Source organism: Streptomyces sp. GDS52, from assembly GCF_052246875.1.
Taxonomy (GTDB): Bacteria; Actinomycetota; Actinomycetes; order Streptomycetales; family Streptomycetaceae; genus Streptomyces; species Streptomyces cathayae.
Genome location: NZ_CM125966.1, coordinates 1,306,996 through 1,363,841 on the forward strand (window position 1 = coordinate 1,306,996; position 56,846 = coordinate 1,363,841).

47 protein-coding genes and 5 pseudogenes (2 of these 52 only partly in view) are annotated in these 56,846 nt (G+C 70.5%); 28 read left to right on the forward strand and 24 right to left on the reverse strand.

The window, feature by feature from the left end; all coding sequences use genetic code 11:
- The 3 genes from ACTWJ9_RS05820 to ngcE all read right to left on the reverse strand — a co-directional run.
- Nucleotides 1-428: the 5' portion of a carbohydrate ABC transporter permease gene (locus ACTWJ9_RS05820; RefSeq protein WP_388702138.1), read on the reverse strand. Its footprint begins 505 nt before the window's first position; the window shows 428 of its 933 coding nt (coding positions 1-428); its start codon is at nt 426-428; its stop codon lies beyond the left edge, outside the window.
- 4 nt (nt 429-432) lie between these two features.
- On the reverse strand, nt 433-1,359 hold the full coding sequence (locus tag ACTWJ9_RS05825) for a carbohydrate ABC transporter permease (RefSeq protein ID WP_279333129.1): 927 nt from the start codon (nt 1,357-1,359) through the stop codon (nt 433-435).
- 82 nt (nt 1,360-1,441) lie between these two features.
- On the reverse strand, nt 1,442-2,938 hold the full coding sequence (gene ngcE, locus ACTWJ9_RS05830; protein WP_279333130.1) for an N-acetylglucosamine/diacetylchitobiose ABC transporter substrate-binding protein: 1,497 nt from the start codon (nt 2,936-2,938) through the stop codon (nt 1,442-1,444).
- A 405-nt stretch (nt 2,939-3,343) separates the two neighbouring features.
- On the opposite strand from ngcE, the gene ACTWJ9_RS05835 reads away from it, so the two are divergent.
- Nucleotides 3,344-7,159, forward strand: a complete 3,816-nt coding sequence (locus tag ACTWJ9_RS05835; RefSeq protein WP_443295274.1) for a GH92 family glycosyl hydrolase — start codon at nt 3,344-3,346, stop codon at nt 7,157-7,159.
- Between the two features lie 331 nt (nt 7,160-7,490).
- Here ACTWJ9_RS05835 and acnA read toward each other — a convergent pair whose 3' ends face one another.
- Nucleotides 7,491-10,214, reverse strand: coding sequence for an aconitate hydratase AcnA (gene acnA, locus ACTWJ9_RS05840; protein ID WP_279333132.1), 2,724 nt, complete (start codon nt 10,212-10,214; stop codon nt 7,491-7,493).
- A 392-nt stretch (nt 10,215-10,606) separates the two neighbouring features.
- Between acnA and ACTWJ9_RS05845 the strand changes: the two genes are divergently transcribed.
- From ACTWJ9_RS05845 to ACTWJ9_RS05855, 3 genes are all read left to right on the forward strand, one after another.
- Complete coding sequence (locus tag ACTWJ9_RS05845; RefSeq protein ID WP_384207408.1) at nt 10,607-10,807, forward strand: DUF4236 domain-containing protein; 201 nt, start codon at nt 10,607-10,609, stop codon at nt 10,805-10,807.
- Nucleotides 10,808-10,889: 82 nt separating this feature from the next.
- Nucleotides 10,890-12,419 (forward strand): helix-turn-helix domain-containing protein, encoded by a 1,530-nt coding sequence (locus ACTWJ9_RS05850; RefSeq protein WP_443295275.1) that lies wholly within the window; start codon nt 10,890-10,892, stop codon nt 12,417-12,419.
- A 381-nt stretch (nt 12,420-12,800) separates the two neighbouring features.
- On the forward strand, nt 12,801-13,193 hold the full coding sequence (locus tag ACTWJ9_RS05855) for a hypothetical protein (RefSeq protein WP_279333135.1): 393 nt from the start codon (nt 12,801-12,803) through the stop codon (nt 13,191-13,193).
- 254 nt (nt 13,194-13,447) lie between these two features.
- On the opposite strand, the gene ACTWJ9_RS05860 is transcribed toward ACTWJ9_RS05855, so the two are convergent.
- A complete protein-coding gene (locus tag ACTWJ9_RS05860) occupies nt 13,448-15,133 on the reverse strand; it encodes a ribonuclease J (RefSeq protein WP_279333136.1) in 1,686 nt (561 codons plus the stop codon).
- Between the two features lie 140 nt (nt 15,134-15,273).
- Here ACTWJ9_RS05860 and ACTWJ9_RS05865 point away from each other — a divergent pair.
- A pseudogene (locus ACTWJ9_RS05865) lies at nt 15,274-15,568 on the forward strand (hemolysin III family protein); the annotation flags it as partial.
- 345 nt (nt 15,569-15,913) lie between these two features.
- On the opposite strand, the gene ACTWJ9_RS05870 reads toward ACTWJ9_RS05865, so the two are convergent.
- A complete protein-coding gene (locus tag ACTWJ9_RS05870; protein WP_279333137.1) occupies nt 15,914-16,252 on the reverse strand; it encodes a helix-turn-helix domain-containing protein in 339 nt (112 codons plus the stop codon).
- 1,108 nt (nt 16,253-17,360) lie between these two features.
- On the opposite strand from ACTWJ9_RS05870, the gene ACTWJ9_RS05875 reads away from it, so the two are divergent.
- Complete coding sequence (locus ACTWJ9_RS05875; protein WP_341483678.1) at nt 17,361-17,543, forward strand: hypothetical protein; 183 nt, start codon at nt 17,361-17,363, stop codon at nt 17,541-17,543.
- Nucleotides 17,544-17,592: 49 nt separating this feature from the next.
- A complete protein-coding gene (locus tag ACTWJ9_RS05880; RefSeq protein WP_279333138.1) occupies nt 17,593-17,952 on the forward strand; it encodes a hypothetical protein in 360 nt (119 codons plus the stop codon).
- An 88-nt stretch (nt 17,953-18,040) separates the two neighbouring features.
- Here the strand turns inward: ACTWJ9_RS05880 and ACTWJ9_RS05885 are convergent.
- From ACTWJ9_RS05885 to ACTWJ9_RS05895, 3 pseudogenes are all read right to left on the reverse strand, one after another.
- Nucleotides 18,041-18,369, reverse strand: a pseudogene (locus tag ACTWJ9_RS05885) (SCO5918 family protein).
- Between the two features lie 50 nt (nt 18,370-18,419).
- Nucleotides 18,420-18,710 (reverse strand): annotated as a pseudogene (locus ACTWJ9_RS05890) (CBS domain-containing protein); the annotation flags it as partial.
- A 1,031-nt stretch (nt 18,711-19,741) separates the two neighbouring features.
- Nucleotides 19,742-19,843 (reverse strand): annotated as a pseudogene (locus ACTWJ9_RS05895) (IS5/IS1182 family transposase); the annotation flags it as partial.
- Between the two features lie 109 nt (nt 19,844-19,952).
- On the opposite strand from ACTWJ9_RS05895, the gene ACTWJ9_RS05900 reads away from it, so the two are divergent.
- Nucleotides 19,953-20,516 carry a hypothetical protein gene (locus tag ACTWJ9_RS05900; RefSeq protein WP_443295276.1) on the forward strand — a complete coding sequence of 188 codons (564 nt, stop codon included), beginning with the start codon at nt 19,953-19,955 and terminating at the stop codon, nt 20,514-20,516.
- A gap of 352 nt (nt 20,517-20,868) precedes the next feature.
- On the opposite strand, the gene ACTWJ9_RS05905 is transcribed toward ACTWJ9_RS05900, so the two are convergent.
- Together ACTWJ9_RS05905 and ACTWJ9_RS05910 are read right to left on the reverse strand one after the other, a co-directional pair.
- The gene (locus ACTWJ9_RS05905) at nt 20,869-21,510 is read right to left on the reverse strand and encodes a potassium channel family protein (RefSeq protein WP_279333141.1); all 642 of its coding nucleotides are present in this window, start codon (nt 21,508-21,510) and stop codon (nt 20,869-20,871) included.
- A 70-nt stretch (nt 21,511-21,580) separates the two neighbouring features.
- Complete coding sequence (locus ACTWJ9_RS05910) at nt 21,581-22,951, reverse strand: TrkH family potassium uptake protein (RefSeq protein WP_443295277.1); 1,371 nt, start codon at nt 22,949-22,951, stop codon at nt 21,581-21,583.
- Nucleotides 22,952-23,414: 463 nt separating this feature from the next.
- On the opposite strand from ACTWJ9_RS05910, the gene ACTWJ9_RS05915 reads away from it, so the two are divergent.
- Nucleotides 23,415-23,852 carry a hypothetical protein gene (locus ACTWJ9_RS05915; protein ID WP_279333143.1) on the forward strand — a complete coding sequence of 146 codons (438 nt, stop codon included), beginning with the start codon at nt 23,415-23,417 and terminating at the stop codon, nt 23,850-23,852.
- A gap of 219 nt (nt 23,853-24,071) precedes the next feature.
- On the forward strand, nt 24,072-24,356 hold the full coding sequence (locus tag ACTWJ9_RS05920; protein ID WP_443295278.1) for a hypothetical protein: 285 nt from the start codon (nt 24,072-24,074) through the stop codon (nt 24,354-24,356).
- Between the two features lie 513 nt (nt 24,357-24,869).
- Here ACTWJ9_RS05920 and ACTWJ9_RS05925 read toward each other — a convergent pair.
- Nucleotides 24,870-25,220 (reverse strand): trypco2 family protein, encoded by a 351-nt coding sequence (locus tag ACTWJ9_RS05925; RefSeq protein ID WP_279333145.1) that lies wholly within the window; start codon nt 25,218-25,220, stop codon nt 24,870-24,872.
- A 91-nt stretch (nt 25,221-25,311) separates the two neighbouring features.
- Here ACTWJ9_RS05925 and ACTWJ9_RS05930 point away from each other — a divergent pair, with 91 nt between their 5' ends.
- The 5 genes from ACTWJ9_RS05930 (at nt 25,312) to ACTWJ9_RS05950 (ending at nt 32,755) form a co-directional block, all read left to right on the forward strand.
- Nucleotides 25,312-26,634: a trypsin-like peptidase domain-containing protein gene (locus ACTWJ9_RS05930; protein ID WP_279333146.1), complete on the forward strand. Its 1,323-nt coding sequence runs from the start codon at nt 25,312-25,314 to the stop codon at nt 26,632-26,634.
- A gap of 46 nt (nt 26,635-26,680) precedes the next feature.
- Complete coding sequence (locus tag ACTWJ9_RS05935) at nt 26,681-28,987, forward strand: tetratricopeptide repeat protein (RefSeq protein WP_388702142.1); 2,307 nt, start codon at nt 26,681-26,683, stop codon at nt 28,985-28,987.
- 86 nt (nt 28,988-29,073) lie between these two features.
- A complete protein-coding gene (locus ACTWJ9_RS05940) occupies nt 29,074-30,462 on the forward strand; it encodes a hypothetical protein (RefSeq protein ID WP_388702143.1) in 1,389 nt (462 codons plus the stop codon).
- Nucleotides 30,459-31,481: a hypothetical protein gene (locus tag ACTWJ9_RS05945; protein ID WP_279333149.1), complete on the forward strand. Its 1,023-nt coding sequence runs from the start codon at nt 30,459-30,461 to the stop codon at nt 31,479-31,481. Before ACTWJ9_RS05940 ends, ACTWJ9_RS05945 begins: the two co-directional genes overlap by 4 nt.
- The gene (locus ACTWJ9_RS05950; protein ID WP_388702144.1) at nt 31,478-32,755 is read left to right on the forward strand and encodes an ABC transporter substrate-binding protein; all 1,278 of its coding nucleotides are present in this window, start codon (nt 31,478-31,480) and stop codon (nt 32,753-32,755) included. The genes ACTWJ9_RS05945 and ACTWJ9_RS05950 overlap by 4 nt, the downstream gene beginning before the upstream one ends.
- A 20-nt stretch (nt 32,756-32,775) precedes the next feature.
- Here the strand turns inward: ACTWJ9_RS05950 and ACTWJ9_RS05955 are convergent, their stop codons facing one another.
- Nucleotides 32,776-34,062: a hydroxymethylglutaryl-CoA reductase gene (locus ACTWJ9_RS05955; RefSeq protein WP_279333151.1), complete on the reverse strand. Its 1,287-nt coding sequence runs from the start codon at nt 34,060-34,062 to the stop codon at nt 32,776-32,778.
- Nucleotides 34,063-34,590: 528 nt separating this feature from the next.
- Here ACTWJ9_RS05955 and ACTWJ9_RS05960 point away from each other — a divergent pair.
- Nucleotides 34,591-34,869 (forward strand): GlsB/YeaQ/YmgE family stress response membrane protein, encoded by a 279-nt coding sequence (locus tag ACTWJ9_RS05960; protein ID WP_279333152.1) that lies wholly within the window; start codon nt 34,591-34,593, stop codon nt 34,867-34,869.
- Nucleotides 34,870-35,111: 242 nt separating this feature from the next.
- Here ACTWJ9_RS05960 and ACTWJ9_RS05965 read toward each other — a convergent pair whose 3' ends face one another.
- Nucleotides 35,112-35,363 (reverse strand): hypothetical protein, encoded by a 252-nt coding sequence (locus tag ACTWJ9_RS05965; RefSeq protein ID WP_443295856.1) that lies wholly within the window; start codon nt 35,361-35,363, stop codon nt 35,112-35,114.
- Here ACTWJ9_RS05965 and ACTWJ9_RS05970 point away from each other — a divergent pair.
- Nucleotides 35,308-35,445: a hypothetical protein gene (locus ACTWJ9_RS05970; RefSeq protein WP_387038425.1), complete on the forward strand. Its 138-nt coding sequence runs from the start codon at nt 35,308-35,310 to the stop codon at nt 35,443-35,445. The two genes, ACTWJ9_RS05965 and ACTWJ9_RS05970, sit on opposite strands and share 56 nt — an antisense overlap.
- Here the strand turns inward: ACTWJ9_RS05970 and ACTWJ9_RS05975 are convergent.
- The 3 genes from ACTWJ9_RS05975 to ACTWJ9_RS05985 all read right to left on the reverse strand — a co-directional run bounded on the left by ACTWJ9_RS05975 (nt 35,432) and on the right by ACTWJ9_RS05985 (nt 38,443).
- On the reverse strand, nt 35,432-36,370 hold the full coding sequence (locus ACTWJ9_RS05975; RefSeq protein WP_388702145.1) for a sigma-70 family RNA polymerase sigma factor: 939 nt from the start codon (nt 36,368-36,370) through the stop codon (nt 35,432-35,434). The two genes, ACTWJ9_RS05970 and ACTWJ9_RS05975, sit on opposite strands and share 14 nt — an antisense overlap.
- Nucleotides 36,371-36,380: 10 nt before the next feature.
- A complete protein-coding gene (locus tag ACTWJ9_RS05980) occupies nt 36,381-37,571 on the reverse strand; it encodes an NAD(P)/FAD-dependent oxidoreductase (RefSeq protein WP_388702146.1) in 1,191 nt (396 codons plus the stop codon).
- 254 nt (nt 37,572-37,825) lie between these two features.
- Nucleotides 37,826-38,443: a DUF1707 SHOCT-like domain-containing protein gene (locus tag ACTWJ9_RS05985; RefSeq protein ID WP_279333155.1), complete on the reverse strand. Its 618-nt coding sequence runs from the start codon at nt 38,441-38,443 to the stop codon at nt 37,826-37,828.
- Nucleotides 38,444-38,578: 135 nt separating this feature from the next.
- Between ACTWJ9_RS05985 and ACTWJ9_RS05990 the strand changes: the two genes are divergently transcribed.
- Entirely contained in the window at nt 38,579-38,854 is a 276-nt protein-coding gene (locus tag ACTWJ9_RS05990) for a hypothetical protein (protein ID WP_279333156.1), read from the forward strand.
- A gap of 298 nt (nt 38,855-39,152) precedes the next feature.
- Here the strand turns inward: ACTWJ9_RS05990 and ACTWJ9_RS05995 are convergent, their stop codons facing one another.
- Together ACTWJ9_RS05995 and ACTWJ9_RS06000 are read right to left on the reverse strand one after the other, a co-directional pair.
- Nucleotides 39,153-39,344, reverse strand: coding sequence for a DUF397 domain-containing protein (locus tag ACTWJ9_RS05995; protein WP_279333157.1), 192 nt, complete (start codon nt 39,342-39,344; stop codon nt 39,153-39,155).
- Nucleotides 39,341-40,237, reverse strand: coding sequence for a helix-turn-helix domain-containing protein (locus tag ACTWJ9_RS06000; RefSeq protein ID WP_443295279.1), 897 nt, complete (start codon nt 40,235-40,237; stop codon nt 39,341-39,343). The genes ACTWJ9_RS05995 and ACTWJ9_RS06000 overlap by 4 nt, the downstream gene beginning before the upstream one ends.
- Nucleotides 40,238-40,560: 323 nt before the next feature.
- Between ACTWJ9_RS06000 and ACTWJ9_RS06005 the strand changes: the two genes are divergently transcribed.
- The 6 genes from ACTWJ9_RS06005 (at nt 40,561) to ACTWJ9_RS06030 (ending at nt 45,644) form a co-directional block, all read left to right on the forward strand.
- On the forward strand, nt 40,561-40,785 hold the full coding sequence (locus ACTWJ9_RS06005; RefSeq protein WP_279333159.1) for a DUF397 domain-containing protein: 225 nt from the start codon (nt 40,561-40,563) through the stop codon (nt 40,783-40,785).
- Nucleotides 40,786-40,864: 79 nt separating this feature from the next.
- Entirely contained in the window at nt 40,865-41,356 is a 492-nt protein-coding gene (locus ACTWJ9_RS06010) for a hypothetical protein (protein ID WP_443295280.1), read from the forward strand.
- Between the two features lie 85 nt (nt 41,357-41,441).
- The gene (locus ACTWJ9_RS06015) at nt 41,442-42,221 is read left to right on the forward strand and encodes a hypothetical protein (RefSeq protein WP_443295281.1); all 780 of its coding nucleotides are present in this window, start codon (nt 41,442-41,444) and stop codon (nt 42,219-42,221) included.
- Nucleotides 42,222-42,592: 371 nt separating this feature from the next.
- Complete coding sequence (locus ACTWJ9_RS06020) at nt 42,593-43,045, forward strand: ATP-binding protein (protein WP_443295282.1); 453 nt, start codon at nt 42,593-42,595, stop codon at nt 43,043-43,045.
- A gap of 117 nt (nt 43,046-43,162) precedes the next feature.
- Nucleotides 43,163-44,146 carry a hypothetical protein gene (locus ACTWJ9_RS06025; protein WP_443295283.1) on the forward strand — a complete coding sequence of 328 codons (984 nt, stop codon included), beginning with the start codon at nt 43,163-43,165 and terminating at the stop codon, nt 44,144-44,146.
- 274 nt (nt 44,147-44,420) lie between these two features.
- Entirely contained in the window at nt 44,421-45,644 is a 1,224-nt protein-coding gene (locus tag ACTWJ9_RS06030) for a hypothetical protein (protein WP_443295284.1), read from the forward strand.
- 266 nt (nt 45,645-45,910) lie between these two features.
- Here the strand turns inward: ACTWJ9_RS06030 and ACTWJ9_RS06035 are convergent, their stop codons facing one another.
- Together ACTWJ9_RS06035 and ACTWJ9_RS06040 are read right to left on the reverse strand one after the other, a co-directional pair.
- Entirely contained in the window at nt 45,911-46,486 is a 576-nt protein-coding gene (locus ACTWJ9_RS06035) for a flavoprotein (RefSeq protein WP_279333165.1), read from the reverse strand.
- A 176-nt stretch (nt 46,487-46,662) separates the two neighbouring features.
- Nucleotides 46,663-47,523 (reverse strand): sulfurtransferase, encoded by an 861-nt coding sequence (locus tag ACTWJ9_RS06040; RefSeq protein WP_388702151.1) that lies wholly within the window; start codon nt 47,521-47,523, stop codon nt 46,663-46,665.
- Nucleotides 47,524-47,945: 422 nt separating this feature from the next.
- Between ACTWJ9_RS06040 and ACTWJ9_RS06045 the strand changes: the two genes are divergently transcribed.
- Nucleotides 47,946-48,476 carry a hypothetical protein gene (locus ACTWJ9_RS06045; protein WP_443295285.1) on the forward strand — a complete coding sequence of 177 codons (531 nt, stop codon included), beginning with the start codon at nt 47,946-47,948 and terminating at the stop codon, nt 48,474-48,476.
- A 137-nt stretch (nt 48,477-48,613) separates the two neighbouring features.
- On the opposite strand, the gene ACTWJ9_RS06050 is transcribed toward ACTWJ9_RS06045, so the two are convergent.
- Nucleotides 48,614-50,629, reverse strand: coding sequence for a serine/threonine-protein kinase (locus ACTWJ9_RS06050; RefSeq protein ID WP_388702153.1), 2,016 nt, complete (start codon nt 50,627-50,629; stop codon nt 48,614-48,616).
- A 166-nt stretch (nt 50,630-50,795) separates the two neighbouring features.
- Here ACTWJ9_RS06050 and ACTWJ9_RS06055 point away from each other — a divergent pair.
- Nucleotides 50,796-51,281 (forward strand): annotated as a pseudogene (locus ACTWJ9_RS06055) (MSMEG_1061 family FMN-dependent PPOX-type flavoprotein); the annotation flags it as partial.
- 540 nt (nt 51,282-51,821) lie between these two features.
- Here ACTWJ9_RS06055 and ACTWJ9_RS06060 read toward each other — a convergent pair.
- Both ACTWJ9_RS06060 and ACTWJ9_RS06065 read right to left on the reverse strand, forming a co-directional pair.
- The gene (locus ACTWJ9_RS06060) at nt 51,822-52,703 is read right to left on the reverse strand and encodes a hypothetical protein (RefSeq protein ID WP_388702154.1); all 882 of its coding nucleotides are present in this window, start codon (nt 52,701-52,703) and stop codon (nt 51,822-51,824) included.
- Entirely contained in the window at nt 52,700-53,062 is a 363-nt protein-coding gene (locus tag ACTWJ9_RS06065) for a hypothetical protein (RefSeq protein WP_279333170.1), read from the reverse strand. Before ACTWJ9_RS06065 ends, ACTWJ9_RS06060 begins: the two co-directional genes overlap by 4 nt.
- An 81-nt stretch (nt 53,063-53,143) precedes the next feature.
- On the opposite strand from ACTWJ9_RS06065, the gene ACTWJ9_RS06070 reads away from it, so the two are divergent.
- Nucleotides 53,144-54,094: a hypothetical protein gene (locus ACTWJ9_RS06070; RefSeq protein ID WP_279333171.1), complete on the forward strand. Its 951-nt coding sequence runs from the start codon at nt 53,144-53,146 to the stop codon at nt 54,092-54,094.
- Nucleotides 54,091-56,846: the 5' portion of a CHAT domain-containing protein gene (locus ACTWJ9_RS06075; RefSeq protein WP_443295286.1), read on the forward strand. 442 nt of this gene lie beyond the right edge of the window; only the first 2,756 of its 3,198 coding nucleotides appear in the window; its start codon is at nt 54,091-54,093; its stop codon lies off the right edge, out of view. Before ACTWJ9_RS06070 ends, ACTWJ9_RS06075 begins: the two co-directional genes overlap by 4 nt.

Genomic DNA, 56,846 nt, shown 5'->3' on the forward strand with positions numbered 1-56,846 from the left:
AACAGGTAGTAGATGAACCGGTTGCCCGGGAACTCGAAGCGGGCCAGCACATAGGCGGCCATCGAGCCGAGCACCAGCGTGCCGATGAGTGAACCGCCCACCACCAGGACGGTGTTGAGGAAGTAGTCGCTCATGTGGGCCTGGGTCCAGGCCCGCGACCAGTTCTCGAAGTGGAGCCTGTCCGGCAGCGACCAGGGCGAGCCGAAGATGGCGGCGTCGTCCTTGAAGGACGTCATCACCGCCCACACCAGCGGCAGGGCCACCATGATCGCCCAGATCACCAGGACGCCGTGGGAGAAGACGTTGAGGACGCCGCCCGTCTTCTCCTTCCCGGGGGACGCGCCGCCGGGGCTGCCGGCCCTGGTGGGCTTGGTGAGGGTGGCACCGGGCTCGGCCGGTACCGGGGCGGGGGTCTCGGTCGTCTTCATCGGATCAGTACTCCAGCCGCTCGCGCCGCCCCAGCTTCATCACGAGGGCGGCGAAGGCCAGCGTGACGACGAGCAGGGCGACGCCGATGGTGGTGGCGTAGGCGGCCTGACCGTCACGGAACGCCTTCTGGTACACGTACAGGACCATGACGGTGGTCGAGTAGTCGGGGCCGCCGGGCCCGGTCGTCATGATGTGCACGACCGCGAACGATTCGGCGCCCAGGGCGAGGATGCCCATGTAGACCCAGCCGGACTGCACGGTGTCCCACAGCAGCGGCAGGGTGATGCGGAAGAAGGTGGTGATCCGGTCGGCGCCGTCGAGCAGCGCCGCCTCGTAGAGGTCCATCGGGATGGACGCCATACCGGCGGAGAAGAGGACCACGAAGAAGCCGACCGTGGACCAGACGACCACCGCCATGACGGCCCACAGGGCGAGGCCCGGATCGCCCAGCCAGAGCGGCTGGACGTCGTCGAGCCCGACCGCCCGCAGGAACGAGTTGATCGCACCGCTGTCCGGGTTGTACGCGAAAGCGAACAGCAGGGCGACGATCGCGATCGACAGGACCTGCGGGAAGAAGTAGACGATCTTGTAGAACGCGGAGCCGCGGACCCCGGAGATCACCGGTCCGCCGCGGCGCCGCCGGCCGCCCACGTTGATCATGAAGGAGAGGAACAGCGCCAGTCCGATCGTCACCACCGGTACCAGCAGGGCGAACAGCAGGCTGTGCCGCAACGACTTCCAGAAGATGTCGTCGTCCAGCATGCGCGCGTAGTTGTCGAGCCCCACCATCGTGAAATCGGGGCTCAGCCCGGTCCAGTCCGTGAACGAGTAGTAGATCGACTGGATGAACGGCCAGACGACGAAGAGCGCGTACAGCCCCAGGGGGGCCGCCAGGAACCCCACGATGAACCGGTACTTGCCGTGCTGCATTGCTGGTGACCCCGTTCTGCGCGCGGGCGCCGCCGGGGCCGGTCCGGCACGGGTGTGCCGGACCGGCCCCGGTGACGGATTCTCACTGGTGCTTGTAGTGCTTGATCGACGAGTCCTTGGCCGCCTCGTCGGCGAAGCCCTGGATCTTCTTGATGGTCTCGGCCGGGGTCGCGCGGCCGGCCATCATCTCGCCGATCCCGGAGACGCCGATCTTCTCCTTCTGGAGCTGCACGTACCAGTCCTGGATGCGCGGGTTCACCACGTTCTCGCCGGCCTTGTCGAGCGCGGCGACACCGGCCTTCAGGCCCGGGGTGAGTTCGATGCCGTCGGTGCCGCCGTTGTACGCGGTCAGCGACTTCACCTTGCCGGTGAAGTTCCTCGAGGACGCCTCGCTGAGCATGATGCGCAGTTGCTCCATGCCGCCGGTGCCGTTCTTCGCCTTGGCGGGGACGACGAAGGGTTCGCCGCCGGAGGCCCAGATGGTGCCGAAGGGCAGCTTGTCGGAGGAGTCGAGTCCGGTGGGCGCGGAGACGGCCAGGTCGAAGTCGGCGGGGATGACCTTCGCCGACTCGTTCTCCACCCAGGAGCCGTTCGGGATGAACAGCGCCTTGCCCTGGGCCCAGGCGGTCTGGGACTGGACGTGGTCCAGGCCCGGGGTGCCCCTGAGGACGTAGCCCTTCTGCTGGAGCTCGTAGTAGGCCTCGAGGCACGCCTTGACGGCGGGGTGCTTCCAGGCGTTCGGCTCCAGGTTGTCGATGGCGTCGAGCACCTCGCGCCCGCCGACCTTGCCGATCATCGGGTAGAGCGAGAAGGGGAGGTAGTACGGGTACTTGCCCGCGTACGTCCAGCCCGCCATGCCCTTCTTCTTGGCCTTGGCGCAGACCGCGAGCATCTGGTCCCAGGTCTCGGGGTACTGCTCGTCGAGCGAGGCCAGGGCCTTCTGCGAGTACCAGACGCCGTAGACCGTGTAGGCGTAGTACAGGATCCAGACCTGCTCGCCGTCGAACCGGCCCATCTCCACGATGCCGGGGCGCAGCGTGTCGCGGACCTTCCTGGCCGGGTCGTCGTAGGAGGGGGCGTCCAGCAGCGGGGTGAGGTCGGCGAGCTGCTTCTTGCCGACCAGGACGCCCATGTCCATCTGTTCGGCGCCGGAGTTGTCGATGAGGTCGGGCGGGGTGCCCTGGTTGAACCGCGGCTGCAGGGTGGACTGGATCTTCTGGGTGGCGGAGAAATCGACCGTCGCCCCGGGGAAGGCCTTCTCGTAGATCTTGACCGCGTCCTCGGCGTACTCCTTGCCGAAACCGCCGTCGAACAGGACGAATTCCATCTGCGCGGTGTCATTGACGCCGAGCGGGTTCTGCTCGGTCTTCTTGCCCGCCTCGGCCTTGTCCTGGTCCTTCCCGCCGCCGCTGGCACACGCGGACAGGAAACCCATCGCGGGTACGGAGACCAGGCCGAGCACCGCGGACCGCTTGATCAGATCACGGCGGCCGACTCCGGTGGTGCTGTGGCCGAAAATATCGCGGGTACGCGTGCCGCGGTCACGGGTGCCGTCGTTCTCGGCGGAAGTGGATCCCATGCTCAAGTCCTCGCCTTCTCCAGGACTCAGGCGGTGAACCGGATCCTTCCCGGCACCGCGTTCGGGTCAAGCTGGGTCGTGCAGGAAGTGCGGCCGGTGCCGACGGCACCGGTGGTACGGGACGTCTGCTGTTCGAGGTGCTGTGAGAATGCCCCGGAGTGCCGACAGGTATAGTCCACTTCCCTCCGACGGAGCAAGATCGAACACAAGGTTCACCATCGGTCTTTTCCGAGTTGAGACCTGGCGGAAAAATGATCGGTCATCGCGTTCCGCAGCGGAGGAATTCCTTCCCCCGGACGTGAACGACGCAGCCAACACCCTTGACACCACTCGCCACTTGGCCCACTACTGGTGCTTGCGCAGCAATTTTGACAACGTTGTCCAGCGCAGGGAGGGTGCTCGCGCATGCAACACGGAGTTCGGCACAGAGTTCGCCTCAGATGGGGTCCGGCGGTCGTCGCGACGACCGCCTTCGCCGTGGCAGCGGCCTCGCCGGGCGTCGCGGTCGCCCTTCCCGGGGCCCCCGACCGGGCCGACCGGGAGTTCGCTTCGTCGTTCGAGCCGGGGGAGCCCTCCCCCGACTGGCTGAACACGGTCGACACCGCACCGGGCGGCAAGAAGCGCGCCTCGGGCGTGGACGGCGGCTTCAGCAGCGGCATACCGGGCAATGTCACCGACCACGTCACGGACGTGCGCGCCAGCTCGGAGCACACGGCCGCCGGGGAGGTGAAGGAGAACCTCGCCGACGGCGAGCCCGGCAGCAAGTGGCTGGCCTTCGCGTCCACCGGCTGGGCCGAGTTCGACCTGGACGCACCGGTCGAGGTGGTCCGGTACGCGCTCACCTCGGCCAACGACCACGCCGAACGCGACCCGCGGGACTGGACCCTGAAGGGGTCGGCCGACGGCGAGAACTGGAAGACCCTCGACACCCGTTCGGGCGAGACGTTCGCCGAGCGGTTCCAGACCAAGGTCTACGACCTCGACGCGTCGGCCGTCGCCGGGTACCGGCACTTCCGGCTGGAGATCACGAAGAACGGCGGGGCGGACGCGCTCCAGCTCGCCGACGTCCAGTTCTCCACCGGCGATACCGAGGAGCCCGTCCCGCAGGACATGCTCTCGCTGGTCGACCGCGGCCCGAGCGGCTCCCCGACGGCGAAGTCGGGCGCCGGATTCACCGGAAAGCGTGCCCTGCGCTACGCCGGACGGCACACCGCCGACGGACGGGCGTACTCGTACAACAAGGTCTTCGACGTCGATGTGGCGGTCGGCCGGAACACCCAGCTGGCCTACCGCGTCTTCCCGTCCATGGCGGACGGCGACCTCGACTACGACGCCACCCACGTCTCCGTGGACCTGGTCTTCACCGACGGCTCCCGGCTGAGCGACCTGCGCGCCACCGACCAGCACGGCTTCCCGCTGACCCCGCGCGGGCAGGGCGCCTCGAAGGTCCTGTACGTCAACCAGTGGAACGACGTGACCTCCCGGATCGGCTCGGTCGCGGCCGGCAGGACCGTCGACCGGATCCTGGTGGCGTACGACTCCCCCAAGGGACCCGCCAAGTTCCGCGGCTGGCTGGACGACATCTCGCTGACCACGGTGAAACCCGAACGGCCCAAGGCCCACCTGTCCGACCACGCGGTGACGACCCGGGGCACCAACTCCAGCAGCGGCTTCTCCCGCGGCAACAACTTCCCGGCGACGGCCGTGCCGCACGGCTTCAACTTCTGGACCCCGGTGACCAACGCCGGCTCGCTGAGCTGGCTGTACGACTACGCGCGCGGCAACAACGCGGACAACCTGCCGACGATCCAGGCGTTCAGCGCGAGCCATGAGCCGAGTCCCTGGATGGGCGACCGGCAGACCTTCCAGGTGCTGCCCTCCGCCGCGTCCGGCACCCCGGACCTCGGCCGGGAGGAACGCGAACTGGCCTTCCGGCACGAGAACGAGACCGCGCGGCCGTACTACTACGGGGTGCGGTTCGAGAACGGCCAGAAGGCCGAGATCGCGCCGGCCGACCACGCGGCGGTCATGCGCTTCACCTATCCCGGCGACGACGCGAGCGTCCTGTTCGACAACGTCACCGAGCAGGCCGGCCTGACCCTCGACAGGGAGAACGGCACCTTCACCGGCTACTCGGACGTCAAGTCCGGGCTGTCCACGGGCGCCACCCGGCTGTTCGTGTACGGCGAGTTCGACAAGAAGGTCACCGGCGGCGACGCGAACGGCGTCACGGGCCATCTGCGGTTCGACGCGGGCAAGGACCGTACGGTCACCCTGCGCCTGGCCACCTCCCTGATCAGCGTCGACCAGGCGAAGGACAACCTGCGCCAGGAGATCCCCGAGGGCCGCTCCTTCGAGGCGGTCAGGAAGAGCGCCCAGCAACAGTGGGACCGGATCCTCGGCAAGGTCGAGGTCGAGGGCGCCACCCCGGACCAGCTGACCACGCTCTACTCCAGCCTGTACCGGCTGTACCTGTACCCGAACTCCGGCTTCGAGAAGGTCGACGGCACCCACAAGTACGCCTCGCCGTTCTCGAAGATGCCCGGGCCCGACACCCCGACGCACACCGGCGCGAAGATCGTCGAGGGCAAGGTGTACGTCAACAACGGCTTCTGGGACACCTACCGGACCACCTGGCCCGCCTACTCCTTCCTGACCCCCTCCAAGGCGGGTGAGCTGGTCGACGGGTTCGTGCAGCACTACAAGGACGGCGGCTGGACCTCGCGCTGGTCCTCCCCCGGCTACGCCGACCTGATGACCGGCACCTCCTCGGACGTGGCGTTCGCGGACGCCTACGTCAAGGGCGTCGGCTTCGACGCGGAAGCGGCGTACGACGCGGCCGTGAAGAACGCCACCGTGGTGCCCCCGTCGTCCGGTGTGGGCCGCAAGGGCATGGCGACCTCGCCGTTCCTCGGCTACACCGGCACCGAGACGCACGAGGGCCTGTCGTGGGCGCTGGAGGGCTACCTCAACGACTACGGCATCGCGAAGATGGGCGAGGCCCTGTACGAGAAGACCGGCGACAGGCGCTACCGGGAGGAGTCCGCGTACTTCCTGAACCGGGCCCGGGACTACGTCAACCTCTTCGATTCCGAGGCCGGCTTCTTCCAGGGGAAGAACACGAAGGGCGACTGGCGCGTCGAGTCCTCGAAGTACGACCCGCGCGTGTGGGGTCACGACTACACCGAGACCAACGGCTGGGGCTACGCCTTCACCGCCCCCCAGGACAGCCGCGGCCTGGCCAACCTCTACGGCGGGCGGGGCGGCCTCGCGGACAAGCTCGACGCGTACCTGGCCACCCCGGAGACGGCCTCCCCGGAGTTCAAGGGCTCCTACGGCGGGGTCATCCACGAGATGACCGAGGCGCGGGACGTCCGGATGGGCATGTACGGGCACTCCAACCAGGTCGCCCACCACGCCCTGTACATGTACGACGCGGCCGGGCAGCCCTGGAAGACCCAGAAGAACGTCCGTGAGGTGCTGTCCCGGCTCTACACCGGCAGCGAGATCGGGCAGGGGTACCACGGCGACGAGGACAACGGCGAGCAGTCGGCCTGGTACCTGTTCTCCTCGCTCGGCTTCTACCCGCTGGTGATGGGCAGCGGCGAGTACGCCATCGGCTCCCCGCTGTTCACCAAGGCGACCGTGCACCTGGAGAACGGCCGCAAGCTGGTCGTCAAGGCGCCGAAGAACAGCGCGAAGAACGTCTACGTGCAGGGTCTGAAGGTCAACGGCAAGCGCTGGAACTCCACTTCGCTCCCCCACGCGCTGATCGCGAAGGGCGGCGTCCTGGAGTTCGACATGGGCCCGCGGCCGTCGTCGTGGGGCACCGGCAAGAACGCGGCGCCGGTGTCGATCACCCAGGACGACAAGGTGCCCACGCCCCGCGCGGACGTGCTGAGGGCCGAGGGCGCCCTGTTCGACGACACGTCGGCGACCGGCGCCACGGTGTCCGCGGTCGACCTGCCGGTGACCGGGCAGCCGAAGGCGGTGCAGTACACGCTGACGTCCTCGAAGGCCGCCGAGGCGCCCACGGGCTGGGTGCTGCAGGGGTCTTCGGACGGCCGGACGTGGAAGGACCTGGACGAGCGGGCGGACGAGTCCTTCCGCTGGGACCGGCAGACCCGGGCCTTCTCCATCGACAAGCCGAAGGCCTACGGCCACTACCGGCTGGTCCTCACCGGTGAGTCGGCCCTGGCGGAGGTGGAACTCCTGAGCTGAGCCCACCCCTCGAGGCGGGTTCGGGCCTGGCCCGAACCCGCCTTTCCCTTGTGCCGACAAGTGCCCCGCTGCGATTACGGGTCGTGCGCATGGGTGCGTGGGGGGGGCGAGCGGGACGGGAGCGCGCCTGCGGCGGGTTCCGGTCCGCCGAAAGGATGGGAGCGCTCCCATCCCGCTCGTCAGGGAAGGTAGCGCCGTACGCTCCGGTTGTAAACGGCTGACGCAGCGAGGGCCGCATCCCCGGCGGACGGGGATGCGGCCCTCGACTGTCTTGCGATACCGCTTACTTGCCGATCAGGTCACTTACCGACCAGGTCACTCGTCGACCGGGTCACTTGCTGATCAGGCTGCGCAGCACGTACTGCAGGATGCCGCCGTTGCGGTAGTAGTCCGCCTCGCCGGGGGTGTCGATGCGGACGACACCGTCGAACTCGACGCCGGTGTCGGTGGTGACCTTCACCGTGCCCGGGATGGTGCCGTTGTTCAGCTCGGTGACGCCGGCGAAGGAGAAGGTCTCCTCGCCCGTGAGACCGAGGGTCTCGGCGGTGTGGCCCTCCGGGAACTGGAGCGGCAGCACGCCCATGCCGATGAGGTTCGAGCGGTGGATGCGCTCGTACGACTCGGCGATGACGGCCTTGACGCCGAGCAGCGCGGTGCCCTTGGCGGCCCAGTCGCGGGACGAGCCGGAGCCGTACTCCTTGCCCGCCAGGACGACCAGCGGGATGCCCTGGTCGATGTAGTTGCGCGAGGCGTCGTAGATGAACGACACCGGACCGCCGTCCTGGGTGAAGTCGCGGGTGTAGCCGCCCTCGGTGCCCGGCGCGATCTCGTTGCGCAGGCGGATGTTGGCGAACGTACCGCGGATCATGACCTCGTGGTTGCCGCGGCGGGAGCCGTAGCTGTTGAAGTCGCGGCGCTCGACGCCGTGCTCCGTGAGGTACTTGCCGGCCGGGGTGTCGGCCTTGATGGCACCGGCCGGGGAGATGTGGTCGGTGGTGACCGAGTCGCCCAGCTTGGCCAGCACGCGGGCGCCGGCGATGTCCTCGACCGGGGCCGGCTCCATGCCCATGCCCTCGAAGTACGGGGGCTTGCGGACGTAGGTGGACTCGGCGTCCCACTCGAAGGTGTCGCCGGTCGGGATCGGCAGCGCCTGCCACTGGGCGTCACCGGCGAAGACGTCGGCGTAGGACTTGGTGAACATGTCCTCGCCGATGGTGTTGGCGACGACGTCGTTGACCTCGGCCTCGGTCGGCCAGATGTCCTTGAGGAAGACCGGGTTGCCGTCCTGGTCCAGGCCCAGGGACTCGCGGGTGATGTCCACCTTCATCGAACCGGCGATGGCGTAGGCCACGACCAGCGGCGGGGACGCCAGGTAGTTCATCTTGACGTCGGGGTTGATCCGGCCCTCGAAGTTGCGGTTGCCGGAGAGCACCGAGGTGACGGCGAGGTCGTGCTCGTTGACCGCCTTGGAGACCTCCTCCGGCAGCGGGCCGGAGTTGCCGATGCAGGTGGTGCAGCCGTAGCCGACGAGGTTGAAGCCGACCTTGTCGAGGTACGGGGTCAGGCCCGCCTTGTCGAAGTAGTCGGTGACGACCTTGGAGCCCGGGGCGAGGGTGGTCTTGACCCACGGCTTGCGGGTCAGGCCCTTCTCGACCGCCTTCTTGGCCACCAGGGCGGCGGCGACCATGACGTACGGGTTGGAGGTGTTGGTGCAGGAGGTGATCGCGGCGACGGTGACGTGGCCGTGGTCGAGCTCGTACTCCGTGCCGTCGGCGGCGGTGACCTTCACCTTGTGGCTGGGGGCGCCGTTGGAGATGGCCGGCGAGTCGGAGGCCGGGAAGGACTCCTTGCTGGCCTCGTCGACGTCGCCGCCGTCCTTGACGTAGTTGCGTACGTCCTGGGAGAACTGGGCCTTCGCGTCGGCGAGGACGATGCGGTCCTGCGGGCGCTTCGGGCCGGCGATGGAGGGTACGACCGTGGCCAGGTCCAGCTCGAGCTTCTCGGAGAAGTCCGGCTCGGCCTTCGGGTCCAGCCAGAGGCCCTGCTCCTTGGCGTACGCCTCGACGAGCGCGACCTGCTGCTCGCTGCGGCCGGTCAGGCGCAGGTAGTTCAGCGTCTCGCCGTCGATCGGGAAGATGGCGGCGGTGGAGCCGAACTCCGGCGACATGTTGCCGATGGTGGCGCGGTTGGCCAGGCTCGTCGCGGCGACGCCCTCGCCGTAGAACTCGACGAACTTGCCGACGACGCCGTGCTTGCGCAGCATCTCGGTGATGGTCAGCACCAGGTCGGTGGCGGTGGTGCCGGGCTTGAGCTCACCGGTCAGCTTGAAGCCGACGACGCGCGGGATCAGCATGGAGACCGGCTGGCCGAGCATGGCGGCCTCGGCCTCGATGCCGCCGACGCCCCAGCCGAGGACGCCGAGGCCGTTGACCATGGTGGTGTGCGAGTCGGTGCCGACCAGGGTGTCGGGGTAGGCCTTGCCGTCACGGGTCATGACGACGCGGGCCAGGTGCTCGATGTTCACCTGGTGGACGATGCCGGTGCCGGGCGGGACGACCTTGAACTCGTCGAAGGCGGTCTGGCCCCAGCGCAGGAACTGGTAGCGCTCCTTGTTGCGGCCGTACTCCAGGTCGACGTTCACCTTGAAGGCGTCGTTGGTGCCGAACTTGTCGGCGATGACGGAGTGGTCGATGACCAGCTCAGCCGGGGCCAGCGGGTTGATCTTCGCCGGGTCGCCGCCGAGCTCCTTGACGGCCTCGCGCATGGTGGCGAGGTCCACGACACAGGGAACACCGGTGAAGTCCTGCATGATCACACGGGCGGGGGTGTACTGGATCTCCTGCGACGGCTGGGCCTGGGAGTCCCAGGAGCCGAGCGCGCGGATGTGGTCGGCGGTGATGTTCGCGCCGTCCTCGGTACGGAGCAGGTTCTCCAGCAGCACCTTCAGGCTGTAGGGAAGGCGTGCGGAGCCCTCGACCTTGTCCAGCCGGAAAATCTCGTACGACTCGTCGCCCACCTGCAGCGTGCTGCGGGCGTCGAAGCTGTTCGCCGACACGACAGTCTCCTTCATTGATGTACGCGTACCACCACACCGCACACCGTGTGCGGCCAGCGCCGCGTGGTGCCGCCACCCACGTCTCGACCGATCCGCTAAGGTAAGGCTAAGTTAGGTACTCCTTACCAAGGTGGCGACTGCGGTGCACCTCGGCAGATATCTCGATGTCGAGATAACTCTAGTACACCACGGCCGAATGGTCATGCGTGGGCCCGCCCGCGGCACCCGGATGCCGCCCTCCCGGGTACCCAGCTCCCGGCCCTCCCCTCCTTCCCGGCCCTCCCCTCCCCGGTCCCGCCATCACCGGACCCGGACGGGGTAGACGCACGGCAACGACATCGTGAACCCGGCGTCGTGAACCCGGCGCCACGAACCCAGCGAGGGAGACAAGGATGCCACTCACGTTCCGCAAGAGCTTCAGGATCTTCCCGGGGGTGCGCCTGAACATCAACAAGCGCTCCTGGTCCCTCACCACCGGCGGGAGGCGCGGCCCGCGCCACACCGTGAGCAGCACGGGACGTCGCACGACATCAGTGGATTTGCCCGGACCTTTCGGATGGCGACGCACGCGCAGCGCCCGCCACACCAGGTAATATTGACGTCTTATCACCCGAATGGACCCACCCAAGGGGCCCCCGGGAGGCGCCATCTCATATCTGAGATAGCCTCAGCCTCATGTCAGACGACTACCTCGTACGCATCGGTAAGCTCATCCGCGACGCCCGGCAGCACCGCGGCTGGACGCAGGCGCAACTGGCGGAGGCTCTCGGCACCAGCCAGAGCGCCGTCAACCGCATCGAGCGCGGCAACCAGAACATCAGCCTTGAGATGATCGCCCGCATCGGCGAAGCACTCGACAGCGAGATCGTCTCTCTGGGCTACGCCGGCCCCATGCATCTGCGCGTCGTCGGCGGCCGCCGCCTCTCGGGCGCCATCGATGTGAAGACGAGCAAGAACGCGTGCGTGGCACTGCTGTGCGCCTCCCTGCTCAACCGGGGCCGCACGGTGCTGCGCCGCGTCGCCCGCATCGAGGAGGTGTACCGCCTCCTGGAGGTGCTGGGCTCGATCGGCGTCCGCACCCGGTGGATCAACGACGGCGTCGACCTGGAGATCGTGCCGCCCGCCACGCTGGACCTGGACTCCATCGACGCGGCCGCGGCCCGCCGCACCCGCTCGATCATCATGTTCCTCGGCCCCCTGCTGCACCGCCAGGACCGCTTCATGCTGCCGTACGCGGGCGGCTGTGACCTCGGCACCCGTACCGTCGAGCCGCACATGATCGCGCTGCGCCGGTTCGGCCTGGAGATCGCCGCGACCGAGGGGCAGTACCACGCGGTGGTGGACCGCACCGTGCGCCCGGAGCGGCCGATCGTGCTGACCGAACGCGGGGACACGGTCACCGAGAACGCGCTGCTGGCAGCCGCCCGGCACGACGGCGTCACCGTCATCCGCAACGCCTCCTCCAACTACATGGTCCAGGACCTGTGTTTCTTCCTGGAGGCGCTGGGCGTCAAGGTCGAGGGCATCGGCACCACCACGCTCACCGTGCACGGCATGCACACCATCGACGTCGACGTGGACTACTCCCCCTCCGAGGACCCGGTCGAGGCGATGAGCCTGCTCGCCGCGGCCGTCGTCACCGAGTCCGAGCTGACGGTGCGCCGGGTGCCGATCGAGTTCCTGGAGATCGAGCTCGCGGTCCTGGAGGAGATGGGCCTCGACCACGACCGCAGCCCCGAGTACGTCGCCGACAACGGCCGCACCCGGCTGGTCGACCTCACGGTCCGGCCCTCCAAGCTGGAGGCGCCGATCGACAAGATCCACCCGATGCCGTTCCCGGGCCTGAACATCGACAACGTCCCGTTCTTCGCGGCGATCGCGGCGGTCGCGCAGGGCCAGACCCTCATCCACGACTGGGTCTATGACAACCGCGCCATCTACCTGACCGACCTCAACCGCCTCGGCGGCCGCCTCCAACTCCTGGACCCCCACCGGGTCCTGGTCGAGGGCCCCACCCGCTGGCGCGCCGCCGAGATGATGTGCCCGCCCGCCCTGCGCCCCGCCGTGGTCGTCCTCCTGGCCATGATGGCGGCGGAGGGCACGTCGGTCCTGCGCAACGTGTATGTCATCAACCGTGGTTACGAGGACCTGGCCGAACGGCTGAACTCGGTCGGGGCCCAGATCGAGATCTTCCGGGACATCTGAAAGCCTTCAGAAAAAGTTCCACCATACCCCTCCTGACCTGCATAAATTCGAGGCGGGAGGGGAGGTGGCGGAACCTCTGGGATTTTTCTGGAACTTTTGGCCGGGACCGAAGGCCTCCGGTCGCTGCGCACTCGACCTGATGCGTCATCGGAGAGGTGTCGGCCTGAGCGAGTCACGGAAAAGGCCAGGTCAGGACTAGTTTCTCGACTCGCTGCCCAGCGTGCAGGCGCCCAGAGCGTCATGACCAACAGTCCATTCCTCGTCTTCGGACGGAACGGACCGCCACGCCCAGCGCACCTGCACCAGCCCGCTCCCGTTGACTCCGGACACAAGCTCGCACATCATGACCCGGGCCACTTCTCCGGCCGCCATAAGGGACTCATGCCCTCCAGCCCACAGCACCCCGCACCCGCGCCGAGCGACCTCTCGGGCCCGGTCGCCGAGGACCTCGCGCTGTACCGGGAGAAGTTCCGACGGCGTCTGCCGGAGTCACTGGACGAGTTGCACGGCCCGACCCACCGGGTCGTGGAGCTACCGCTGCACATGGCCTGGTCCGGGATGACCTCGTACGACATGGGCAAGCCTCGCCAGCGCATGGGCCTGTACCGCACCGTCCTGCACGAGGGCCTGCGCGACGACCTGCCCCGCTACCTCAACCAGGACCTGCTCCTCCAGCTGTGGCCGGTGCTGCGCACACTCGTCGGCCGCACCGTGCGCACCGTGTGGGAGGACGCCTTCCCCCAGCTCGCCTCCCGCAGCCGGGCCGCCGCGTGACGGATTACCGTGCGCGCAGTTGTTCGTACAGGCCGACCCAGCTGGCCGGTGAAGAGCCTGGACATCACGAACCCATCGCCGAGTTTTCACCTTGTACACATCGGCGTCCGACCCCGGACGCCGCGACGCCGCACGCTGCTCCCCCTCAGCGGGGTCGGGCGTAGTCGATCTCTTTGAAGCGCGGGCTCATCCCATGCATCTTTCTGTGCCACGGCTGTCGGCATGTGACATCGGTTCTGCTGCCTCGCTGTGGCTCAGGCGTCGATGATGACGGGGATGATGAGGGGCTTGCGGCGATGGGCGCGGAACGCCCAGTTCGCCACGGCGCGGGCGAGGAGCTGTTCGAGTTGGCGCGCGTCCCCGACGCCCTCCTCGGCCGCGGTGGCCAGGGTCTTCTCGATGACGGGGACGACCGGCTCGAAGGTGGCGTCGTCGTGGACGAAGCCGCGGGCCAGGAAGTCGGGGGCCTCGGCGAGGGCGCCGGTGTCCGCGTCGACGATCGCCACCACCGTGACCACGCCTTCCTCTGCGAGGGTGAGGCGGTCCTTGAGGGACGCTTCGGTGGCGCCGCCGACTTCCATGCCGTCCACGTACACGTTGCCGGCGGGGACCTTGCCGGTGATGGACGCGCGCCCGTCGACGAGGTCGACGACGACGCCGTCCTCGGCGATGACGACCCGGTCGGGGTCCACGCCGGTACGGATGGCGAGGTCGCCGTTGGCCCGCAGATGGCGCCATTCGCCGTGCACGGGCATGACGTTGCGGGGGCGGACGATGTTGTAGCAGTAGACGAGTTCGCCGGCGCTGGCGTGCCCGGAGACGTGCACCTTGGCGTTGCCCTTGTGGACCACATGGGCGCCCCACCGGGTGAGTCCGTTGATCACCCGGTAGATGGCGTTCTCGTTGCCGGGGATGAGGGAGCTGGCGAGCAGGACGGTGTCGCCCTTGCCGATGCGGATCATGTGGTCGCGGTTGGCCATCCGCGACAGCGCGGCCATCGGTTCGCCCTGGGAGCCGGTGCACACCAGAGCGATCTTGTGGTCCGGGAGCTTCTCCAGCTCCTTCGTGCTCACGACCAGACCGGACGGGACCTTCAGATAGCCCAGGTCCCGGGCGATGCCCATGTTGCGGACCATCGACCGGCCGACGAAGGCGACCTTGCGGCCGTGCTGGTGGGCGGCGTCCAGGACCTGCTGGATGCGGTGCACGTGGCTGGCGAAGCTGGAGACGATGACCCGGCGCGGCGCGGTGCGCATCACCTGCTCGATCGCCGGGTTCAGCTCACGCTCGGAGGTGGTGAAGCCGGGTACTTCGGCGTTGGTGGAGTCGGTGAGGAACAGGTCCACGCCCTCCTCGCCGAGCCGGGCGAAGGCGCGCAGATCGGTGATGCGGTCGTCGAGAGGGAACTGGTCCATCTTGAAGTCGCCGGTGTGCAGCACCATCCCGGCGCCGGTGCGGATCGCGACCGCGAGGCTGTCCGGGATGGAGTGGTTGACCGCCACGAACTCGCAGTCGAAGGGCCCGAAGCCGCGCCGATCGCCCTCCTTCACCCGCACCGTGCGCGGCCGGATGCCGTGTTCCTTGAGCTTGGCCTCCAGGAACGCCAGCGTCAGCTTGGAGCCGACGACGGGAATGTCGGAGCGCTCGCGCAGCAGGTACGGCACACCGCCGATGTGGTCCTCGTGGCCGTGGGTGAGGACCACGGCCACGATGTCGTCCAGCCGGTCCCGGATCGAGGTGAAGTCCGGCAGGATCACGTCCACGCCGGGCTGGGTCTCCTCAGGGAACAGCACCCCGCAGTCGACGATGAGCAGTTTGCCGGCGTGCTCGAAGACGGTCATGTTGCGGCCGATCTCACCCAGGCCGCCCAGGGCGATGACCCGCAGCCCTCCTTCGGGCAGGGGCGGGGCGGCTTTCAGCTCGGGGTGCGGATGACTCATACCTTGACGCTACCGGAGAGTGGGGCGTGGTGATCCATTGCCTGTGTGATCTCTTCCTCCCGACAGGGTCGGGGCACCCGCACCGGGTGCCCCGGATCGATCGGATCACGCCGACGGCCAGGACAGGGACTGGTGAAGGCGGTACCGCCTTCCGTGTCCTGTGGGTCAACGCTCCCCGCTGGCTGTACACCCCCTGCTACCTGGCCCTGGGGGGCACCGGTGCGTTGCCCGTCCGACTTCTTGCACACCGCCGGAGCGGCCGTAGTCACCCTGGTAGTGACCGGCGGTCTCCTCTACAGCGCGGGCGCGGTGGTCCACGTCGTCCAACGCCCCGACCCCTCGCCCCGCTGGTTCGGCTTCCACGAGGTGTTCCACGCTTTGACCGTGGCGGCCTTCACCGCGCACTACATCGTCATTTCCCTCGCCGCCTATTGACCACAACAGCAGCGCATTCACTCCTGCGGCACGGTGCTCTCGCCGCACTCGCGGCCCCATCAGCGGCTGCGGCCGTATGGGGGATGTCCTGGAGGGGAGGTGGCAAACGGCCACGTCGAACCCGTCGAGGGCGGCCGTTGTCGCGGCAGTTGGTGAGGAGGGCGAATACCCGGAACTTCGGGTACAGAGCATGCCGGCCGTCTCACCCGAGGTGGGCGCCGCGGCCGGGACCGGAGGCGAGGGAAAGGCCAGTGGAACCGTTCGGACACGAGGACCATCCCTGCGCGCCACAGCCCGGCCGTGCGCGGGTGTGAGGGCCCGCCGATGCCGGCGGGCCCGCTCACCTCAGGCTGCGGCCGATGGACTGGACGATTCGCCGGCGCGGTGGTGTTCGGCGTTGATGCGCTGCGCTTCTTCGAGCTGGTCTTCGAGGATGATGATCCGGCATGCGGCCTCGATCGGGGTGCCCTGGTCGACGAGCTCACGCGCGCGGGCCGCGATGCGCAGTTGGTAGCGGGAGTAGCGGCGGTGTCCGCCCTCGGAGCGCAGTGGTGTGATCAGTCGCGCTTCGCCGATGGCGCGGAGAAAGCCGGGAGTGGTACCGAGCAGCTCGGCGGCCCGGCCCATCGTGTAGGCGGGGTAGTCGTCGTCGTCGAGACGGCTCAGCGATTCATCTGCTGTCATCTCACCTCTCTGTAGAACGCGTGGAGGGGCCTTGGTGCCGTACGGCACCAAGGCCCCGAAGGAACTGCAACACCATCTGCCGGCCCTAGTGCTGCGCCAGCCTTCTGTTTCCGCACAGCCGCCCGATACTCCGACGGGGGTGCGGGGATCGCGGATGCGTGACCGGAGACCACCTACCTATCGATGTCCTCGGTACCCGGGCTTCGCGTCTTCCGCCCGGGCGATCCTGATGGCGCTCGACTCCTCCGTTCTTCCCTCTGAACCAATCACTTACCAAACGGGAACTGCCGCTTGTACTGCTGATACCGCGAACTGCTGGTGGCCTCGTACAGCGCCACCTCCGGCAGCCGATCCCGTCGCCCGTCCTGCGTCCAATCTGGCTTGGAACCCCACTGCCGAACCCCCGGCACGCGCGTCCGCAGCCCGACGCCTTCACCGAGGGCACCGCTCGATACAGCACTGCTGGTACTGCAACCGCATCGACTGCGGTCCTGCTCACGGCGGCCCCTCGTCACTGCGGGCCACCCGGTCCGGTCGTCAGTCCCGTCGCCGTCGTACAACAACCTGGCTTCGAAACTCCACCACCGCACCGTCATGCGTGTACTGCTGCCCGGCAGTTCGTGTCTGCCGGGCCCTGCTCGATCTCGACTACGAGAGAAACCATAATCACGCAGGCGACGAATGTCTACTGCAGCAAGCATAGATTTGGTGCGCTCGACGATGAGGTATCCCCCTGAGCCGATCTGCGAAGGCTTGGGGCCGTCCGCAGCGCAGGTCCCACGCACGGATGAGACCCAGAGCCGCCCACCGGGCTTTCCCATGACGCCGCCGACCGGCGCGGCGCGTCGACCGCGATTCTCAGTCCCCTCCGGCAAGCACGGTGACTCCGGCGGATCGGCGGGCGGGGCACAGGCGGCGGGTGGGCAAGGGCCGGGCATGGACGATCCAGAGGCCAGGGTGACCCTGATGAACGCGATGTCCGTCACCGACACACCTGTCCGTTCCACCGCGGCCGTCGCCGACACACGTGATACCGCACGGGCCTTCCTCGAAGACCTGCGGCAGCCGACGATTACCCCGGGGAGCCGCGGACACCGCGGTCCTGATCGTGTCCGAACTCGTCACCAGCGCCCTGCGCCACAGTGGGGGCACCTGGACACCGGAACTGACGGCCCACCCGTTCCCCGTCGAGGTGGCCGTCCACGATCCCGACTCGCAGGCGCCGCACATGCGCACGCTTGACCTGTATTGCGGCACCGGGGAAGCCGTGTGCGCCCGTCTTACCGGGTAGTGCCACCACCTGGGCCGCGCGGACGGGCCGGTGCATAGAATCCGATCTCATGCCGAAGCCTGACGAGCTGATCGTTGACATAGCCGCCCTGGTGGAGTCCGGGCGGAGCAATCAGATGTCCCTGACCGTGGTCACCGGTGGTGCTGTCATCACCGGTCGCCTGGCTCCCGAAGCCGTGTGGAGGCAGAGGGTGTCGGAGGTTTTGACGGATTCCGCCGACCTGGGCGAGTTCTCTGCCGTCTTCGACTCCCCGGCGAAGAAGGACGGGCCGCCCACGCATCTGCACTTCCATGTCGCCCGGATCCTGCAGGGCCCGGTGGGGATTCCGGAGACGGGCGGAATGTATCGCGTTGCGATCGAGGACGTCAGTGCCTGGACCGTGGGCGACTTCAGCTACTCCGACCACTGACCCACTGACCCGCCGCCGCGCCGGGAGCGGCACGGCACACAGTGAGGCTCGACCGGCGTGCCGGTCGGGCCTCACTGCTCTGTTCGGCTCACACCTGTCCGTAGGTCAGGCGGACAAGGGGAGTGCCGAGCGTTGCGGAAGCCCGCTCTGGTACGGGCTGGTCGTGGGCGCAGGGGCGGCTTTGGTGTGGCTGCGGCAGGTGAAGCCGAGTCGGGCCATGGCACTGAGGACCTCGCCGGTGCTGAAATCGCGGCGGTCCTGGCGGGTGATGACCTGGCCGACCTGCTTGGCGGGGTAGTGGCGTCGCCCGATGATGACGAAGTCACCGGTGACCGACTCGGGCTTGATGCCCTTCATCGATTCCAGCACGCCGCTCTTGGTCAGGTCGAACGGGAAGCGGGCGATGACACAGCGCATGATCTCTCACAGGGAGAAGAGAGAACGGGGCCGAGTGTGGTGAGGGCGGTTCAGCGGGAGAGGGCGAGCACGCCCGGAGCGCTGCCGTGTTCTTCGGCCATGGGCAGGGTCCCGAGCGGCTGGTGGCGCATCGCGTGCTCGGCTTCGGCCATCGTGTTCAGCGGGGATGCGCAGGGCCCGAAGTCGCCGGCGATGTCGCGCAGGCGGATCCGGTCCGTGCATCCGGAGCTGTCACGGACGGCGGTGAGCCGGGCCAGGGTGACCAGGCCGGTGCGCAGGCCGTCCTCGTCGCAGACGACCAGGTGGCCCGTACGGGCGGCGGCCATGACGGACAGCGCCAACGCGCTTTCACTCCACCAACCGAGCACGAAACTTGCCCGATATGTCGCTAAGGTGAACATGGGTAGGGTTTGGCCGGATACTCGCACGAATAGTGCGGACGTTGAAACGACATGGAAGGCGACCGCGTTACCGCAGGTCAGGCCGCCTGGCAGGCGGGACCTCTGCCACGCCAGTCCCTTCAGGTGCCCTGACCAACCCGGCAACACACTTGACACACCATCAGCAAGAGCATCGTTTCAGCGTCAAGATATCGCCCATACCGCACATAATGCGCACGCACAAAACCGCAGGTCAGGAACCTTTCGTGGCAGGCTCAAGCACCGCCACGCACTCCACTGATGTGCCATCGGGAACACATGGAACCGACCACCAAGGCGCCGGTTCCGCCGAGTCGGCGTCTACAAATGCGTTCAACCGATCGCACACACGAATTCCCGTGCCCACTCGCCCCCAGCGTTCGGCCAACCGAGCACCAGTCCACACCGCACCGTCACCCTGTATAGAGCCGAAAGAGTAACCACGGGCATCGGGAGTCCTCTGGGACTTCTCTGGGACTTCCGGCCGCATCAACGGGCATGACCGTGAAACAGCCGAAAGGACGTCTGCGCAGGTCAGCGATGCGGGGCGACAGTGCGCTGCAGGTCAGGGGGTCGACTGGTCCCTTCCGGGACATCTGAAGGTCCTCGGAAAAGACGCCGTCATACCCCTTCTGACCTGGGTGAACGCGAGGCAAGAGGGGGCGTGGCGGCGCCTCTGGGACTTTTCTGGGACTTTCGGCCGGGACCGGAGGCGTCATCTTGCGGACCGGGGCGAGTCCGGGAAAAGGGCCAGGTCAGGACCTTTTCCCGGCTCGCTGCCCCGCGTGCGGGCCGCCCAGAGCGTCATGACCGACAGCCCACGCCTCTGCTCGGGGCAGAACATGCTGCCGCAACCATGCTCACCCGGCACGGGCCCGCGCTGCTCACTCCAGACACCGGCTCGCACATCACGGTTCCCTCCCGAACGCGACCGCGCGGTGACCAGCAGGTACCCGGTCCTTCAGCGGCGGGCTCCACGGCCGGCCCCTGCGGACCGAACCCGCGCCTTCCCGGCGCAGCGCGGTGATCGGCTTGTCGAACTGACGCGGGCTCAGCCTGGAGAACGGGGCTGTCCGGACACCTCAGGGTCCTGACTCGTCAAGCTGCGGCCGTCAGCCCGCTGGGTAGCCTGTCGATCTGTTCGAACGGGATGAAGGTGGGGGCGTGGAGACGCTGGTGGAGGGGGCCGTCGCGGAGGCACTTCGTAACGAGCACGGTGCGGTGATCCGCCTGTATGTCGCCGCCTGCGCTGAACGCATGGCGCCACTGTTCGTGGGCCTGCGGGCAGGCGCGCCGGGGCGGGAAGTCGACCTGGACCTCTCTACGGAGTCCGTGCGCGATCTTTGGTGCGTCGACCGGCCGTTCACCGACGTCGCCGAGCGTGTACGCCTGCTGGAGCGGTTCCCGGAGCTTCAGCCGATCGAGGAGGGGATGACCGATGCCGCCGACACCTACGCCTTCTTCGCCGTCCTCTGCCTGCGGTATGCCCTGCTGGCCCACGGCTCGGGAAACGCTGCTGACGCGGTGTCCTGCGGCCATGCGGCGCTCACCGCGATGGGGGTGCTGGACCAGAACGCGGCGGGTGCCGGCCTCCTCGCCGAGGAACAGCGGCTCCAGTCCCTCTCGCTGAGCGGTGACACCTCAGGTCTGTGGGACGCGAGCGTCACGGCAGGGCGGGAGAGGTTCCGTGCCGTGGTGGGCCGCTTGCCCCGCTGGGCATGCTCCTGACCGCTGCCGGTGACCTGCGGCCTCCGGTCGTGCGGCGGCTGTGCCCACCTCGTCGGGTGAAGGTGGGCAAGCCGGCGCCTCGGCATTACGGCTTCCCCTCCTGACCCCGCCGACCGCGTCGGACTGCCGGCATTCCGACGGCCCCTGCGACACGAGGAAGGGTGACGATCAGCTTCTTCGAGGTCCTGTCCGCCTACGGCTCGAGCGCCGACGACGACGGCTCGGCCTTCGCCGGTCCGAACGCGGACGCGCACTGGTTCACACCATGAGCGGGCTCACGCTGCTGCTCGGTCGGCCTGGATCGTCGTTCCGTCGATGTCCGAGGCCGTGGTGCCTGCGTCGACGGTGCGTCTCACCGGTCCAGCTCCGCGAACATCTCCACCGCCCGGGTCCTGCCCGTGACGATGATGACGTCGCCGGGATGGACGACCGTCTCGGCGGTGGCGTGGGTGAAGTCGGCGCCGGGGCGTTTGATGCCGACGACGGTCACGCCGTACGTACTGCGCACCCGGCTCTCGCCCAGCGGGATCCCGCCGACGACCTTCGGGGCGAGCGTCTTGATCAGCGCGTAATCGCTGTCGAAGGCGATGAAGTCCAGCATCCGGCCGGTGACCAGGTGGGCCACGCGCTCGCCCATGTCGTGCTCGGGCAGGACGATGTGGTGGGCACCGATGCGTTCCAGGATCTGGCCGTGCTGCCGGGTGGTGGCCCGGACCCAGATGGCGGCCACGCCGGCGTCGACGAGGTTGGAGGTGGTCAGGATGCTGGCCTCCAGGTCGGTGCCGATACCGACCACCACGCGGGAGAACTCGCCGACGCCGAGCTGCGCCAGCGCAGCGGGGTCGGTGCAGTCCGCGGCGGCGACCTGGGTCAGCTCTTCGCCGACCCTCTGGACGATGCCGACGTCGGCGTCGACGCCGAGCACGTCCCAGTCACGCCGCATCAGCTCAGCCGCCACGGACCGTCCGAAACGGCCGAGACCGATCACCGCCACTCTGGAATCGCGGGCCGGGCGACGATCGGCGGAACTCCGACGTCGGTGTGGGCGCAGTGACTTGAAGTGGTCAGCCAATGACGGGTCGCTCCTCGGGCAGGGTGTACCGGCGGTCGCGCTGACGCAGTGCGAGCGCGCTGGCGAGAGTGATCGGGCCGACGCGCCCGACGAACATCATGACGATGACGGTGAGTTGGCCCGCTGCGGGAAGTTCCCCGGTGATGCCGGTACTCAGGCCGACCGTGCCGAAAGCGGAGACGGCCTCGAACAGGACCGCCAGGACCACGCCGGCTCTTTCCCTGGTGACGGCGAGCAGCACCAAGGTGCCCGCCATGACGAGACCCACACCCAGCAGCGCCACGGTGAGGGCCTGGCGCAGCGTGGCCGTGGAGAGCCGGCGGCCCATGATGTCCGCGTCGGTGCGCCCGCGGATCTCGGCCAGCATCGCCGCTCCCAGGACCGCGAATGTGGTGACCTTGATGCCGCCCGCGGTACCCGCGCTGCCGCCGCCGATGAACATCAGCACGCAGAGGCCCAGGAGGGTGGCCGGTTCCATGGCACCGGTGTCGACGGTGTTGAAGCCGGCGGTACGCGAGCTGGCAGCGGTGAAGAACCCGTCCAGCAGCTTGTCCCCCCATTCCAGGGATCCGAGGGTCCTCGGGTTGCTCCACTCCAGCGCGCAGGTCATGACGGTGCCGACGGCGAGCAGGACCGCGGAGGTGAGGAGGGTGAGCCGGGTGTGCAGGGACCAGCGGTGCCGGGTGCCGCCGCGGGCGCCCGGGCGGCTGCGCAGCAGTTCGAACAGTACGGGGAAGCCGAGGGCACCGAGCACACAGGCGGCGGCGATCGGCAGGACGATCCAGGGATCGTGCGCATAGCCGACGAGGTTGTCGTCGCGCAGCCCGAACCCGGCGTTGCTGAAGGCGGAGATCCCGTAGAAGATCCCGTGGTAGACGGCGTTTCCGGCCGTCAGGCCATGGCCGATGTGGAAACGGGCCGTGAGCACGGCGGCGGTGGCCAGTTCGATGGCCAGCGTGATGCCCGCAACTCCCAGGACCACCCGACGGATGCCGCCGACGCTGAGGCTCCTCTCCTCCTGCGTGGCGAGCTGTGTCCGCAGTCGCAGCCGACCGGAGACGAGCAGGGCCAGCAGCGACGCGAGCGTCATGATGCCGAACCCTCCGATCTGGATCAGAGCCAGGACCACGCCCTCGCCGAACGCGCTCCAGTGGCTGCCGGTCCCCACGAGGGGCAGCCCGCCGCTGACCGCCCCCGTGGAGGTGAACAGGGCAGTCAGTACGCCGGTGTCCCTGCCGGGCTCGGTGGCGGCCGGCAGCATCAGCAGGGCCGCACCCAGCACGACGACGAACGCGAAGGCCAGGACGACGCCACGGGTGGGATAGGCGGCCAGCCGGGACCACCGGGCCCGAGTCGTACCCACGGCCACCAGCAACCTCCGATGCCCCTCCGCCACATTTCCTCCTCGTGCCCCGTCGCACGGGGAGGCCGGTGAACGCGGCCACCGGCCCACAGCATCCCTTCCGGAGCGGGCGTACGGAACGCGCCACGGCGTCAAGAAGACGGGGAACCGGCTGATGGCGGCAGTGCACAGGGTGGCGTCGCGGGTTCCGCGGGAGCTCGTGCGGCAGGGCTGGGACTGTCAGGCGAGTGGCCCTGTCTCACATTCGGTGGTGACGGTAAGTAGTTGCCGTGGCTGGCGGCAGCACTCCCAGACCAGCACGGGTGACGCGACCGTCGACACCGTTTCCGTCCCGCTCGACGGCGTGTCTGCGGCTGCTCTCCTCAGAGCCCGGACCAGGCACATCAGCGATGACTTTCTGTCACCACCGAATGGTGAGACAGGCCCGTTAAGTTGACACACCCGAGCGAAGGGAGAATCGCCTGTGAAGAAGTCACCCCTCGCCGTGCTCGCCCTGGTGGGCGCGCTGGCAGTCGGTTGCGCACAGGAAGCCCGAACGGCAGCAGGCCGTTCGGAGAAGCAGACGGCGGAAGCATACGTGGTAGCCCTCAACAAGAAGGACGTGGACGCACTCGTCAAGCTGGGCACTCCTGGCTACAAGGACGCGGAGAAAGATGCCGAGGAACTCGTCGCGGCCGACGGCGGCCGCGGACTGAAGACCGAGAACATCCGTATGTCGCACGACTTCGGACCGGACGTGGTCAGCGCCCGGATCACGAGCACCGACAAGGAAGGCGAGACATTCGCCCTGGACCTGCCGATGTCCCGAGACGACGACACTTGGGTGATCACTCTGGGAGAAGCTCCGGGATTCGGTAGAGATGGCAAGGAGTCCTCCTCCGCCAAGAAACCGTCGGCCTAGCACTGTCTCGATCAGTAAGCGGGCACCCCCCGGGGGGGTGCCCGCTGGGCTCTGCCGTTCTCGCGATCCGCGCGGAATGATCACGTGAGCCCGAGGGCTGCCGGTGGCCGGGTCATGTCCCGTCCGTGATGACGCAGGCTCTCGGCGATGTTGTCCCACCCGGCCAGGCGGAGCGCACCGCCGGTCCGTACGCCTCACCCAAGGACGGTGTCCCCTGACATGCAGCCCGCCGACTCACCCGACGCCCTCTTGCATGCCACCACCGAGGGCATCGCACGCCGAGTGACAGGAGAGAAAGGGCCCGCCACGGCGCTGAGGTCAGTACGCGAACTGATCGACAACGACGAGGCAGAGCTGGCTCTGGACGACCTGGCACGAGTGATCGAATACTTCCGCATCCTCATCCTCCGAGTGGAATACGATCAGCTCGTCACAGCAGCGACCCTACTGAATTCGATGGACTCGTTGCTCGAAACCGGTGTTGAACGACTTGTCACCGCATGAAGAAATTTTGTGACCGCGCCCGACCATCGCACTCATTCCGCTGCGACCACCCGTCCCGGACTGCACGACCGTGGTACACACCGGTCCGCCCGGCTTCGGAGGGCTCACCGGCCGCGAACGTCACCGAAGACGGGTTGCTCTCCAAGGTGGACGCCCGGTCATCGGACCCCAGCCCACAGCACACTCACGCGCCCTGCACAGAGCCGAAGGAGTGGCTGCGGGCAGTGGAAGTTCCCTGGGATTTCGGGCCGGGAGCAAGTCGCTCCCGAGCGAGGCAGGAGGTGTGCGTACTCGCGGAGGATGAACCCGGGATCCGCATGGCCGAGCCACCGTGCCGGAGGCACCACCGACTCGTCGGCCTCATCCGGAACGGGATTCCGGATATGGAAGTTGATGAGGCATCACACCACAGTCCTGGGTTCCAGGAGGTCCGACGCCTCCGTCTCCGGCGGAAGCAGCCGACGCCTCCTCGGCCGGCAGGAAACTCAGGCTCCGGTTCTGCGGCGCGTCACCCTAGCCCCGCAGGAGGGAGCCGTCGTGCGGTTCCGGCCGGTGGGGGGCAGCGGTGTCCTCGCGGCTCACCTTGTGGTGAGTGCCGTCGGGGCGGGGAAGGGGCTTGAGGGCGACCTCGATGCGGTGCGTGGAGTCATGGCTCACCGAGCCGCCCAGACGCGCCTCGACCACGCCCAGGCGCAGGCCCGCCCCGCCCTCGCCGGCCCGGTGGAACTGCACCGAGAACTCCAGGCTGACCTGCTCCACGGTGAACCGCCAGTCGCTCTCCGCTCCTTCCGCCTGGGCCCGCGCCAGCTCCGCACGGACCGAGCCGATGGCCTCCGCAAGACCGATCGGTTCCACATCTCCCATGTCAACGCACCCCCGTTTTCCGTTGGTTGACCGATCCACTCTGCTCACAAGTCTAGGGACGCACCATGCTGTGCGCGTAGTGTGAGACAGCATGGGGGAATTGCGTGCGGACTGGAGACTCAGACTGCGACGCGAGGACGCGCACGGCCCCGTCTGTGGTGCCGGCGTGCTCGTCGACCAGTACACGGCACTGACCTGCGCACACGTCGTGCGCCGCCCGGACGCCGTCATGTGGCTGGAGTTCGCCGAGAACAGCGGGCTCGAACCGGTCTCCGCACGCGTCCTGCCCGGCGGCTGGCTGCCGGAGCGCGAGAACGGCGAGGACGTCGCCGTGCTGCGCCTGGACAGCCCCCGCCCGCAGGCCCGTCGTGCCCTGCTGGAAACCGGGCTGTGGGGCGGGATGGAGGTCTACGCGACCGGTTACGCGGAGGGCTTCGACGACGGCATGAGCCTGTGGGGGCGGATCGGTGGCGCCAGCGGTGAACGGGTGCAGCTCGACGCCGTCACCAAGTCGGAGGTGGTGCGCGCCGGCTTCAGCGGTGCGGCCGTGTGCACCCGGCCGCGGGAAGGGCGTCCCACCCGGGTGGTCGGCCTCGTCGTCAGCTGGCGCGGCGATCTGGGCGAACTGCTGCCCGAGGACAACCGGATCTCCTTCTCGTATCTGATCCCCATGGAGCGTATCGCCGAACTCTCGCCGGTCATCAGAGAGTTGAGCAGCCCGCAGGCCTGGGATCACGGCTTCGAGGAGCGGCTGACCCGGTGGTTCGACGATCCGGACGGGGACCCGGTGAAGATCACCGTGGTGCCTCCGGGCAGCGGAAAGGACCGCTCGCTGCGCCATCTGCTGCACCGCGTCCACGTGGTCCACCGCGGCGGCGCCAGCAGGCCGGACCTCGTCGACCACGCCTTGGACCAGGTCACCTTCCCGGCCGGCGAGTACCTGGCGTACTGGGACTGGCTGCGCGGCGCCAAGCCCGCACCCGCGCAGGCGGCCGACCGTGCGCCCGTCCGGCCGGTCACGGTCCTCGTCGACGGCCTCGACGAGGAGCCCCGGCCGGGTCCACTGATCGAACTCCTGGCCCGGTTACGGGTGTTCGGCTTCCGGCTGCTGCTCGTCTTCCGCCACGAGGGCGGCCCCGGCTGGACCGCGTCCCGCGACCGGCTCCTGCGGCCCGCGCTGCTCCACCACGCGGACACCCTGCTCGCCCGTCTGCGGAGCGCGGAGTTCAGCCGGGCGATCCGCCGCGACATCGTCGACAGCGCCTCCCTCGACTCCGTGACCGAGACGGCCGACCGGCACCGGGCCGCGCGCCACCTGATCGACGGGGAGCAGGACCCGCAGCGGCAACTCACCCGGCTGCGCGCACTGATCAGGGCCCTGCGCGCCGACCTGAGACACCACGGAGACCGGTGATGCGGTGCTCCGCCCGCCCCGGGCAGGGGAGGAGGACCACACGAAGATGACGACCTGCCCGCACCGCCGCTTCACCGGAGCCCCCTGCGGCGGCACCGTGCTGCCCACCGGCCACTGCGCCGCGTGCGGCCGCGCGGAGAACGGCCCCGCACTGCCCGCCCTTCCCGAGGACCCCCGGGAACGCGGCCCCCGCGAGCTCCTCGCCCTCCCCGAGCGGGAACCACGCCCCGCCGAGGAACGCCTCGTCCGTCCCGAGGCGCCCCTGCGCATCCGCATGGACTGCTCGTCCCCCGGGTGCGGCATCACCTTCGCCCCGCCCTACACCGAGGGCCCGGTACCGATCAAGGGGTTCTGCCCGGTCTGCGGCGAGCGCTACTCGTACCGGCCCGAACTCGCCGAGGGCGACCTGCTGCGCGACCAGTACCGGATCATGGGACCCATCGCGCACGGCGGACAGGGCTGGGTCTACCTCGCCGAGGACACCCACCTCGGTGACGTCGTCGCCGTCAAGGGACTGCTCAACCGGTACGAGCACGACGGCGCCCGGCTCGCCGACGTCGAGCGCCGCAACCTCGTCGCCATCCGCCACCCCCGCATCGTGCAGATCCGCGACTTCGTCGCCCGCAGCGACGACACCGGCCAGGTCACCGGCGGCTACATCGTCATGGACGACGTCGGCGACGGCACCCTCGCGAAAGTCGTCGAGGACGTCCGGCGCGGTACGTCCGTCCTCGACATCGAGCACGTCGCGGCGTACGGCTGCCAGATCCTCGAAGCCTTCGTCCACCTGCACGCCGACGGCGAACGGGTCTTCGTGTACGGGGACATGAAGCCCTCCAACGTCGTGCACCACCGGGACGGCGTCAAGGTCATCGATCTCGGCGGCATGCGCGAACAGGGCCAGAGCCAGCCGCCCGCCCATGTCACGGCCGGCTACACGGCGCCCGAGACCGAGACGTCGGCCGTGCCCACCGTCGCCCACGACCTGCACACCGTCGGCGCCACCCTGCGGGAGCTCGCCCGCTGGGCCGTCGCCGAGGTGCCCGGCCTCGGCACCGCCTCCTTCCATCGGGTCGTCGACCGTGCCGTCCGGCCCTCCCCGTACCGGCGCTTCACCGACGCCCGCGAGATGGGCGGCCAACTGCGCGGCGCCCTGCGGGAGATCCGCGCGCTGCGCGGCAAGAGCGACCCGCCCGAGCCCTCCGACTACTTCCGGCCGTCCACCCGGCTGCTCGGCGCCCGGCTCGGCACGGTGCCGGACATCGGGCACTGGCTGGACCGCCCCCGCCGCGACCGGTACGAGCCGCCCGTGGCGCCGGCCCTCGACCTCGGCGCCCCCACACCCACCGAGATCGCCGCCTGCCTGCCGGTGCCGAGACCGTATCCGGGCGATCCGCAGACCGCGCGGTTCGAGGTGAGCAGCGGCTACGACCCGGGCCAACTCCTCGAGCAGGAGGACGAGAAGCCGCGCTCGGTGGAGATCCACCTGCACAACGTGCGCGTCCTGCTGGACCGGAACACCGGGGAGGACCTGGAGCGGGCCCAGGAGGAACTCGACACGGCCGACTCCGTTCCCGGGCCGCCCGCCGTGCGCCGGTGGCGGCTGGAGTGGCACCGCGCCCTGCTCGCGCTGCGCAGCGCCGACCTCGACGACGACCCGCGGCAGGTCGTCGAGGCCAGGAGGCACTTCACGCGGGTCCACCTCGAACTGCCCGGCGAGTACGCGCCCAAACTGGCCCTCGCCTACTGCGCGGAGCGGCTCGGCGACGACACGGCCGAGCCCACGGCCGAGGAGCTGTACGAGGTGGTGTTCGCCCGCAACCCCGCGCACGGCGGCGCCGCCCTCGGCCTGGCCAGGCTCGCGCTCCGCGCACGCGACCGCCGGGCGGCCATCGAGGTGCTCGGCCGGGTCCGGCCGGGCACCCTGGACCACACCGTCGCCCGGATCGCCTCCCTGCGCATCAGCGCGGCCCGGCTGCCCGGAGACGGTGATCCGCTGCCCTCGCCCGCCGAGGTCGACGCGGCGCTGGCCGAACTGCGCGGCCTCGAGGGCGGCAGTCCGGGCGCCGGGGAGCCCCGCCTGTCGGAGGACGAGGCGCTGCGCCTGGGCACCGAACTCCACGAATGGAAACTGGACGCGGTGCACAGCCTCAGCGACCGGCCCGGTGCGCCGGGAGGGGGTGCCGGACGGCTCGACGCCCGCACGCTGCGACGTCTGAGCACGCCGGAGCGCGAGTCGCGCAGGCAACTGGAGGCGCACTACCGGCGACTGGCGGCCCGCCACCACGAACCGGCCGCCCATGAACACCTCGTGGACCTCATGCACGCGGTACGGCCCCAGAGCGTTTTCTGACCGCACGGCACGGCACGACAGACCGATGCGGCACCCGGCACCCGGTGTGCCGCGGTGACGAAGGCGAAGGAGCGGTGATGTACGCCATGAGCAGCCACACCCGGCCGCCGCAGCCGGGCATCCGACTGCACGTCGACCTCGGCGGCGATCCGCACCCGCACCGGAGCGCGAAGATAGAGGCCCATCTGCGGGTGGACGTGGCCGCCGACGGCGCTCCCACCGATCTGCCCGCGGTCCAGCTCGCCGTGATCATCGCGGTGGACGTCGCCGAGTCCCACCGGGCGGCCGTCCGGCACGCCCTGCCGTCGGCGCTGCGTGCCCTGCCCGACCGTATCTCCTTCGCCGTGCTCGGCGGCGGCCCCGAGCCGGTCCGCTGCTATCCGCGGGGCGCCGACGAGTGGGCCGTCGCCGACCGGGAGGAGAGACGCCGGGCCGCCTTCGTCGCGGGCTCGCTCCCACTGCACCGGGAGGGGCCGCGCCCTGCCGGGTACGCCGCCTGGGTGGCCACAGCGCGCGCCCTGCTCTTCGGACGGCCGGTGTCCGTACGCCATCTGGTGCTGATCACCGACGGCAGCAGCGCCGCCGGGGAGACCCTTCTGGAAGAGGAACTGGACGCCTGCGCGGGGCAGTTCACCTGTGACGTGTTCGCCGTGGGCGCGAACTGGGTTCCCGACCCCCTGCTGACCCTCGCCGAACGGCTGCACGGCACGGCCGAGTTCGTGGACGACGGACTCGGCCATGCGATCACCGCCGCCATCCAGCGGCTGCGCCGGGTGCACACTCCCCGGCTGCCGATCGAAGTGACCGTGCGGCCCTCGGTCCGCCAGGTCTCGCTCAGCGAGAAGACGCCCCGGCCGCACCGACTCGGCGGGCTGCCCCAGCCCGGCCGGCCGCACCGCTGGAAATTCCCGACCTACCAGTGGGAGCAGGGCAGACGCGACTACCTGCTCACCCTGGTCGCCGACTCCGACGCCGACCCGCTGGAGACCGAGCTGCAGTTCGCCATGGTCTCCATCGGCGAGGTCCACGCGCCCGTCATCGCCCGCTGGCACCTCCCCGAGCAGTCCCCGCCCCACGCCCCGACGGGCACCGACAGCGTGCGGGACCTCAACGCCACCGCCAGGATGCGGAGGCTTCTCCGCCAGGGCCTCACCGCTCTCCAGGAACACCGGCCGGACATCGCCGAGGACCGCCTGGGACAGGCCGCCCGGCTGGCGGCGCGGTTGGGCACGGACTGGGTGCTGGACGAGATCCGCACGGTCGCCGACATCGAGGACGCGGCCGCGGGGCTGGTCCGGCTGGGCGCCGTCGACGCCGGCTCCCTCGGCCCGATGATCCTGCGCGCCGGATCCCGTCCCGGTGGGCCCCTGGCCGACGCCGTCGGGGCGCGACCGGGCCCGCGCTGCGGCGGCTGCGGCACTCCGGCCGGGAGCGAGGCCCGTTACTGCATCGCATGCGGGGAGAAGCTGCTGTGAGCACCGGACGCGCCGCCTCCCGGTACCGGTTCTCCCCCGCCGCCTTCTGGCGCCGACGTCTGAGCCCCTGGCGGACCCGCCGGCTGCTGGAGGTGCATCTGCTGGTCCTGTTCCTGCTCACGGCCGTGGCGTCGACCGCCCTGTTCCTCTCCTGCCGTCAGGTCCAGCACAGCGCCGAAACGCTCGCGGCCCGCGAGGCACCGGCCGTGCAGGGGCTCGCCGCCACCCGGCTCGCGGCCCTGCGGGCCGACCGGGAGGCCCACACCCTGGTGGAAAGGGGCCTCACCGACGTCACGGGCTCGGACGATGCCTACCGGTCCCAGCTCTCGGCCGCCGACCAGGGCCTGTCCCGGATCGCCGACCGCACGGACCAGGACCTCGGCACGGTCAAGGGCCTGCTCGCCACCTACAGCGACTCGCTCGCCCTCGGCACGTCCCCCTACCCTGACCAGCCCCTCGTGCGGAAGCAGAAACTCGAAGAGGCGACATCGCTGCTCACCCGCAAGTCGGTGGGACTCGTCCCCCGCCTGGACGCCCTGCAGCAGGTCCAGCTGAGGCACGCCGAAGCCACCGCCACCCTGGGGCAGTGGCAGCGCGGCGGGTGGTGGCTCGCCGAACTCGCCCTGGCGCTGACGGGGTTGACCCTGCTCTCGGCGCTGTTCGTGCTGCGCGACCGCTGCGGCCGTGACTGGAATCCGTACCTGCTCGCGGCCTTCGTCCTCACCGCGCTGCTCGCGGTGGTCCCGCTGACGGCGATGTCCTCCACCCAGGAGGGCCTCGACGGGGCGATCAGGGATCTGCGGCAGATCACCGACGTGTCCCGGGAAAACGGCACGGAGCCGGCCGACGCCCAGCAGGAGGTCACGAAGAAGTCGGAGGAGGTCCGGCAGAAGACGGCCGAGGACGCCTGGACCGCCCCGGTGTACCAGGGCACTTTCGTCGGCAGCCTGCTGACCGTCGTCCTGCCCGCGCTGGGGCTCGGTCTCCGGCTCGACAACGACTACTGGAGGCGACGGTGACCCGGCGGTTCAAGACGCTGGTCTTCGCCATGGTCATGCTGCTGCTCACCGCCTTCGGCATGGTGGTGGTCTGGGCGCAGCACGACGACGAGGAACCGGTGACCATCCTCGGAACGTGGACGGCCAAGCAGGCGGAGCAGTTCGAGACCCTGCTGCACGGCTTCGGCGTCCCCTTCCGCTACCAGGGCACCGCGGCCCAACGGGACGTGCTGCTCTCCAAGGTGCAGGCGGGGGAGCCCCCGGACATCGTGATCATGCCGGGCCTCGGCGAACTCGCCGAATACGCCGACCAGGAGCTCCTCAAACCGCTGAACCGGCTCTATGAGCCACAGGAGTACGGCGCCCCCTGGCAGTCGACCGGCTCACCCTCCGAAGACGTCTACTGGGTCCCGGTCAAGGCGGACCTGAAGAGCATCGTCTGGTACCGCGAGGGTCACCGGCCCGCCGAGGAGCCTGCTCCACTGGGAAGTTGGTGCATCGGCATGGGGGACGACGGCGCCTCCGGCTGGCCCGGCACCGACTGGATCGAGGACCTCGTACTGCAGCGGGCGGGCCCGGACGTCTACGAGAAGTGGGCGCTGGGCACGGGCGAGGTGCAGTGGTGGCGCAGTGATCCGGTGCGCACGGCCTGGAAGGCGTGGACCGAGCTGCTCCGGCAGGACGAGGACGCGGCCGAGGACGCTCTGCTCACCGACCACCGCGGCACCCCGGACGGCAACGGGCTGTTGTTCGACGGCCGGGACGGGTGCACCCTGGAGCACCAGGGCTCCTTCGCGCTCTCCTTCTACAAGGACGACGCGCGGCACGCGGACCTGGTGGACTCCGCTCCGCTCCTGCCCGGAGGCGGCGGCGAGGTCCGGGCCCACGAGGTGACCGGCGACTTCGCCGCGCTGTTCAGCGACCGCCCCCAGGCCCGTGAACTGATCCGCCGGCTGGCCTCCGCGGAGGGCCAGCAGAAGTGGGCCGATCTGGCGGACGTCTTCTCGGCGAACCGCCGGGTGGAGCAGGGAGAACCACAGGACGACGCGGTCGAGTACAAGATCGCACAACGGCTCGGTGAAGGCCCCCGCTGCCTGGACGCCTCGGACGTCATGGCACCTGCCGTGCGGGGCGCCTTCTACGAGGCCGTCCTGCTGACCATCGCAAGGGTCGCCGACGGTCAGGACCCCGACATCGAGGGTGTCCTCCACGATGTGCAGAGGATGCAGGACGCGCAGTCCGCCCGAGGCGCCGACAACAGAGCGGCGCCGAAGACGGTGTGCAGCAAACAGTGAGCACCGGACCGGAACCGGGGTCAGGGCCCGGCCTCCGAGACCGGGCGAGGCACCGGCACGGGCCGGGGCTCGCCGACCGTCGGCGCCGACATCGGCGTCGGCGCCGGCGGGATGCCGATCCGTTGTGCGGCGCTGTTCCGGCGGGGCGGCCTGTTGCGCCCGAGGCGTTCGTGAGCGTCGGCGAAGTGCCCGGCGACGGCCGCGGAGACCGTCGAGAGGTCCAGGGCCAGAGCGAAACCGGCGATGATCTCCGCCAGCCGGACGGCGCTTCCCCGGCCGGTACACCCCATCGCTTCCAAGAGCTCGTGCTGCGTAGGCAGGTGGGTACCGCCCCCGACCGTGCCGACCGCCAGACCGGGCAGGGTCATACTCGCGTAGACGCCGTCCCGCGTGCGCTCGAGGATGAACTGCCCCACGCTCGACTCGTGAACGCAGGCGATGTCCTGGCCGGTCGCCGTGAAGATCGCCGCCACGATGTTGGCGGTGTTCGCGTTGGACCCCAGGACCCCGCTGTGGACTGCTCCGGCCGTGATGTGCTGGTATCCCGTGACCAGCTCGTCGGGGGTGGTTCTCAGGACCCGTCGGACGACCCCCTCCGGCAGTAGGCAGTCGGCGGCCACCCTGATTCCGCGGCCTTCCGCCACGGCCTGGGCCGACGCCTTCTTGTCCCCGGAGGTGTTCCCCTCGATGAGGAAGGACTCGAGCTCCTCGTCCGCGACCAGCTGCGGCTGTCGCAGGATCCACTGGCACGCGTGCCAGGTGCAGGCGGTCGTCATGTTCTGTCCTGCCGCGTCCCCGGTGGTGTACCTGAACCTCAGGTGGACGGTCCTGCCCAGGACCACGGGCTCGATCGAGAGGAGCGCGGCGTGGTCGGACACCTGCCGGATGATCGTGCGGAGGTCGTCGAGGTGCCGGATGACCGCCGAGGCGAAGCGGGCGGCGCCGGCCAGTCGGGAGAACGCGAAGACAGGAGCACGCGTCATCGCCTGCAGGGCGGCGCGTGTGCTGACGCCGCCCGCCATGGTGACGGCCAGGGCCCCCCGCGTCGCCGACGAGACCAGGGCGCCTTCCGTCGTGGCCATGGGAGCGTAAACCTCGCCCTGGACGTTCGCCCCGCGGAACAGCAGGGGCCCGGCCACGCCGACCGGGATCTCGACGGTGCCGACGAGCCCCTCGATGTTGCCGGTCAGCTTGGTCGCGTCGAGCCGGGTGTGCTGCAGGGAGTCCAGTCCCGACCGGGTCATGGAGCGGAGCCAGTCCAGCCGCTGGAGCCGCGCCGCCTCCGTGTAGAGCCCCCGGGCAGGCACGTACCGTCCCGGGGACCGTGACGGACGGGGCAGACCCGGGCTTTCTCCAGAGCTCATACGGCATCGCTTTCCTCTGTGGCGGGCGTCGGCCCGTTGCTCGCAGATGTGGTCACGGTGTGCGGGGGCACCGGTTCGACGTGGTCACCGGCCCCATGACGCTCGGCACACGTGGCCCCGCGGCCGGCCCCGGCGGACGATGCGCCGAGTCGGCCCTCCGATGACGGCCCCCGCCCGGCACCTTGCCCTGGCCACGTCCGAACTCCCCCTCGCCCCCACCCCGACGCCGGAGACAGCCCCGGCACCGGCTCAACGACACCTCGACCCACTGGTTACGCACGGAAGACGGCGCCGAAGTGCCCCGGTCCCCGTCGAGCAACCCCGTTCCGGGCCAAGCCCCCACCCACGCCGCACCGCCCCTCTCGGGCCGGGAGCCGGCAGGACCCGGATCCGGAAGAGACGTTTGTTCCGGCTCGATCGGTACAGACGATGAACTGACACAGCCTTTACCCGACGAAGCGGAGACACACCATGGGCATCATCGCGTGGATCATCATCGGCCTGCTCGCCGGCGCCATCGCCAAGGCCCTGATGCCGGGCAAGGATCCGGGCGGAATCATCATCACCATGCTCATCGGCATCGCCGGCGGTCTGCTCGGTGGCTGGCTCGGCAAGGTCATCTTCGGCGTCGACTCCATCGACGGGTTCTTCGAACTCTCCACCTGGATCGCCGCGATCGCCGGCTCCCTCATCCTGCTCGCCCTCTACCGGCTCATCGTCGGCAACCGGCGCTCGCACCGCCACGCATGACCCGCCGAAGGCATACGCCTTTGGACCCACCTGACGGCTCCCTCCCCTGTTCGCAGGAGCGGGGGCCGTCAGAGTGTGCGGAGCGACGGGCCGATTCCCCGATGCCCCGGCGGCATCCCGCGAAGACCAAGGTCTTGACGAGACCAAGAGCTCCGGAACGCGATGAGGGCCTGCCGTCCGCCACTCCGGCGAACAGCACGCCCTCACGTCGTTCGACGCGCTGACGCGAACCGCACGAAGCGTCACATCGCGCGGCGCGGTGAGCTCACGCACATGGTCCAGCATGCTCGCCTGCGCCTGCGCCCCGCCCGGCCCGCGTCGGAGAACCGACTCCTCCACGATGAAGCCGAACGGCACCGTCGGCCGCTCCGCCTCATCGTCCGCCGCTCCCTCCGCGCGGTGGCCTGAGCCTCCGTCCGCTCATCGGTCAGCAGCGGGATGCTGTTGTCGGACACCGCCCGCGCATACGCCTCCGACGGCAACGACCCCGGCACCAGCCGGCACTCGTACGTGCACAGGCTCACCGCCTCCCGCTCCAGCCGCGCCCACCGCCTGGCTCCGGTCACCATGCACTGATGACCGGCGCATCGGGTTCGTGCTGCCGCCAGGCCTCGTTGAGGCGCCCGAGCCGGTCCGCGGCGGCGATGCCGCGCAGGGACGCGACCTTGCCGTCGCGGACTGCGAACGCCACGGCGCCCACGACCCGGCCGTCGACCACGGCGAGGACGGCCGGGGAGCCGTTGACCAGCGCGATGTGGATCACGGGCGAGCCGCCGGCCAGCCGCCGCTTCGCCGGCGTGGGCTTGAAGCCGGCCCGCACGAAGGAGGCGACCCGCTCGCGCGTCGTGTACCGCAGCAGCCGCCTGGCCAGTCCGGCGCCGTCCGAGACCGCCGTCACGTCGTCGGTGAGCAGTTCCACCAGCCGTTCGGTGCGCCCCGACACGGCGGCGGCGAGGAACTCCTCGACGACCCGGCGCGCGGACGCGGGGTCGGCCTCGCCGCCGCGGCGGCGCTCGGCGGTGACCCGGCGCCGGGCCCGGTGGACGTGCTGCTGGCTCGCGGACTCGGTGATGTCGAGGATCCGGGCGATCTCGGCATGGGGGTACGAGAAGGCCTCACGCAGGACGTAGACGGCCCGTTCGACCGGCGAGAGGCGCTCCATGAGGATCAGTACGGCCAGGGACACCGATTCGCGCTGCTCGAAGGTCTCGGCCGGGCCGAGCATCGGGTCGCCCTCGAGGAGCGGCTCGGGCAGCCAGGCACCGGCCGCTCGCTCGTGGCGCGCCTGCGCCGAGCGGAGCCGGTCGAGGCAGAGATGGGTGAGCACCTTGGTCAGCCACGCCTCCGGCACCTCGATGTGTTCGCGGTCCGCGGCCTGCCAGCGCAGGAACGTGTCCTGCACGGCGTCCTCGGCGTCGGCCGCCGAGCCGAGCAGACGGTACGCGAGCGAGGCCAGCCGGCCCCGGCCGACCTCGAACCGATCGATGGCTGCGCTGTCCATGCGGAGGAGCCTATGCGGCGGCCCTCGCGCCGACCCGGTCCGGTGCGGTGGCCAGGGGGCGCTTGCGCTTCGGTATGCCGAGGGTCGGGTGGGCGATGCCCCACCCGGCCCCCTTGAGCACGCCCGCCTTCAACCACGCGGCGGTCCGGCCGCCCAGGTACCAGGACTTCGACCGGGCGCCCCCGTCCACCATCTGGACGATCGCGTCCCGCCGCCCGAGGCTGATGTGGTTGCCGTAGTGCTTCAGCCCGGTGGTCGGGACCTCGCTGTCCGTCAGGCGCGCGATGATCGCGGCGGTCGCCTGCATGTTGGTGAGGCCGGCCGAGGCGCAGGACATCGGCAGCGGCCGGCCGTTCTCGCCGATCGCGTAGGCGCAGTCACCGGCGGCGTAGACGTCCGGGTGCGAGACCGAGCGCATGGTGCGGTCGACGACGATCTGGCCGGTCCCGGCGACCTCCAGGCCGCCGGCGGCGGCGATGGGGTGCACGGCGAACCCGGCCGACCACACGGTCACCTCGGCCGGGAGGGACCTGCCGTCGGCGGCGATCGCCCGTGTCGGCTCGACGGCTTCGACGCCGGTGTGCTCGTGGACGGTGATGCCGAGCCGGTCGAAGGCCCGGCGCAGGTGGCGGCGGGCCTTCGGGGAGAGCCAGGCGCCCAGCTCGCCGCGGGCGGCGAGCGCGACCGAGAGGTCGGGCCGGGCCTCGGCGACCTCGGTGGCGGTCTCGATGCCGGTCAGCCCCTCGCCGACGACCAGCACGGTGCCGCCCCGGCCCAGGCCGGCCAGGCGCTCGCGCAGACGCAGCGCCGAGGACCGGCCGGTCACGTCGAAGGCGTACTCGGCCACGCCGGGGACGCCGTGGTGGGCGACGGAGCTGCCGAGCGCGTAGAGAAGCGTGTCGTACACGAGTTCGCCGTCGCCGTCCTCGCCGGTCACGGCGACGGTCCTGCGCTCGGGGTCGACGCCGGTGACGCGGGCCAGACGCAGCCGCACCCCGGTACCGGCGAACACGTCGGCGAGCTTGCGGACCGCGACGTCCTGGCCGGTCGCGAGCTGGTGGAGCCTCATCCGCTCGACGAAGTCGGGCACGGCGTTGACGACGGTGATCTCGGTGTCGGCGGGGGAGAGCCGGCGGGCCAGGTTCCCGGCGGCGAAGGCCCCGGCGTATCCGGCGCCGAGGACGACGATGCGGTGCTTCATGGCGTTGCTCCTGTCTCGTTCGCGTGCCCCTTGAACGAGACGGCGCCCCGATTGCTGACAGGAGCCGGGCGTGACGTGGGTCACTCGCCCGAGGCGGGCGGCCGAGCCTTCGGCGACCGCCCGGGCCCGTCCCGGGCGGTCGGAACGGGGCGACGGCCGGCCGTGGATCGAGGGGGCCGGCCATCGGTCGACATCACACCCGCGCTCACCGCACGACGTGACGGAGGGCCGGCACACCGCCCACTCTCCGCGTCCTAGCCCTGCGTCGGGTTGCTGTGCAGCTTGCGCCGCTCCCAGCGGTTGGGGTGGCGGATGACCACTCCCGCCATCCCGCCGGACCCGGTGAGCCGGATCAGCGGAGCCCCCGGAAGGCGGTCGGGAGTGGTCTTGTCCCTCAGGCCGCCGATGCCGGGATCCATGCCGCCGGTGTCCGCGGCCCAGCCGTCGGGGATGACGATCGTGACACCGGCCGTCTCCCCGTACGCCTCCACCGCGACCTCCGTGAGGCGGCACTCGGCCCGGGTGAAGTCGACCTTCACACCCCCCAGGCCTCCGTGAGCGATCACGTGCCCGGGAACCTCCCAGCGCCCGGGGCCCCGGGACGCGCCGTGCAGGCCGCCCTTGAGCACCAGGGGCGGCCGGCTCTCGGCGGAGTCCGGCCTCGGCAGGTCGGCGGTCAGGACGGCCAACTCGGCGTAGGTCTTGGACTTCAGCGCCTGCTCCAGGCGCGCGTCCAGCTCGTCGAGATCGATACGCCCCTCGGCTGCCGCATCGCGCAGCTGCTCCACCACGGCTTCCCGGTCGTCGTAAGAGGCACGGAGCTCTCCTGAGGGAACGGGGCGCGGAGAGGACTCCGGAGGCTGGGCAGTCATGGCCCCAAGGATAAGCAGCCGGTGCACCGAGCGGACCGGGGCCGCACATCTCGAACACGGCCCAGCCGACCGGGGTTACTCCTTGGAGCAGGGAACGCGCCCTGGCCGCGCCGGGAGCCGCGCCTGCCCGACGCGATGGACGTCTTCGGCATCCACACCGACCTGATCGACGAGCACGAGAGCTTCACCAAGAGCGGGACGGTGATCTGGGACGCCCGGATCGCCGGCTTCGTCGAGGACGACCTGGCGGCGAAGTCCCAGTGGCCCGACCCGTGGCTGTCGCTGAACCCGTTCTTCGCCGACGGCGGCCAGGTCACCGACCTCGTGCGGGACGGGGTGCTGCACCCCAGATGCGCGGAGATCTTCCAGGCCGGCAAGAAGGAGACCTCGCCGCGCCCGGCCGACCGCTGACCTTCCACCTTCACCAGCGGCAGGCGATCAAGGCCGCGCAGGCGGGCGACTCCTACGTCCTGACCACCGGTACCGGTTCCGGCAGATCGCTGTCGTACATCGTGCCGATCGTCGACCGGGTGCTGAAGGTGCGTCAGGAAGCGGGACCGGACGCGGAGGGCCGGGTCCGGGCGACCGACGAGGCGCCGGAGACCGTGGCCGCCGAGCGGCTGCGGCCCCACGGGCGAGGCCAAGGGCACCCGAACACGGTGAGGGCGTGCCGTCCGCCGGAGAGGCGGACGGCACGCCCTCGGTTCGCTCAGCGCTCCGACGCGAACCGTACGAACTGCCCCCAGCCTTCGCGGCCGATGGCGAAGGACGGGCGGGCCACATCCTTGGAGTCCCTCACGTGGACGGCCTGTTCGGCGATCGCGACCTCCACGCAGTCGTCGCCCTGGGTGCCGCTGTAGCTGGACTTGAGCCAGGCGAGTTCCGACGTACCGCTACTCATAGCTCTCCTCGCAGTCGCTCCAGCAGGTCCCGGGATTCCTTGGGGTTGAGGGCCTGCGAGCGAAGTGTGTCATAGCGCCGACAGAGCAGACTCACCTCTTTCGCGTCGGAGATCAGCCGCCCGTTCTGCTGCCCCTCGGAGTAGCCGACTCGACGCCCCTCCGGGGTTTCCAAGATCCGCATGGGCCCGTCCAGACACCCGTGGAACTCCAGTTCCACCGGCACCACTTGAAGCGTCACGTGGCGTGGCGCGGTGAGCTCCAGCACATGGTCCAGCATGCTCGCCTGCGCCTGTGCCCCACCCAGCCCGCGTCGGAAAACCGACTCCTCCACGATGAAGCCGAACGGCACCGTCGGCCGCTCCCGCATCATCGTCCGCCGCTCCATCCGGGCGGCGACCTGAGCCTCCGTCCGCTCATCGGTCAGCAGCGGGATGCTGTTGTCGAACACCGCCCGCGCATACGCCTCCGACTGCAACAGCCCCGGCACCAGCCGGCACTCGTACGTGCACAGGCTCACCGCCTCCCGCTCCAGCCGCGCCCACCGCCGGAACCACGCCGCCAGCCCCGCCTCGCCCCGCGTGAGATGCCTGGCCGCCTTCCGCAGCGCGCCCGTGTTGCCCAGCGCCTCCTCCGCGCGCTCCACGAACGCCTCGTCCGGCATCCGGCGCCCCAACTCCACCGACTCCACGGTGTGCTTGGAGTACTGCACCCGGGCGCCGAGGTCGACCCGGCTGAGCCCCGCGTGCTCGCGCAGCGCCTGGACGAACGCACCGAACGTGCGCAGGCTGTCCGACGGATGCGGCTCCCGCTCCCACTCCCCCGCCGGAACCACCCGCGCACCGGCGGCGCCACCGCCCCCGGCCGCCTCCCCCTCGACTCCGACGCTGTCCATCCGCCGCCCCTTTCCTCTGCTCCGTACCGCACCGCGACGGCTCCTCACGCCGTCCGCACTCGCCTCCAGGCTGACGGATCATCAGACGTACCGTCCGCTCTTCGTGTCCGTACGCTGACTCACCGTACGGAGTGCCACACTCGTCCCCCACCCCGTCCGACCGCCAATCTGAGGTCACGGAGAGCGAGGAGAAACCGTCCGTGTCCGCCGTTCACCTGCGGAAACACCCGGGCGGCCCTCACCCCTCCCGTGAACTCCCGCCCACCACGGGCGGCGGCCGGAGGACCTGGCCGCGTTCAGACGAAGCGGAAGAAGGTGCAGTGATGCAGAACGGAACCACCCTGTACGCGCTCGACATCAGCGGAGCCTCGTTCGCGAAGGCGTGCGGCGGGCCCTGCACCGAGGGGTGCGTGACCCTGGCCCGGATCGGCGAGGACGCCTGGGCGCTGGGCGACAGCAAGCGGCCGGACGCGCAGCCGCTGCGGTTCACCACGGAGGAACTGGACGCGGCCGGTATCGACCCGGCGCGCTTCGGCCTCGGCGTCTGACCCTCCCCTTCCCCTCCCGCCGGCCGGACCGTGCCCACCTCCCGCGCCCGGCCGGCGCTTCTCGAAACGGGAACAGCTCGTGCACCACCACGCCTACCTGTGGACCGGCCCCAAGGCACGCTTCGACGACGAGGCCCTGCGGCGGCCCCCGCATCCCGAGCCGCCCCCGGCCGGAAGCAGGCCGGAACTGATCGAGCGCTACCGCCAGGTGTCCGCGGAGTTCGCCACGTCGGACCTCCCGCCCCTGGAGACGGCGTACTGGCTCGTCAAGCCCCGCTCACTGGTACGGGGCACCTGGGACGAGGCGAAGGAGGCGGCGGCCTGGCTCGGTGAACGGCTGGCCGAGTACACCCCCCGGTTCACGTCGGAGAGCGACCGGGACACCGCACGCCTGGCCCGGCTGGTGAACACCGCCGCCGAACGCCTGCACGCGGGTGCCGACATGTCGTACGGCCACTACCTCGAACGCCCCTCGTACCTCTCCCTGGCCGTGGTGACGTGCTCCCCGAACCGCGCCCTCCCCGAACTGGCCTGCCCGTGCGCGGGGTTGAGCGGTCAGGGGGCGACCTGATCCACGGAGGACGGGGCAAGAGAGCGGGTCTGCGTGGTGAAGTATGGGCATCTGATCACTCCGACAGCAGGGAGCGTTTCCTCCGATGACCACACAGCCCGCACGCCCTGAGCTCAGCGGCCCCGAGACCGCCTCGGTCATGGATGCCTCGCCGTTCAAGCCTTCTCTCGTCAGAGCGGTGTTCAGGGACGTGACCCCGATGCACGTCTCCCGGTCGGCCGCGTGGGCCGCCGCGTCGGTGACGCGGACGGTGCTGACGGAGATCATCGACGGCGCGAGGAGAGCGGCGGCGGAGGAGGCCCGGAAGAAGCTGATTCCCGGGGACCTCATCTCGGCGATCGACCGGAACGTCGAGCTCGAGGTGGGGGACAAGTGGTACGACCACAGCCCGACGTTTCGAGGCCTGACCGGTGTCCGGTACGACGCCGAGGGTGTCATCGTGCCTCCTCGTAAGCGCAGCAGATCGCGCAAGCCGAGTGCTGTGGTCGGCGCCCACAGGTTCGAGGCCGGGGTCAAGAAGCTGCTGCGGAGCCAGGGGGTGACGGCCATCCCGGCGATGGTCCGCGACCTGGACGGAATCGCGAGCATGTTCCTGACGGACCTCGCGCGGGACGCGGCCATGGTCGTCCGCGAGGGCGGGGTCAAACGTTTCGGCACGGTCTCCCTGGCGATGTCGGGCGAACCGACTCCGCCCCCGTCCCTCGATGATTCCCTCCGGGCCCTGTCCACCCGCAGGGGGGACAGGCGGACCGTCGGCAGGGACGACATCCTGGCCGCCACCACGATCCAGTTGTTCGGCGGCACCCTCAGGCAGCGAGCCCTCACCGAAGCGTGCGAGGCGACACAGAGCACTTCGGCCGTCTGAGCGGGTACGACCGACATCACCGCCCGCACCCTCATCCGCTACCGCGGAATCGCCAGTGAAGGTCTTGCGCGCCGGGCCGGTTCCGGCGGGGGTCAGACGGTTCCGCACGGGGTGAGGTCACGGGCGGCAGACCAACCAGTACGCCATGACGTCGCGAGACCTTTCACCAGCCGCCGCACCGCTCGACTGCTTCGACCGCCTCGGCCGTGGGCGCGCCCCGGGGCATCGACGACCTCCTGCCGCCTCCCCGCACGCATCACGCAGGGTCGCTGAAGTGCCGCCGTACCATCCACCGTTCGCGTCCGTACGCTCACTCCTCGTACGCCGCTCCGCACTCGTCCTCACCCGCACGCGACCGCCACTCTGGCGTCATGAACCATGCAACGCCGCCCCAAGTAACCTCCCCCACCAGCACCTTCACGCAGTTGCTGTCGTCCACGCGGCGCGGCGCCCGGCTCGCCCGGCTCCTCGCCGTGACCGAACTGCGCTCTTGGGGCACCTCGCAGGACCTCACGGAGCGTGCCGAACTCGTCGTCGCCGAACTCGCCACCAACGCCGTCCTCCACGGCCGCGTACCCGGCCGCTGCTTCCGGCTCACGCTCGCCTACGACCCGGCGGCCGGCCGCCTCCGCGTCGAAGTCAGCGACGCCCTCGGGGACCTGGGCCCGCGCTCCCTCCCGGCAGGCACCGAGCCCGACCCGCTCAGCACCACCGGACGCGGCCTGACCCTCGTCACCGCCCTCGCCGACCACTGGGACTGCGTCCCCCACCCACCCAGCGGCAAGACCGTCCGGGCCCTGCTCACCACACCGTCCGAAGCGTGACACCCCCGCGTCTGCCCCGACCTCACGCCTCGGCGTCAACCCCGGAGGAATCCACCAAACGGGTGATCACATCTCAAACGCCAACGAATGTTCTTGCTTCGCGCATAGTTTCCCGTCATGCCCAACGTCAGTCACGACACCCTGCACGGTTTCCTGCCGGGACGTCCGAAAGCGCTGAACCGCGCGCTGGACCTCCTGGGCCTCGGAATCCCGCCCGGTGTCACCACCGAGACTTTCCCGACGGACGCATCCGGCGCTCCGAAGATGTTCACCCGGCAGATGGACTCCGTGCTGCGAGTGGTCCGTCCTGACGGGCACGAGCCGTTCATCCTCCTGGTCGAGGCGCAGACCCGTGTCGAGACGAAGAAGGAGACCTCGTGGCCGTACTACATCGCCTACTTGCGTGACCGGTACAAACTCGAGGTCGTCCTGCTGGTCCTGTGCGTGGACACGGCAACGGCGGCCTGGGCGGCCAGACCCCTGCGTACCGGTCTGGGACGCCCCACCCAGGTGACGGTGCCTCACGTACTGGGCCCGTCCAATGTTCCGCGTATGAGCCGGATCCAGGACGCCTCGGCCGACCTGGACTTCGCCGCGTTCTGCCTGTGGATCAACAGCAACGACCCGGACATCGAGGGCATACTGACGGTAGTGGGCGAGGCATTGGCCCAGGACACGGACCGCGAAGCGCAAGACGACCTGGCGGGACTGATCGAGGACGGCTTGGGCAGCGAACACGCCCGGAAAATCTGGAGGAACCTCATGGAAACCCTCTTCACCCCCAGGCGAGGCACCATCGTGGGCGACGCCCGCCTCGCAGGACAGGAAGAAGGACGCGTGGAAGGAAAGGCCGAGCTACTACTGCGCCTGATGAAGCGCCGCGGCTTCCCGATGACGGAAGAGATCCGGCAGCGCGTCACCACCTGCACGGACATGCCGGTCCTGGATCTCTGGTTCGACCGCGCCATCGACGCGACCACCCTCGACGAGGTCTTCGCCGCGCCCTCCGCCACGGGCCTCATCCCCGCCCCCGCCCAGAGCCCGGAGCAGCCCGCAGCCCTCAGCCAGGGCCTGAGCACCCCCGATACCTCGACCGACTGACAGCAGAGACGCACACACGGCCGGCCGGGTGATACCGCACCGGCCAGTGGGCCCCCGCATGTGCGACGCCCGCCACATGGCAGCCGCGTCGTCCAGAGCGCTGCCGGAGCCCCGACTGCCCTCAGCAGTCGGGGCTCTTCATGCCCGCCTCCCCTCCTGAGGTGAAGACCGTGATCCGACGGCGGAGTCCACGGGGAGGTCGGACGGCACGCGCGCGGTGACGTGCTGACCCATACGGAGGCAACCCTTCACTGCCCGGCCGGGTCTTACGGGCATGATCAGACCCCTTGCCCGTACAGGTGCGGTGCTCACCATCGCGTCTCTGCTCCTGACCGCCTGCTCCGGCGGCCAGGACGCCCCCGCCGAGCCCCCCACCGAACACCCCGTCTTCGACCAGAAGCTCGGCCTCCAGGTCTACCTCGCCCTGCGCCAGACGCAGAAGGCGGGCGGTACCGACTTCATCCAGACCATGACCTTCGAATCGAAGAAGGGCCGGGCGGTGCAGACCGTCAGCGGGCGGATGGACTTCGCGAAGCGAACAGGCGAGGCGACCACGGAGTGGCGACTGCCGAAGGAGCTCCCCCGAAAAACGAAGGACACACTCCTGGGCACCACCCCGGGCAAGGGCAACGCCGCCCCCTCGGCGCGCGTCCTCGTCGACCCCCAGCACATCCACTACCGCGCCGGGTCGGCGGCGTACTGGCTCCAGTACACGACGGGCGACACCCGTCCGGACCTCGGCATCCACCGCATCGCCCACCTGCGCGGATCCGAAGGACCGGTGGGCGGCACCCTCCTCGAAGGACTCGGTGCCGCGGAGGCGACATCCCGGCGGACCGACGGCTCCCAGCGCACTTATGAGGCGGACATGCCCAACAGCGCCGCCTGGCAACTGTTCCCCGAGGACCTCAGGCGCGAGCTGTCCACCCCCTTTCCCACCGGATCCTCCGGCAAGAGCGCCCCGCTGCCGACGACCGTCTCCGTGGACGGCCGGGGACGCGTCACCCACGTGCGAGCCGACCTCTCGACGACCCTGGGGAAGAAGGGCAGCGCGTTCGAGGACATCACCTCCCTGACCATCGACCTCCGGTTCTCCGGACACGGTGTGTCGAAGCCCGACGCGAAGCCCGACGGATCCGTCCGACCGGCCCGCGAGGCGGTCCGGTCGGTCGACTCGGTGAAGCCCGGTGGCTGCGTCGACTTCAGCACGGGCCAGCGGATCATGGACACCGTCGTGGACGTGCCGTGCTCGGGCGCGCACGACGGCAGGATCTTCGCCCAGAGAACACTCGGCACGGGCCCCTACCCGGGTAGCACGGCCGTCCGGGAGAAGGCCGACGCCGCCTGCCGCGCCGCCTACGACACCGCCCCCGGGCCCTGGCTCTCCGAGGCGGACCGGGCCGGAGACTACTGGTACATGTGGTCGACTCAGGAGGAATGGGAAAAAGACGGAGGGCGCGCCAGCTGCTACGTCGTCACCGCCGAAGGCACCACCTGAACAGTCGCAATGGCGCCGGTCCTTCTGGGAGAGGTCGGCCCGACTGTCGTCGGCCCGGTCCCGTCCGGCGGCGCCTGGCCCATCAGCGTGTCCGTCTCGCCGACGCCCTGCCGCCCGTGCAGGCCCGACTCACTCCCTCCGGCCGGCACCGAGGCCACCTCTGCCGGCCCCGCCGCCATCTGTCCCCGTACGCGGCTCGCACGGCCTGCCACAACCCGGCCTCGGGTGACACCTGTTGGCCCTTGCGCTGCGCCGATCGCGCCGCGCTACGCGGGCACCCCGGGTTCCAGGAGGTCCAGCGCCTCCGTCCAGCGGAAGCCGTCGGCGCCTCCCCCGGCCTTCGGTCGGTGCGGTTCGTGCGAGCCGATCAGAACGCCCATCCCGGTCAGCCGTTCCAGGCTCTGCCGGTAGGCCGGGTGGGCGGCCTGGGCCGCGTTGAGGTACGGCAGGACGGCGATGGGGACGCCCGTGCCGTACGCCTCGCACAGGATGCCCAGGGCCAGGGTGTCGGAGATGCCGGCGGCCCACTTGTTGACCGTGTTGAACGTGGCCGGGGCGACGGCGATCGCGTCCGCGGGAGGAAGGGGGCGGGCCTCGCCCGGCTTGCGCCAGGCGGAGCGGATCGGGTAGCCGGTCTGCGCCTCGATCGCTTCCGTGTCGAGGAAGCCCAGCCCCTGCGGGGTGGCCACGACTCCGACGTCCCAGCCCCGTTGCCGAGCGGCGGTGATCAGCGTGCCGACCTCACCGGCGATCCCGCTCGCACAGACGACGACGTACAGGAAGGGCCTCTTGTCCGAGGCGGGCGGGGCGCTCGGGGCGGGCGGGGCGGTCGGTTCGGTCACGCGGGGACTCCCGGTCGGCGGCTGTGGTGGCGCGGTCCGGGCAGGATACGGCGGCGGTCGCGGGCGGTGGGGCCGGCGGTGGATCTGTGATGAGCGCCCGAGGGCCCGTGGGTCCGGCAGGCCCCCGGACAGCGCAGGCCCGGGGGTCCGGGGGCTGTCCGGGGGTGCCGGGGCCGTCAGTCGGTTTCGAGGGGCAGGGCCGGGTCGGCGGCCCACTCCGTGAGGGAGCCGTCGTAGATCGCGACGTCGGGGCGGCCGAGGAGGGCCAGCTGGAAGGCCAGGCCGGTGGCGGCGATGCCACTGCCGCAGTACGTGATGACCTTCTTGGACTCGTCCAGGGCGCCGGCCTCCTCGAAGAGCCCGCGGACTTCGTCCGGACCGCGGAAGAGGCCGTCGGGGTCGGCGAGTTCGGGGAACGGCACGTTCGTGCTGGAGGGAATGCGACCCGGGCGGGCGTAGGTCTGGCGGGTGCCGGCGAAGGTCGGCCGGTCGAGGGAGTTCACCAGCCGGGTGCCGGGGTCCTCGATCGCGGCGAGGACGGCGTCCTTGTCGGCGTACAGCTCGGGACGGCGGTTCGCGGTGAACACGGCGGGCTCGTTGGACTCCACGCCGCTCTTGACCTCGTGGCCCGCCCGGATCCAGGCGGGGAGGCCGCCGTTCAGCACCGAGACGTCGTCGAAGCCCTCGTAGCGCAGGTTCCACCACAGTCGGGTGGCCCAGATGTTCGGGCCCTGGTCGTAGACGACCACGTGCGTGCCGGGGCCGACGCCGAGGGCGCCGAGCCGAGCGGCGAACGTCTCGCTGCCGAGCGCGGTGAACGTGGTGTCCGCGTCGGGGTCGGCGAGGTCGTTCAGCAGGTCGGCGAAGACGGCGCCGGGTATGTGGGCCTTCTCGTACGCCTGGCGGCCCGACTCGACGTCGTAGTAGCCGTCGCCCTCGGGCTGGGTGAGGAAGGTGGTCGCGTCGAGGATCCGGATCGCGGGGTCCCCGAGGCGCTCGTGCAGCCAGGCCGGGTCCACCAGCAGGGGGTGAGACATACGTGCTTCCTCTTCTCGCATTTCTTACGGCCCCGGAAAAACGCCGGGGTGTCCTACAAACGTACCTGTTTGAGAAACATGTCTCAGTAGGCGGACATCCGGGTGGTTCGGGAGCCTCGTAGGCCGAGGCCTCGACGGCGGCCTTCACCCGACCGGACCGGTTCGCGGTGCCGTACCGGTCGGTGGAACGCGGTGTCGTCGTGCAGCGCATACGGCATGCCGCCCGGCGGGCGCTTTCCCCGGTCGCCCGGTCCCGCCGCACCTGAGTCCGCCCCTCCTCGGGTGGGATCCGGCGTCGTCCGGCACCCCGGACATGCCACGCCGTGAGGGACCGGCCGTCACCGCACGAACCACGGCGAGAGCGTTGTCAGGCTGCCCGGCGGCGTTCCCGGTCGGCGTGATCAGCTTGTGGACCGCAACCGGTGAGAGGGCAGGCCGTGGGCTCGGTGCAGGAATCCTCGCACCGGGGGCACCGCCATCCGCCGGAGGCCGTCGACCACCGGGGCCTGCGGCTGGACGAGGCGCGGGACGGGGCCGAGGCCGCCGGGTTCGGCGTGGACGACCACAACGCGTCCAACGACGTCAAGAGCATCCGGATGCGGTCCAACCGGACCGTCTGCTTCCAGAAGACCGGCTGGACGTCGTCCGACAGGAAGACGATCGGCTTCGGTGCCGTACAGACGGGCGCGCCGTGCCCCGAGGCGGACGACGGAACCATCCCGTGGCCGAAGATGCCGGACCTGGTCTGGAAGACCTGGAAGACCGCGCACAAGGAGGTCGTGGACCTCGACATCGTCCCGGAGGACCGGGTGGGAGCGGAGGCGGCGGAGGCGGCTGGAAGGCCGGGCCGTGGCCCCCGCCGTCGAAGGCGATCAGCCGCAGCAGCAGCGGTGTGGGGAGGGCCGGGTTGGCGGCGACTCCGTCCGGTGCGGAGGAGCAGAAGGCGGCCATGAGCTCTTTCCCACCTCGCTGGTGTGGTGACGCGGGCACCCCTGGCGGTGGCGGGTGGACGCGCCGGGGGCAGGCGCTGGAGACCCTGTACCGCGTGGCGATGTGCGGCTGACCGGCCCCCCACGGCCGGCGCCCCTCGTCAGTGGTTCTCGCACTCCGTCAGGTCCGGTCGGCCCGGCGGGTCCTTGTCGTCCATCAGGCCGGCCAGGTTCTTCACGTACATCTCCTCCCAGGTCTCGCCGGCCAGGATGGTCCGGAGCGCCGAGCACACCTCGCGCTTGAGGAGCTCGTTCTCCGGCCGCATCGCCACGCCGTAGCCCTCCGCGCCCTGGATGTTCTCCAGCAGCCGCACCTTGCCCGGGTTCGCCTTCAGGTACCCGGCGAGAATGATGTCGTCCGAGGCCACCGCGTAGACGTCGGACTTCTCGTCCAGCAGCTTGTCCAGGCAGTCCTGGTAGGTGTTGGGCTGCGACTTCGCCATGGTGAAGCCCTGTGCGGGCAGCGTCTTCTCGTATGTCGAATCCCGCGCGGTGCACACCGCGACGCCGAGGTCCTTCAGATCGCTGGAGTCCTCGATCGTGTACCGGGTCGACTTGTCGCGGACCAAAAAGCTCCGGCTCGCCTCGTAGTACGGGCCCGCGAAGGCGACGCTGTATTCGCCGGGCGGGGCGCTCTTCCGCTCGTCCGTGATGCTGTACGACGCGATGATCAGGTCCACCTGTTTGGTCTTCAGCGCGGTGCTCCGGTAGTCGGTGGGCACCTCGGTGAACTGGGGCTCGGCGTAGCCCATGCTCTCGGCGATGGCGTAGGCCAGGTCGATGTCGTAACCCTCGTACGTCTTGGTCTTCTCGTCGTACAGGCTCAGTCCGGGTTGGTCGCCCTTGACACCGATCTTCAGGGTGGTGTGCGTGTCCTTCCACTGCTGCTGCGTGCCGCTCCCACCCGGGTCCCGCGCCTGCTCCGAACCGGCCCGGCCGCCGGACTTGTCGTCGTGGCGGCTGCCGTTCGAAACGATCCAGCCCGCGCCGGCCAGCAGCGCGACGCACACCGCCGCCGTCGCCGCCTTCCAGCCCGGGGGCCGGACGCGCTTCCAGTCCGGGAACCGGACGCGCTTCCCGTTCTCCAGCGGAGGAGCGGGGACGGACACGGCAGGCACGGGCGCCGACGCGGCCCGGGCGGCGTTCGGCGGGGCGGGGCCCTCGATCACCTCCCGGAGCATCGCCTCCGCCGCGGCCGCCTCCAGGCGCTGTAGCGGGTTCGTGATCAGCAGTCCTCGGATGACCGGGGAGAGAGGACCGGCGTACCGGAGAGACGGTTCGGGGAACTGCCTGATGTTCTCCTGAACCTCCCAGAACGCATTGCCGCCGAAGGGGACGTGGCCCTCGACCATCTCGTACAGCGTGACCCCCAGCGCCCACAGGTCCGATGCGGGCGTGGGGCCCGGGGACGCGGGCGCGAAGAGCTCGGGCGCCAGGTACGGGACCGTGCCGACGACGTTTCCGAGCCGGGTCACCCGGGGCGCGCCGTCGAACGTGGCGATGCCGAAGTCCACCAGGATCGCGAGCCCGTCGTCCCGGACGACGACGTTGCCCGGCTTCACGTCACGGTGGACGACCGATGCGCCGTGGACCGCCCGCAGGCCCTGGAGGATCTGGAGGCCGATGTCTGCCGCCCGGGGCACGGCAAGGACCCGTTCACTGCTCAAGAGGTCCGCCAGGGACCTCGCTTCGAGCAGCTTCATCACGATCCAGACCTGGTCGTCGGTCTCGAGCTGGTCGTGGACCGTCACCACGTTCCGGTGCTCGATCTTGGCGAGGGCCTCCGCCTCGCGCCGTGCCCGCCGCATCACCTCCGTCCGGGTGCCCGCGGTCATGGCGTTCCAGTCGAGCAGCCCCTTCACGGCGACGAAACGGCGCAGTCGCCGGTCGTAGGCCTTCCAGACCTCCCCCATCCCGCCTTTACCGATCGGCTCCAGCAGCTCGTAGCGGCCGTCGATCACGGTGTGGGAGGAGGGCTGATCGCCGTGCGGCGGCGTCCCCGGCCACTCCTGCGGCGCACCCGTGCCCGCGCGCTGGAGGCCGTCGTCCGCCCAACGGCCGCCGGAACGTCCGGCAGCCCCGTCGTCCGCTCCACCGGCTCTGTCTTCGCTGTGCATACGGACCCCCGTACTACATGAATCTCGCCACAGTAGACGGTTCGTCACGTTCAGTCATGCTGACTTGACATGCCAGTTCGCGCTCGGCCGCCAAGGGCGCGGACCGGGCAGGTGGCCGGGTGGGAGCCGTAGGGAACCCCGGGCGGGCCGGTGTGATCGACCTGCGGTCGCCAGCGTGGACGCCGAGGGCAACTGCGACGTCTCCCCGCGCGGCGGCCCCGCCGGGTTCGTCGCGGTCCTGGACGCACGGACGGTGGCGATACCGGACGCGACCGGCAACAAGCGTCTGGACACCCTGCAGAACGTCATCGCCGCCGGGCGGGCCGGGCTGCTGTTCGTCGTCCCGGGGCGCACCACGACGCTCAGGGTGAACGGCCGGGCCTGCGTCTCCACCCGCCCGGAGCTGCTGTCGCGGCTGACCGCCGTGGGCAAGCCGCCGGCCAGTGCGCTGGTGCTGGGGATCGAGGAGGTCTACCCGCACTGTCCCAAGTCGCTCCTGCGCAGCGGGGCCTGGAAGCCGGAGCAGTGGCTGCCGGCGGACGCCCAGCCGACCTCGGCCGAGGTGACGCTGGCCCAGCTGCGGGTGCCGGAGCTGACGATCGCCGACATCGAGCAGGCGGAGGCGGACTCGCTGAAGTACCGGTACGAGTAACGGGCCGACCGGCGAGTGCTGAACCACCAGCCCGGTGTTCCCCGGAGCCCCGCGTCGCGACGGCCGGGGCTCCAGGTCCAGCGGCCGTGGTGCCTGCTCCCACCATGGCGGTGTCGCACGCCGAGTCCGGCCGGGGTCCGGTGCTGGTCGCGGCGCCGGCCGACGAGTGGGGCACCACGCCGCGCGTGAACGCCCCCGGGAAGACGGTGGGCTGTGCTGGGGCTTCCCTGACGTGACGGACGGGTGATCCACGCCGGGGCCGGCCGGAGTCCGGCGGCAGAACTCGGTCCTTGAGCAGTGTCGGCGCTGCTTCTGCGACTGGAGCGAGGGGGTCCTGTTCCCCGGGGCGGCGCGTCGGACCGTCCAGGATGAGGGCCGGGCCGACCGCGAACGCCGACTCGCGATCGTCTCCTCCGTGCCCGGAACCGGCCGGTTCGGGTACTACCGCTGCGGGCCAAGCACCCCGCCTCCTCGCACGGTCCCCTCCGCCTCACAACGGCACGAGGATTCCGGCGGCCGGGGGGTGGCGCTCGTGTCCTCTCACGACGACTTGCGGAACCGTTCCACCAGCCCCCGCCCGATGGGCGGCGTCAGCCGCTGGTCCGGGACCGGCACGCCGAGTGCCGCGGCGAGTTCGGGGCCGTGGACGTCCACCACCGCCTCGACCAGTTCGGCGAGCGTGTCGAATGCCGCCCGGGTCCGCCGCCAAGCCGTCACCCCGATCACCACGCCGACGGCCACGGCCGGCCACCACAACAGACCGAGCAGCGCGTACAGAACCCCCCATCCGGCCAGCAGCGTCGTGGCGGCCAGCCGCTCGCGGGCCGCTTGCACGGCCGTACGGGAGGAATCCGGGAGCACCAGCCACAGCCGGGGCCAGGAGACGGTGAGGTCGAGCCCGTACTCCTGCCAGATCCGGGCGTCGGCGGCCCGCAGCCGGTCGGCCATCCAGGTGGGGGCCGAGGGCCGCTGGAGTCCGATCCGGTTGCGGCGGGCCGTACGGGCGTCCAGCTCGGCGCCGGTGGTGCCCTCCCGGAGCCGGTCGGCGGCGTCCCAGGCGCGGGCCCGCCGGTCGGTCAGGGGGCGAGCGAGCCGTTCCGCCCAGTCGGGCCACGGCCCCGCCCACACCCGGTCCACCACCGCTCCGGCGGCCTGGGCCGCGAGGCCGGACGCACCCGCGGCGAGCAGGACGGCGGTCAGCAGGAGGGCTACGGACAGCCATGAGGACGCGGACGGCGTCGCGACCGCCCCGGTGATCGGCGCCACCGCGCGCCGCGCCGTCCGCCCGGCCTCGTCCAGCCGTGCCCCACCGAGCGCGGCGGCCGACAGCGCCGCGCCGAGATACAGCAGGCCGGGCAGGACCAGGAGTGCCACCAGCCGTTCGGCGAGCCGGCGGCCCAGTTCCGACAGGACGCCGTTCATCGCCCGTCCGGCACGAACCGCAGCGCCTCGCCGTACACGTGGCAGACGGGCAGTTCGTCCCCGGGGCGTCGCTCGTCGACCCGCAGACAGCTACGGCGCGGGCAGAGGTACGAACCTGTCACCACATGCGGGGCACTGCGCACCGGCGCCGTCGTGGCCCCTGCGTCCCGGCCGGCGAGGGGGCCGGTGTCTTCGTCCACCGCGATCCCGAGCTGCCGCAGCAGCGGAGCCACCGGCTCGCCCTCGCGCAGCGCGTGCTCGGCCCGGTCGAGCAGCGCGAGCTGCCGGGGCGTGCGGCGCAGCGCCGCACGCAGTTCGGGCAACTCGGCGCAGAATCGCCCCAGTTCGTCCGCCACCATCAGTCGTGTCCCCGCCCACTCGCACCACGCTGCGTATCTGAAGCCTGTTCAGAAAGTAAGTACGATCGTACCCTTGGGCCCATGGCGCTCTTCCGGAAATCCAGGGACAGCCGGCCCTCCGCCCCGTCATGGTGTGCCTGGTTCGGTCCCGGAGAGTGGGCCGTCTTCCAGGAACTGGTCCGTGAGCGCCTCGTACCCGACTACGCCGGACAACAAGCCCTCTCCCGGAGCCTGCCGGGAGGTCCGGCCGTGGAGGTGGACCTCGCGCACCTGGCCGAAGCACTGCGGGACCAGCCGCGCGAGCGGTGGTCCACGGCGATGACGGAGTACGAGCTCTGGTGGCAGGACCGGGCGCGTGAGGCGGAGGCCCTGGCGGCGCTGCCCTTCGAGCGGGCCCGGGGTGCGCTGCTGCCCGCGGTGCGCCTCGTGCAGGAGTCCGACCGCCCGGACGAGATGACGCGCGCCCTCGGCGACCGTCTGCTCGCGGAGGTCCAGCTCATCGGCGAGCGCTCGGTCCTGACCGTCGGCACCGAGCAGACCCGTCACTGGGACGTGTCCCCCGCCGATGTGTGGTCGCTCGCGTTGGCCAACCTCCGGCGCCAGCCGTGCGAGGTACACGACATGGGTCCCGAGGGTTCCCCGGTCCTCGTGGTGCTCGGCAGTGGCGAGCACACGGCCGCGCATCTCCTGCGGCTGGACGAACTGGTCGCCCGCCCGGCGCCGTACGGCGTCCTGGTGGTGGCGCCGCGCACCGACACCCTGGCGTTCTGGGTCGTGACCGGCATGAACGTCGTCACGGCCGGCCCGGCCCTGCAGAAGTTCGGCGCCGGTCTCCGCGACCACGCCGAGCCGGAACAGCGGCTGAGCGACGAACTGTACTGGTGGTCCGACGGCCTGCTGGAGCACATCGTCCTACCGGACCTGGAGGCCGGCACGGCGCGCGGCCTGGGCACCCCGGGCCGGCCGCACACGATCCAGGCAACCCCGCGGTTCCTCGACATGCTCCACCGCCTGACCCCGCCCCAGCAGTGACGCGGGACAAGCGGGCGGCGTTGTCCGCCGTACGGAACCGCCTCGACGCCTTCCTGCGCACCGGCGACGACGAACTGCTGCTCAGCCCGGACGCCACCAGCGAGGGCACCCGTCTGGTCATCGTGGGGCTGGAGAACCGCTTCGGACGGCCCGATCCTGCCGCCTTCCTGGCGTTGGGCCTGCTGCGCTGGCACACCCACCTCGCGCTGCTGAGACGCGGCAGGGGCGAATGCGCTGATTCCGTCTACGAGAACGCGCTGTCCCTCCTCGCCGTCGCCCACCGGCACCGCATGAGGGACATCCCCGGGCCAGTGGCCGAGCTGTTCCGTCGTACGGCCGCGGTACGGCGTGACCCGCAGGGCGCCCTGCTCCTGGCCTCGCGGCGGCTGATGGCCATGGCATCGGCCTCGCTCTCCGACCGGGAGCAGGACGACCTGCCGGACGACCACCGGTCTCCGCCGGACACCACGGGCCTCACCGTGGACGACCTGATCGACACTCTCCACCACGTACTGGCGGTCAGCACCGCCTACACCGACACCCACTGCGCTGCCGGCACCATCCTGAACACCGCGCTGCTCCTGCGCGGCCACCGCGCCGACCTCGACAGGGCCATCGGCAGACTGCGCCGGACCGTCTCGGACCCGAACACCCCGCCCGACAACCGCGTGGGGGTCCGCCGGATCCTGGGCGAGGCCCTGTACCTGCGCGGTAAGCGGACGGACGACCCGGACGAGCTGGACGAGGCCATCACCCTGCTGCGGGAGGGCGTCGACAGCGTGCCCGGCGACCACCCCAGCCTGCCCACCCGCTGGGCCCTGCTCGCCGACGCCCGCTACGCCCGGCATCTGGCCGCTCCGGACGCGGGCACGCTGGGCGAGGCGATCACGGCCGGACGGACCGCGATCCGGGTCGGCCAAGCGCTGGGCCACCACCCCCGCGTCGGGCATCTGACCCGGCTGAGCAGCATGCTGAACCAGCGTCACCAGTCCGTGTCCGACGCCGATTCCCTGCACGAGTCCGTGGCGCACGCCCGCGAGGCCATGGCCCTGGCCGAGGGCGATCCGCTGCTGCTGTCCGACGCCCGGCCGGCCCTCGCCCACGCCCTGCTCGCCCGGCATCAGTACGAGGGCTGGCTGGGCGACGTCCTCGACGCGGTGGAACTCCTCCGCGAACAGGCCGCTGCCGCGGGCGCACCACCGCCCTCGCGCGAGAAGGACCCCCGACGGGACCTCGCCGTGGCACTCGTCATGGCGTACCGGGCGGATCTCGATCTGCACAGAGACCATCCGGGCGGTGCCGCGACCGTCGATCCGTCGTGGCTGCGGGAGGCGATCGGCCTGTTGCGGCAGGTGCTGGCGGAACAGGCCACCGGTGACCGCGACACCGGTGACCGCGCCGAGACCCTGAACAACCTGGGCGCCGCCCTCGCCACCTGGCACGAGCGGCCGGACACGCCCGACGTCCTCGACGAGGTCGTCGACGCCTACCGCCGTGCGGTGGCCGAACCGGACCTGCCCACCACGCGGATCGACTCGCTCCACAACCTTGCCCACGCGCTCGCCCAGCGCTCCCGCGAACGCGGGGACGCCGCCGCGCTGCGCGAGGCGATCGACGTGCTGCGCACCGCGACGTCGACGCCCGGCGCGACGAGCATGCAGCGCATCACGGGCTCGGCCCAGTGGGCGGAGTGGGCGGCCTCGACCGGGGACTGGCCGACGGCCGTGGACGGTTATCGCACGGCCATCGGCCGACTGCCGGAGCTTGTCCCGGCCCATCTGCGCCGCGCCGACCAGGAACGGCTGCTGGCCGGGCGGTTCCGGCTGGCCGGCGACGCCGCGGCGGCCGCGCTGGAGGCGGGGCAGCCGGACACGGCACTGGAAATGCTGGAGCACGGACGTTCCCTACTGCTCTCCGCCGCCCTCGACGCCGACCGCGAACTCACCGAACTCCATTCGGCGGCACCCGCATGGGCAGCCGAACTGACGGCGGTGCGGCAGGCACTGAGCGAGCCCGACCCCGATCCGGACCGCCGGCACGCGCTGGGACTGCGCATGGAGCGGACCCTGCGCGAGATCCGCCGTCGGCCCGGGTTCGAGGACTTCCTCGCCGTCCCACGGGCCGATCGGCTGCGGGCCCGCGCCGCGCGGCTGGGCCCCGTGGTCACCGTGAACGTGAGCCGGTACCGCTGCGACGCCCTGCTGCTGAAGGGCGGCAGCCTGCGCGTGGTGCCGCTGCCCGATCTGGAGCCCGGTGAACTCGACCGGCGGACCGCGGAGTTCGCCACGGCGGTGACCACTGCGGAGAATCCGCACGCCGGGCTGGTGCAACGCCTTGAGGCCCAGGCCACCGTGCGGGAGACGCTCGGCTGGCTCTGGGACGCGGTGGCGGAGCCCGTACTGCGGAACCTCGGGCACACCGGCCCGCCCCCGGACGGCGGGCCATGGCCGCGGGTGTGGTGGTCGCCGACGGGTGCGCTGAACGCCCTTCCCCTGCACGCGGCCGGGCACTGGGCGGACGAAGAGACGCGGTCCGGCGACACGGTGCTGGACCGGGTCGTCTCGTCGTACACCCCCACGATCCGCGCGCTGCCGACGGACCCCGACCACCGGATGAGCCGGGCGGACGGCCCGCCCTTGGTCGTGGCCGTACCCGACACCCCGGGACACATGCCGCTGCCCGCCGCCCTGGCCGAAGCCGTCGCGATCGGCTCCGCTCCGGGAGCGCGGCTCCTGCTGGGTCCACGGGCCAC

Excerpts from the sequence above, each read along its gene's own strand:
- ACTWJ9_RS05825 (WP_279333129.1), bottom strand. The coding sequence starts at position 1,359 with ATGCAGCACGGCAAGTACCGGTTCATCGTGGGGTTCCTGGCGGCCCCC.
- ngcE (WP_279333130.1), bottom strand. The coding sequence starts at position 2,938 with ATGGGATCCACTTCCGCCGAGAACGACGGCACCCGTGACCGCGGCACG.
- ACTWJ9_RS05835 (WP_443295274.1), top strand. The coding sequence starts at position 3,344 with ATGCAACACGGAGTTCGGCACAGAGTTCGCCTCAGATGGGGTCCGGCG.
- ACTWJ9_RS05845 (WP_384207408.1), top strand. The coding sequence starts at position 10,607 with ATGCCACTCACGTTCCGCAAGAGCTTCAGGATCTTCCCGGGGGTGCGC.
- ACTWJ9_RS05850 (WP_443295275.1), top strand. The coding sequence starts at position 10,890 with ATGTCAGACGACTACCTCGTACGCATCGGTAAGCTCATCCGCGACGCC.
- ACTWJ9_RS05855 (WP_279333135.1), top strand. The coding sequence starts at position 12,801 with ATGCCCTCCAGCCCACAGCACCCCGCACCCGCGCCGAGCGACCTCTCG.
- ACTWJ9_RS05860 (WP_279333136.1), bottom strand. The coding sequence starts at position 15,133 with ATGAGTCATCCGCACCCCGAGCTGAAAGCCGCCCCGCCCCTGCCCGAA.
- ACTWJ9_RS05870 (WP_279333137.1), bottom strand. The coding sequence starts at position 16,252 with ATGACAGCAGATGAATCGCTGAGCCGTCTCGACGACGACGACTACCCC.
- ACTWJ9_RS05880 (WP_279333138.1), top strand. The coding sequence starts at position 17,593 with ATGCCGAAGCCTGACGAGCTGATCGTTGACATAGCCGCCCTGGTGGAG.
- ACTWJ9_RS05920 (WP_443295278.1), top strand. The coding sequence starts at position 24,072 with ATGCAGCCCGCCGACTCACCCGACGCCCTCTTGCATGCCACCACCGAG.
- ACTWJ9_RS05925 (WP_279333145.1), bottom strand. The coding sequence starts at position 25,220 with ATGGGAGATGTGGAACCGATCGGTCTTGCGGAGGCCATCGGCTCGGTC.
- ACTWJ9_RS05930 (WP_279333146.1), top strand. The coding sequence starts at position 25,312 with ATGGGGGAATTGCGTGCGGACTGGAGACTCAGACTGCGACGCGAGGAC.
- ACTWJ9_RS05935 (WP_388702142.1), top strand. The coding sequence starts at position 26,681 with ATGACGACCTGCCCGCACCGCCGCTTCACCGGAGCCCCCTGCGGCGGC.
- ACTWJ9_RS05940 (WP_388702143.1), top strand. The coding sequence starts at position 29,074 with ATGAGCAGCCACACCCGGCCGCCGCAGCCGGGCATCCGACTGCACGTC.
- ACTWJ9_RS05960 (WP_279333152.1), top strand. The coding sequence starts at position 34,591 with ATGGGCATCATCGCGTGGATCATCATCGGCCTGCTCGCCGGCGCCATC.
- ACTWJ9_RS05970 (WP_387038425.1), top strand. The coding sequence starts at position 35,308 with ATGCTGTTGTCGGACACCGCCCGCGCATACGCCTCCGACGGCAACGAC.
- ACTWJ9_RS05975 (WP_388702145.1), bottom strand. The coding sequence starts at position 36,370 with ATGGACAGCGCAGCCATCGATCGGTTCGAGGTCGGCCGGGGCCGGCTG.
- ACTWJ9_RS05980 (WP_388702146.1), bottom strand. The coding sequence starts at position 37,571 with ATGAAGCACCGCATCGTCGTCCTCGGCGCCGGATACGCCGGGGCCTTC.
- ACTWJ9_RS05985 (WP_279333155.1), bottom strand. The coding sequence starts at position 38,443 with ATGACTGCCCAGCCTCCGGAGTCCTCTCCGCGCCCCGTTCCCTCAGGA.
- ACTWJ9_RS05990 (WP_279333156.1), top strand. The coding sequence starts at position 38,579 with ATGGACGTCTTCGGCATCCACACCGACCTGATCGACGAGCACGAGAGC.
- ACTWJ9_RS05995 (WP_279333157.1), bottom strand. The coding sequence starts at position 39,344 with ATGAGTAGCGGTACGTCGGAACTCGCCTGGCTCAAGTCCAGCTACAGC.
- ACTWJ9_RS06000 (WP_443295279.1), bottom strand. The coding sequence starts at position 40,237 with ATGGACAGCGTCGGAGTCGAGGGGGAGGCGGCCGGGGGCGGTGGCGCC.
- ACTWJ9_RS06005 (WP_279333159.1), top strand. The coding sequence starts at position 40,561 with ATGCAGAACGGAACCACCCTGTACGCGCTCGACATCAGCGGAGCCTCG.
- ACTWJ9_RS06015 (WP_443295281.1), top strand. The coding sequence starts at position 41,442 with ATGACCACACAGCCCGCACGCCCTGAGCTCAGCGGCCCCGAGACCGCC.
- ACTWJ9_RS06020 (WP_443295282.1), top strand. The coding sequence starts at position 42,593 with ATGAACCATGCAACGCCGCCCCAAGTAACCTCCCCCACCAGCACCTTC.
- ACTWJ9_RS06025 (WP_443295283.1), top strand. The coding sequence starts at position 43,163 with ATGCCCAACGTCAGTCACGACACCCTGCACGGTTTCCTGCCGGGACGT.
- ACTWJ9_RS06030 (WP_443295284.1), top strand. The coding sequence starts at position 44,421 with ATGATCAGACCCCTTGCCCGTACAGGTGCGGTGCTCACCATCGCGTCT.
- ACTWJ9_RS06040 (WP_388702151.1), bottom strand. The coding sequence starts at position 47,523 with ATGTCTCACCCCCTGCTGGTGGACCCGGCCTGGCTGCACGAGCGCCTC.
- ACTWJ9_RS06050 (WP_388702153.1), bottom strand. The coding sequence starts at position 50,629 with ATGCACAGCGAAGACAGAGCCGGTGGAGCGGACGACGGGGCTGCCGGA.
- ACTWJ9_RS06060 (WP_388702154.1), bottom strand. The coding sequence starts at position 52,703 with ATGAACGGCGTCCTGTCGGAACTGGGCCGCCGGCTCGCCGAACGGCTG.
- ACTWJ9_RS06065 (WP_279333170.1), bottom strand. The coding sequence starts at position 53,062 with ATGGTGGCGGACGAACTGGGGCGATTCTGCGCCGAGTTGCCCGAACTG.
- ACTWJ9_RS06070 (WP_279333171.1), top strand. The coding sequence starts at position 53,144 with ATGGCGCTCTTCCGGAAATCCAGGGACAGCCGGCCCTCCGCCCCGTCA.